Here is a 57,671-nt window from a genome sequence, read left to right as displayed (position 1 = left end):
TGATTTTGTATAAATCTCGAGTGGCACTGACTCGATAGATGATTTTTTTATCACCTTGCTCATCTTCAATCCATATAGGTTTGAGTTTGCGGTAACGCCCAGCCCTTTCCTCGCCTTTAACTGATGTAACAAAAGTTATCACTATTTGCAGGTGCTGCGTCTGAGGGTGAGCAATAGCGTAATCAACATGAAAGTCTTGCATCTCGAATTGATATAATTCTGGTTCGGAAGGAAGAGCGACAGATAACGCATCAAGAAGGGACGATTTACCCCAGGTATTTTCTCCAATAAGTGTGGTTAGTTCGTCGAATGAAAGCGAAAGCCGCCTAATTCCTCTAAATCCAGAGATCTCTATACTTTGTATTTGCATTATCATCTCCCTCTTTATACTAAGCTTACACGACGATACTGATTAGCGCCCGAATATAACCATTGTCTAGTTATAATAGTTTGATAATAAAGAGAATGACCAAATATTTTCGTCGATACTTTGCTTCAAGGTGATGACTTTTTAAGAATTCATTACAATGTCATAGAAGAAGGTTTACCATACAAGGGTATGAAAGGTAGATATAGAAACTATGACGAAAAAAAATAAACCAATTCGATTGATGTTGGCGCATATTAACGATACCCACTCTTATTTCGAGCCGCAGTCACTTCAACTTAACCTTAGGTTAGATAATCAAGTCATTTCGCCTTACGTTAGTAACGGTGGATTTGCACGTATTGCCACGCGTGCTGATGAGTTACGACAGATAGCACTCGAAACCGATAGAGAGTTTATGTTTTTCCATGCCGGAGACTGCTTTCAGGGCACACTCTTTTTTTCTCTATTTAAAGGGAAAGCCAATGCCGATCTATTAAATGCGCTAAATATAGATGCGATGGCGCTTGGTAACCATGAATTGGACATGGGAAATCAGCCCGTTGCTGAGTTTCTAGATAGAATCAACTTTCCAATTCTCGCAGGAAATTGGGATATATCGAAAGAATCAAAGCAAAAAACGCATTCGCTTAACAACAAGCCCAATCTCGTATCGTATAACGAACCATTCAAAACCGCGCATTGGATAACCAAAGAAGTTCAAGGTGAGCTTGTTGCCATTTTTGGCGTATCCATGGATCAGATGGCCGATATCTCAAATCCTGATGCAGACACCCCTTTTTCTGATACATTTGAAACGGTTCAGAACACGGTTTTAGCGATCAGACGGAATGGGATAAATAAGATAATTTTGTTGAGCCACCTTGGTATAGACGTTGATTTGAAGCTCGCTAAGGACGTAGACGGTATAGCACTAATTATAGGGGGGCACTCTCATACACTACAAGGAGACTTCTCTTCCATTGGATTAGAAAACAATGGTGATTACGGTGTGATGGTCAATCAAACGCGAATTGTTCATTCTGGTCTGCATGCTCAGGCGATAGGGCATTGTGAAATTGACTTTGAAGCCGATGGAACAGTAAGTCGTTTTGTTGGTTGTAACGAACTTCTGCTGGGGCGTAGGCTTTGTATCGATGCAAGTTTGTCAGAAGTAAACACCGACTATCTGCATAAAAAGGCTCAAAGTTGTCTTAGGGACAACCCTAATGTGGTGATTTGTAAGAAATCACCATCGGTACAGAGTATTCTTCAAGATAAATACATCCCTCAAGTGAGAGCACTGCAACAAACGATTATCGGGAGAGTAACAACACCGCTTCGACATGTCAGAATTCCGGATGAAATAGGAGGCAGTGACATCGTGCCTTTAGTCGCCGAATCTTTTTATCATGCAATGAGCAACGCTGGTTATTCGGTAGAGTTCGGAATGCATAACGCTGGTGGTGTAAGAACCTCGCTTAGCCCCGGCCCTATTTCTGTAGCAGATATTGCCGGAAAACTATTGCCATTTGCCGTACCAATTGGGGTATACCATTTAAAAGGTAAATACCTCGCACTGGTACTAGAGGGTGCGATAAACAATGCGCTTAGTAATGGTGTTAGTGGTACAGGTACGGGCAGCTATCCCTATTGCTATAATCTTGATTTTATTTATGATTTTACGGCTATAAAAGGATCTAGAGTCACGAACCTTAACATCAAGTCAACCGATGGTGGTTGGAGAGAGGTCGAAGATGAGACCATCTATTGTGGTACCTCTTCTGCCTACACAATGAAAGGGAAAGAGGGCTTTACCGCATTTCTGAATATGGAAGACGCAGGTGAGGTCACACAATTATCAATGGCTGACTGCTTTATTGAACTGCTTAAATCTCAACCAGATAGGCTCGATAACGTTATTAAGCAATTACATAAATTGACTAATTACTAATCTATGGCATTGATTTTGCTTATTAATGGTTAGCTATGATTTCGTAAGTTCATAGCTCAGTTTAATCATTAGCAAGCGGAGAGCTGTGTATGTGGAATACTGACTGGATCGATACTCTAGTTATATTAGGGTGGGTTGGGGCGTGGTCAATACTCGTCTATTATGTCCCTCTTACTGGAATGTAAAAAAAGGAGCTTTAGGCTCCTTTTTTATTGCGCCGAGATTGCGCTTCATTGTTGATGGTTGATCGAATATGTTGAACCGATATACATTGTGAATAACTTGAAATATTTGCATCAAATTAATTAACCCATAGTTGGCAAAGTTGATTGATATTCTGGTTATTTTATGTAATTTTTTTGTTAAAACCAAAGGCGTATATAGAGCCATATTTTCTAAATATGCAGGTATTCTGCGTAATATGCGACCAGTAATCAAAAAAAATGAATTTATTTTCGATGAATTTGTTAAATTGTTGTTTCATTAGAATAACTAATCTGAATGTGTAATTATTGTCATTTATACTATGTCAAAAAACAGCCTAAAATCTCTTACATAGAAACAGCAATCACAATTAATTTAGAGAGGCTATCATGGCTCAAGTAATGCACGCGAATACACTTATTGTTCCAACCTCTACGGACAAAAAAACCTACGCGGTTAATATCAAAGGATTGATTGCTCATATTTTAGATATTCTTTTTGTAAGCAACGAAGTCGAGTCTACGTACTACTCAAGTGACCTCTCTAGCCATATGCAAAAAGATTTGGGTATCATGCGTTAAACGTATGATTAACACGCAGGTATGTATTATCCTGTGACCTAAAGTAAATAGTTATAAGCCCTAAGTACACGACGTACTTGGGGCTTTTTGCTGTTAATCGCCAACGCAACACGCAAACCAAGGTAACTGGTGACACTGAATGAATTGTGCTAAAACATTCGACATGATTTTAACCGGGCGACAGTCAAGTGATCACTAAATTAATTCTTATACGTGGTTTGCCTGGATCAGGTAAAAGTACACTAGCGAAGCGAATCATTGAGCAATACAGTTCTCCTATTCAGCACATAGAGACAGACATGTTTTTTGTTGAGAAGGGGGGATACTATTCCTTTGATGCGAAAAAACTCTCACAGGCACACAACTGGTGTCAAACAGAGGTGCGAGAGGCTTTGCTGAATGGACACTCTGTCGTTGTTTCTAACACCTTCGTACAGCGTTGGGAAATGCAACCTTACCGAGACATGGCAAAGGAGCTCAACATAGTGCTCGAGGTAATGGTTTGTAAAGAAGATTATGGAAGTATCCATCAAGTTCCTAGAATCACAATAAGCAATATGCGGAAAAAATGGGAAGTGTGTTCTTAAGTTTTCTAGGTATAAAAACGGCGCTAAATCAGCGCCTTTTTTATTGCTCAAAATAACATCTTATTTTTTGCGGCAGAACTCGGTAATTACATACATAGATTGACCGTTTGCTTTACCAGAAACCAGCTTGGGATCGTCGCTAAGGCTTATACCACGTATAACGGTACCTTGTTTGATGACTTGGTTAGTCCCCTTAACAGGAAGGTCTTTAGTTACCGTTACGTCGTCACCTTTATTAAGCTCAACACCGTTAATATCACGTGGTTTTTCATCGTCATCATCCATGCCGATCTCAGCCCACTTCGCAACGTCTTCTTCAAGATACATCATATCAAGCAGGTCCATTGCCCATCCTTCGGTAGAAGAAAGGTTTTTAAGTTGACGCCAAGCCATCACTTGAACCGGTGGTACTTGGCTCCACATGCTGTCGTTCAAACAGCGCCAGTGGTTAGCATCAACGGTTGCTGGATCATCAATCTGTCCGGTACATGTGTCACATATCATAATTGCATGATCAACTGTTACGTGCGAGTGAGGAGCAACAACGTATGGAGTGAGTGTGGTTTCTGCAGCGCAAAGCTCACATTTTGATTCGCAGCGTTCAAGCATAGTAGCTTCTGTAGACATAGGGTATTTACCGTGGTTATTAAGTTTTGTCTGTATTATCCACGTAATCGTTTTTTATAAAAGCGATTATTGTGGCTTTATAAAAAATGAATGATGGTTTTTATCTTTTGCAGCTATAACGACATCTTGCATTGAGGCCGTTGAGCTGTCGATTTATTGAGCGTATTAGCTTTCGCATTAAGATCTTCGATTCGAGTACTATGAGACGGGTGAGTGGATAGCAGTTCTGGTGGTTGGTTGCCACCGGAGGCTTTTGCCATATTTCTCCAGAGGTCTATGCTTTGGTAAGGGTCAAATCCGGCGTTTGCCATTAACTCTAGGCCGACTATATCGGCTTCTGACTCTTGAGTTCTGCCATACGGAAGAAGAACACCATATTGAACACCCAAGCCAAGCGCGGCCATTGCGAGTCCTTGATACTCTGAATCATTCAATGTAGCGTTGGTTACCTGAAGCCCAACATTAGCCAGTTGAGCTTGAGACATTCTCTCGTTGCTATGTTCGGCAAGTACATGCGCAATTTCGTGTCCAATTACCGTGGCAAGTTGGTCCTGATTCTCGGCCACTTTTAATAATCCAGTGTACACGCCTATTTTCCCACCAGGTAGTGCGAATGCGTTGACCTGCTCACTATCAAAGACAACTACCTCCCATTCTGAAAAGCCTTCTTGCTTCGCGACATACGGCAAAATAGCGTTGGTTACACACTGCACATAGTCATTGGTTTTTTTGTTTTTACTGATCTTCTGTTCTTTCTTTAATGACTCAAATGATTGAGTACCCATACTATTCATCTGTTGATCTGAAAACATGATTATTTGATGGCGCCCAGTCGGGGAAGAGCTACAAGCAACAAGCGTTAAAGTTATGCTCGAAAGTAATGCTTTTTGTAATCCATTCACGTATAACGTCCTAATACAATGGCTAATCTAATTGAATCATAGCAGCTCTTATCACTGCGGTTCAATTACCAATAAAGGATCTTCAATGTCCATTTGGAAGAAAGCGATCACATTAGATACGCTTAATGCGAGTTCTAAGAACACACTGATTGAACATCTACAAATCGAATACACTGAAATAGGTGAAGATTGTATTTGTGCGTCCATGCCCGTCTGCGATTTTACCCACCAACCTCTGGGTATGTTGCATGGCGGAGCCTCGGTAGTGTTGGCAGAAACGCTGGGGTCAGTCGCCGCAAATTTTAGCGTAAGTGACGAATACTATTGCGTTGGCTTAGATATAAATGCAAACCATATAAGGTCGATGCGCAAAGGTATGGTCATTGGCAAAGCCAAGCCGATTCACATCGGCGCGAGTACTCAAGTATGGCAAATCAATATTGTTGATGAGCGAGATCGTTTGGTCTGCACGAGTAGACTGACGATAGCGGTAATGAAACACAAGAGAGCCCAAAATGTTGATTGAATTCTCTGGCGGAAAAATTATCGCAACTCAACATGAGTTGGTTGTACGTGTAAACGGCGACCAAATGGTCACCATGCAAGCACAAATTGATGCTATCCAGCTTATCGGAAAAGGGGCAAATGTAATACTCGCCAATGCTGGAGAGTGCAAATGGTCTATTAAGTTGGACAATGAGTTACAACTGACAACGGTATCTCAAGCTATTGGTATTACATGGGAATAGTTTACCTATGTTTTTTGGCTGTGATAAAATAGGGAAATTTACCACAGTATTTATTAAGAACAACAATAAGTGAGATTTCCTCTTTATGAGCAGCCCGAGACTAAGAACACAGTTTGAATCCCTATTTGAGTACTTCAAAGGTCAAGATAGTGCCATACAGTTGGATGAAATAGTCTCGATCTTATTCTGTACTCGACGAAACGCACGAATTGTCTTAAATAAAATGGCAGGCGAGGGCTGGATAGAATGGCATCCAGCGGCAGGGCGGGGGAATCTTTCTAGAATAATCTTCAAGCGTAATCAACAAGATGTTAGCGAAAATCTAGCCAAAAAATATTTGGAAGAAGGAAGAATAGAACAAGCCTTCACTGTTCTAAACAAAGATGCTGGCAAGCTTGCAAAAGTAATCGAAGATTATCTAGGTGTAACCCACAATAAAGGGCTGCAGTATGTTCGCTTACCATACTATCGCCAACTGTCCATGCTTAACCCTACCAAGCCTCATCGGCGCTCAGAACAGAATATTATGCGTCAGATTTTTAGTGGTTTAACCAAACTAGACGAGAATGACCAATTACAACCGGACGTTGCCCATACTTGGGAATCAAATGATGGGAAAAACTGGCGTTTTTATCTCCGACCTGGTGTGCGCTTTCATAATGGCGATTTGTTGCAAATCGGTCATGTCGTTGATTCAGTCGCTGCTTTGTCTTGTAATGTGGATCAGAAAGATAAGAAACCTAACCGCGACGTTTTCCCTAACGTGTTGTTTGACCATATTATTGACGTGTTTTCGCCAAAACCATGGGTCATAACTATCCGCTTATCGGCGCCTGACTGGCATTTTCCTTTATTGCTAGCAGAGTCAAACGCAAAGATAATGCCGCCTGCAGAATGGATGTCGGAAGGCTTTGATCTCCTACCGATAGGTACCGGACCTTATAAGGTAAAACTAAATGATGAGAAACGTTTGGTGCTTGAGGCATTTGATAATTATTTTGGTTATAGGCCGTTAGTTGATGTTGTCGAAGTTTGGGTCATAGACCAAGTGTATTCAAGTATGGTCGTTCCGAGTTTAAGTAACCCAATAAAAGCGAAATCATCGAGCGACGATGAAGTGAAGCTGGACCCTGGCTGTACCTACTTATTATTGAACCGTAAACGTGGGTTAGCGAAAGAGGATAACTGGGCCAAATATTTCTGCTCCACGTTAAATGCATTTAATCTCTTCCGCCTATTGCCCGAAGAGACCATTCTAGATCTCGGTTTGCTGCCCGCTTACGGATTAAAGCCTGGTTGGCAACATTCAGCACTCGGTGGCGATAAAGTATTGCCACCCTCTAAACAAAGTGTGACGGTGGCTTATCATTCGCAACATCCTATATTCCCGTCATTAGCAAAGGCTATAGCGAAACTGCTCAGTAAGGATGGAATTACAGTGGTATTTAAAAAGTACCATCACTATCTAGAAGACGTGAGTAACGTAGACCTCTGGTTAAAACCAATGGGGATTGGTACGGATAGAGATGATGCGTTGGCCGGTTGGTTAATGAACTATAGCAATATAAGTGATATGAGTAGTGAAGGGCAGTTTGAGCAATGGTGTTCTCTGGTGGAAGAATGGCGACAAGATAAGAGCGCTCAGTTCCCTGCAAGGAAATTGGGTAAGGAGTTAGTTGAATCAAATCAAATTGTGCCACTATTTCATTGTTGGTTAGGTGTGAATAAAGAACATTGTGGCGCCCTGCAAAATGCGACATGTAATGCACTTGGATGGTTCGACTTTAGTGGGGTTTGGGTAAAACCAGAAAACGCATACTAAAAAGCCAGTACAATGTACTGGCTTTAAAATTCATGTCATTAGTCTTCGTCTTTATTTTCTGTTAAGAACTCTTTGATAAATCGTCTGATTTCTCTTGCGGCGGAGGTATCCATATCCTCACACATTGAGACAAATTTATCTCTCTGCTCACCGTTAATACGTATAATCAATTGGCTATCTTTTTTATTGGACTCTTTTTTGTTTTTTGAAGTCACAATCTTACCTTAAATCCGTATATACAACGCATATGACTTTACTGGCTAATAACGAGTGTAGTCAACGATTTTAGTTAATTTATGTCAATTAAATCGAACGTTTGGTCACATATTAGTCATTTTTTTAATGTAACTCCAACCCTTGGTAATATCACAAAAAAAATAAGCAAAAATTAGCTATCCATATATCTAATTAATAGTGTTCTTTTTATAAGAAACACGACTCATTTATACGGCCTGACTATTTCTTTTCAAAAACTTCGATGAAATCACGTTTCAGTATTGGGTCACGACGCGCTTTCTTTATCTGTTTAACCATATCTTTAACACAATTATAAAGGACTTGGTCAAGTAGCTGAGTACGGTAGTCTTCCTGTTCTTGTTCAGACATATCCTTTGGTAATTCTAAGGTCTTATATTCTTCCATAAAATTTAGACCAGCAAATGCTTGGCTTACTGAGATCAATGCATGAAACTGTTCAAAGTTATCTAAAACATTTTGTGCGCTAGTAGGTAAGCTATCCCAAGATTCCCTTACGGCTTCCTCAGATACCTCATGGATCGACACGACCATGTTCAACATCTCTTCTGGCACTTGATCAAACTCGATGACTTTGCGAAGTTCAGCAGAGACCAATTCGAGATCGATTTTGGCTTGTTCTGAGTTTTGTTCTTCAGTAGAAATAGTAGATTCTGTAGACATAGTAACTTTAGTATTAGGGAATAATATACACATGCTAAAAAGAACCCCATGAAAGTCAATCAATACCGTAGAAATAGGGTAATAAAATGCGGCGTGACGAGCGTTGAGGTGACGCTGTAACAGTAATCGATGGTAAATTAAACAAAAAAGCCACCTAAAGGCGGCTTAACGTTTGTTTATACCATTAGTGGTCTGAATAACGGTTTAGATCTCGCTGACGTCTTCAGCCTGCGGGCCCTTCTGACCGTCAGTGATGACAAACGACACTCGTTGGCCATCTTCAAGGTTTCTGCGACCAGTTCCACTGATAGATGAAAAATGAACGAACACATCTTTACCACCGTTCTCAGGTGTGATGAATCCAAATCCTTTATCTTGGTTGAACCACTTTACCGTGCCATTGACTTTTTCACTCATAATTAAACTCTACGTAAATTTCGGTTTGATGCAAAACAATGAGTTAAATGCAATAAACCAGTTTTAGCATTTAACTATCCGATGTAAAAACACATCAGATAATTAACCGTACATTAACCTTTTTTACTCTTCCAGTTAAAAGGTTGTGAATATTTACAAGTTGTGATCTGTATGCTTTTTAATCGCCTATTGGTGTTTAATTGAACTAATTCAAATCATTATAGAGTTCCGAAAATTGTTCGTATCGTGTTTTATTAAGACCACGGTCGCTATATCCAACCCGTGACTGTGAACGATAATGGATGATCTGGTGTTCTAGGTCGAAGAAAAGTTCTACGTCGTCGTGAAACCTCATCGTTTCAGTCGTAAATATGACGTGCATGTAGTTATCATTTTCTACTTCAACACTGTTATTAGGCAGTTGAGCGAAAACGCGTTTTACATTTTTCTTTGCGTCATCAATACTAGTAAATGAAAGAGGGTTGACTTTCTTTTCTTCTATATCTGTTTGACTTGACACCGCATTTGGAGATGATGGCATTGGAGCTAATTGATTATTCTTTAGTCCCAAGTAGGCCGGCGTTGCGTTGTTCTTGTAGAACATAAATGCGCCTAGACCGATGACTAAAATGAGAACGATTTTATATATCATTACTTTATCCTTCGAATTACGAGTATTTTTAGAATTATTTGAGACTATAAGGAGCATAGTTTTAACAGATGAGTACATTTAAATCGATCATAATTTGTGTAAATTTATGTGCGTGTCTAAGTAGTTATAGTTGGGCAAATGCCCTGCAACGCAACTTGGAGCATACATTCGCAGCATCGGTAGTGCTTACGGACAGCGACGCATTCACTTTTGGAATTAGTGACTTTAACCCCAACAACATACTTAACCTCGACAATGAAGATATTGGCAGTGCGGACTCGATAGATTTGCGACAAAGAATTAGCGTATTGACAGTACCTTTTGGAAAAAGTTGGGAAAGTAGCGAAAATGATTATCACAGTGTCAATTTCAAACTGTCGTTTCTAAAGGTTGAGCAGGAGGTGGATTTTTCGACCATTTTTCCTTCCGCGAAGAGTGATACGTTTAAAGAGAAGGTTTATGGAGGGTATGTTGGATACAACTATCATGATCAGTTGACGGAAAACTGGTTTCTCAGGTACGGGATAGGCGGGCATTTGCTATACTACACCAACTCTTATGATTACAACAATAATATTTCCCGTGCTTATAGTAACAGCTTAGATGGCGTTGCCTATAACACGGACGCGTGGGCATTCTTATTAGAACCGTCTTTTAAAATAGGCTATAGGAAAGAGGTTGATTGGGGTAACTGGCAGTTATCTTCAAGGCTTAATTACGCATCTGGCCGAGGGTGGGGAGAAGCGAATAACGGTGATATTGGTAAACCCGAGAATGCCCGTTGGATAAATCAAGTGGAGATATATCACGATTTTTCCGAATGGAGTGGAATGGTTCAATCTATTTTCGCCAGTTTCAAACGCGTCGATTTGAATGGCGATTCTACGGAACCGTTAGGAACCAGTTATTATTATGAAGTTATGGGAGGGTGGCTTATTACACCCCCCTTTGAGACAACTCTAATCGACAACGTAGGTATCGGCTTGAGTCTAAACTATGGTAGCGCGCTTAAGGGAGGGAGTATCGTGTTGTATTTCAACCAAGATTGAGCCGCTAATTCGATACTCGATTCCGGCCACCTTCTTTTGCTCTGTACAAGGCTTCATCCGCGGCTTTAAGCACAGACTTGGGGTTGCGGGTGTCGAAACTGTCGGCAACACCTATACTAATAGTAACGCTAACCGCCCCTGAACGAGGTGAGTTTGATCTTTTCGTCACGCCGTTTTTGTCATTTTTTGGTCTGTCATCAAGGTTACGTAATATCATCTCGTAATCGGCAATTCTTTCGCGAAGCTCTTCTAAATGATCGATTGTTTCATCCTGGTATTTATTTTTGAACAATACGGTGAATTCTTCGCCACCATAACGATATACCTTCGCTTTACCATTGGTATTAGCCATCAATGATGCGACAAGCTTCAGCACGTCGTCGCCCGTATCGTGGCCGTAGGTATCATTAAATTTTTTGAAGTGGTCTACATCCAACATTGCAATAGTATATTTCTTACCAAGATGTTTAAGCTCTGTGTCTAAGGCTCTTCGGCCGGGAATGTTTGTGAGCTGATCTATGTATGCAAGCTCGTGACTGGTGCTAATAACCCCGAGCGTGAGTAATACTCCCCCTAACGAAAACAGAATGCTGGAGATAAAGGGATATTGGAAAAAGATAAAGGTTAACGTCGAAATACAAAGACTTGAGTATACCGCAACATCAATTGGTCGATTGTATCTCAGTACCATGATGGCAAACAGACCCACCAAAAGAAGGCTATAAAGAATAATGATAAGGGGTAGTAGTGAAATTTCAGGAATAACAAACAGTATGTTCTGCCAAGTTTGATTTAGCCCATTGCTTTCGACAAATTGAACCGTTAACACTGACCAACCAAACAGTATCGCTACTATTGCGATATAGAGTGCGCTGGACAAAGTGAAAAAACGTTTCTCAGGAAAAAGGTAAACGGTGATGCACGCCGTAGGAAAAGTGAACGCCAAAATCAGAAACTCTATTTGGGTCGTTCCTGTAGACAGAGAACTTTGAAGCCTAGTTTGAATAACCCAGTACGCAGCAGCCATTGCTATTGCGACCATACCAATTCTACCTTGATTAAAGCTTTGACAAAGTAGGATACAGATTGCAAATAAAAAGTAAGGCAGTTGACTGGCGAAGGGTATATTTGTTTGCACCAACAAGGTGACATTATTTATTCCAATGAAAATGATGACAGTTAAAATCAGAGGGAATAGGAGTCTAAATAAATTTGAATGTATGAAAGACATGTTCTCTAAGTGGCTAGAATTGCAAAGGAATCGTTACTAAGGATGATAGCATACTGTTTATTCATGAAAATCAAAGTAGTTTATCGAATAAATTCCGGTATTGAGGATTAAGATGAGCAGAGTACATCATTTTTCTAACCGCTGAATGTCTGTACCTTGAGGTTAACTGGCTATAGTGCTAGTTTAAATAAGTATCCTCTTAAATTAGGAACTTGGAGTAAAAATATGCAAATAAGTGTCGATGTGCATAATTACATGGAAACACTAGTGGGAGCGGTACTCGCTAACGACGAATATACGGATAAGTATAATAATGAACAGTTAGCAGATTTAGCGTGTTTAGCTCTGAACCAGTTAAGACCCGTATACATCCGCCATGATATTGATTTCTTATCTCGTTTAGCCGAAACACGTTTACTTGTGTTCAGGCAACAAGCTGAAGTCGCTGTCACTGCAGCAGAGGGTTTGATTAAAGATGATCGTCGCGTAATTCGTGAAGATGAAGATGTATCTGAATACTCAGCTAAAGGTAAAGTAGACAACGACAATCGTGAATTAGAATGGTTTGAAGTACCTATCGTGTCGAAACAATAAAACCTTTTAAGTAACGCAATATATTTAGGAGTAATTGTGGGATTTTTTTCTAAACTGTTTGGTTCGAGCAATAAAGACGCCGAAGCAAAACAAGTTGAACCAGTAGAATATGATGGCTTTCTCATTTACCAAGAAGCAAAGTCCGAATCCGGACAGTACAGAATAGCAGGACGAATTACGAAAGAGATAGATGGAGAACTTAAAGAGCATACCTTCATTCGTTCTGATGTTGTCGGTTCCGAGCAAGATGCGAATAGCCTTATGTTAAGCAAAGCCAAAATGTTTATCGACCAGATGAGAGGCGATATCTTCTAATTAAGCGCCTGAGATGTGAGCCATGCTACGCAGTTGAATTAGTTAAAGTAAACAACTTGATTTCCATCATTTTTGAAAGGGGCATTAGCGTATATGCTAATGGCTCTTTTAGTTTTTGATTCGATTTTGCTTACATAAAAGGCCCTCGATATCATTTAGATATTCAATACGGCCAGTTCTGCATGATTTTCCTACAAATGAGGTCGGATTAGTCATATAGACATGTATTTCTGGCAAAAAATACTTTAGATTTCAAACATCGTTCATAAAAACACTTTATTAATTGTGCCAATAGTAGGGAATAACTATGCAAATTGGTGTACCTAGAGAAATACTTGCAGGTGAAACACGCGTCGCTGCAACGCCAAAGACAGTTGAACAGCTAATCAAGCTGGGATTCGATGTCTCGGTAGAATCTGACGCTGGAGCTTTAGCTAGCTTCGATAACATGTCCTTTCAAAATGCGGGAGCAACAGTGACGACTAAAGAAGAGATTTGGAATTTAGATCTCATCTTGAAAGTCAATGCGCCGTCGGACAATGAAATAGAATTGCTTAAAGAAGGTGCAAGCCTAATTAGCTTTATTTGGCCAGCGCAAAACGCTGAGTTAATGGAGAAGCTATCAAGCAAAAACATCAACGTTATGGCGATGGATGCGGTGCCTCGTATTTCACGTGCTCAAGCGTTAGATGCACTCAGCTCTATGGCTAACATCGCGGGATACAGAGCGGTTGTTGAAGCGGCTCATGAATTTGGCCGCTTCTTTACAGGTCAAATAACCGCAGCGGGTAAAGTTCCGCCGGCTAAAGTTCTTGTTGCTGGTGCTGGTGTGGCCGGACTTGCGGCTATCGGTGCAGCAGGTAGCTTAGGCGCGATTGTAAGAGCATTTGATGTTCGCCCTGAGGTAAAAGAGCAAGTACAGTCGATGGGCGCTGAATTCCTTGAAGTTGATTTCGAGGAAGATTCCGGTGCTGGTGACGGCTATGCGAAAGAGATGTCTGAAGCGTTTAACAAAAAAGCGGAAGAGCTTTATGCAGCGCAAGCGAAAGATGTCGACATTATAATTACGACGGCACTTATACCAGGACGTCCAGCTCCGAAGTTAATTACCAAAGAGATGGTCGATAGTATGCAAGCGGGCAGCGTTATCGTTGACCTTGCGGCGGCTAACGGCGGTAACTGTGAATACACGGTTGCAGATAAAGTCATTACGACAGCCAATGGCGTGAAGATTGTCGGTTATACCGATATGGTTGGTCGTTTACCGACTCAATCATCACAGCTTTACGGTACAAACTTAGTCAACTTAATCAAACTTTTATGTAAAGAGAAAGACGGAAATATTGATATAGACTTTGAAGATGTCGTTCTTCGAGGTGTTACTGTGGTTAAAGCCGGTGAAGTAACGTGGCCAGCACCACCTATTCAAGTTTCTGCGCAACCACAGGTTAAAGTTGAGCAGCCAGTCAAACCCACAGCTAAGGTTGAAGAACCTGCTTCTCCAGTGAAGAAAATTGCTGGTCTAGCCGTTGCTGTTGGTGCTTTTGCATGGGTAGCTAGTGTTGCTCCTGCTGCATTTCTCGCTCATTTTACGGTATTTGTACTGGCCTGCGTGGTGGGTTACTACGTCGTCTGGAACGTGTCACATGCATTACACACTCCATTGATGTCGGTAACAAATGCTATCTCAGGGATTATCGTGGTGGGTGCGTTACTCCAAATTGGTCAAGGAAACACGGCAGTGTCAGTGCTTTCTTTTATCGCAGTATTAATTGCAAGCATAAACATTTTTGGTGGCTTTACTGTTACCAGACGTATGCTTGAAATGTTCCGTAAAGACTAAGGAGTAGTAAATGTCTGCAGGATTAGTACAGGCCGCCTACATTGTTGCTGCGGTTCTTTTTATAATGAGTTTAGCGGGTCTTTCTAAGCAGGAAACCGCACGCGCTGGTAACTATTACGGCATTACAGGTATGACGATCGCTCTGATCGCGACTATTTTTTCACCAGATTCAGCGGGTTTAGCGTGGGTCATCGTCGCCATGGTTATCGGTGGTGGTATCGGTATCCATTACGCTAAAAAAGTCGAAATGACAGAGATGCCAGAGCTTGTCGCAATATTGCACAGCTTTGTTGGTTTGGCCGCTGTTTTAGTCGGTTATAACAGCTACTTGGATCACGGGATTATCCTAGACCAAGCGATGCTAAATATTCATCTAATAGAGGTATTCTTAGGTGTGTTCATTGGTGCCGTTACGTTTACTGGTTCCATTGTCGCATTTTGTAAGCTTCGTGGTGTTATTTCATCTTCAGCGTTAAGCATTCCTCATAAACATAAGTGGAACTTAGCAGCGGTCATCGGGTCTCTCTTCTTGATGATGATCTTTGTGAACGCGGAAGGCAGTATGTTCGCGTTGATGCTGATGACGTTAATTGCGTTTGTATTCGGCTATCATTTAGTCGCTTCAATCGGTGGCGCTGACATGCCAGTGGTTGTATCGATGCTTAACTCATATTCAGGTTGGGCTGCCGCTGCGGCGGGCTTCATGTTGGCGAATGATCTGTTAATCGTAACCGGTGCATTGGTTGGTTCTTCGGGCGCCATTCTTTCTTACATTATGTGTAAGGCGATGAATCGTTCGTTCTTATCAGTGATTGCGGGTGGCTTTGGTCAAGACGTTGTCGTTGATAGCGATACAGATTACGGTGAACACAGAGAAACAAACGCAGAAGACGTTGCAGATATGCTTAAAAACTCGACGTCCGTTATCATTACCCCCGGCTATGGCATGGCAGTTGCGCAGGCGCAATATCCTGTTCACGAGATCACTGAGAAGTTACGTAGTCTAGGTGTTAAAGTACGATTTGGTATTCATCCGGTAGCTGGAAGGTTACCCGGTCACATGAATGTGCTATTGGCTGAAGCTAAGGTGCCATACGATATCGTGCTAGAGATGGACGAATTGAATGACGACTTCGCAGAAACGGATACGGTGCTAGTTATTGGCGCTAATGACACGGTTAACCCCGCGGCATTAGAAGATCCAAACAGTCCTATCGCTGGAATGCCAGTATTAGAAGTGTGGCATGCTCGTAACGTTATCGTCTTTAAGCGTTCGATGAATCCAGGTTATGCTGGTGTGCAAAACCCACTATTCTTTAAAGAGAATACACAAATGCTATTTGGTGATGCAAAGCAAAGTGTTGATGCCATTTCTAAAGCACTGTAATAAATACGCGTTTATCATTAACTTTTAGAGTTAATTTGAATTAAAAGCCAACCATGACAGGTTGGCTTTTACATTTCTCTAACTTGAAAGGTAGTAATGAGTGCTATCTTCTTGAGAAGAATGTGCTTTTCACCAATAATGTTATATTATTTATTATTCACTCTTAAGATGGTCATCAATTTGTACTTTCGCAATTTCTCCTATTTTATCTTGATAGCACTGATGCCATTTAAGGTAGTAGCGACGACGTTGCCAGAAAGGATCTCGAATTTCACGGAACGGTTCGATTATTCGCAAGCGACAGTGAACTACGATGTTAGGGTGCTTCAAACCGATTTCCCTACTAAGTTGATGTCTCCCGAGTTCATGTTGCCTCAAACCGCCAAATATCCATTAAAAGATATCCAACAAGTTTATAAATTGTCCCAAAGCTGTACAGGTAAATTGCCTCTAAGCCCACTGGTTACTGTGCCGCTAGTGTTTGTTCGAGCCATTTGTCGTGGCACACCTTTAAACACCAAGTGGTTTGCTCGATCTGGGTTAATACATCCCGGAGGCGGCACATATGCGCTACGATACGCGACAAAATTTCCAGACCAATTTGATCAGTTACAGTCCTATATGCACATAAAAGAAAGACCATTAGCTCAGGAAACCGAGCTGCTGGGTCGCTTACAAAGAATGCAAACTGATGCGATATCAGCATTGATAGCTGGCGAACGTATGTTCGTTGAAAACGAAGAAATGTGGCTAAAAAAAGGCAACGAATACTATGTGTTTCCTAACGAAGTTTGGCAACATAATGCCACTGAAGCGGAACTCAAATATACATACGTGGAAAAAGATGTTTATTGCTTCGTAAAACGTGGCAACCTCTGCTGGGAACTGGAAGACCATTCTGACTTACTGCTCAAGAGTATGATTGCTCTGGTCATCATAAATATTACCTTGGTCGCAGGGTGGGCGATTTATCGCTGGAACGTAAAACGCGAAGAGATGAAGAGCCGCATGTTAGTGTTGCAAATTTTAACGCACGAACTCAGAACGCCGATCGCGAGCTTATCGCTTACAGTGGAAGGTTTTAGACGAGAATTCGAACGCCTTCCTGAAAGTGTATATGACGAATTTAGGCGACTTTGTGAAGACACGATGCGATTAAGGCAACTCGCTGAAGCAAGCAAAGACTACCTTCAATCTGAACATCAAAACTTAGCGTCTGAATGGATTCCATCTGTAGAAGAATGGCTACACTATAGATATGAAGAGAGTGCAAAAACCATAGACATTGAGCTGAGTAAAGACGCTGCTGTAAAAGTTAATGTGTATTGGTTAGGCACCTGCCTCGATAATTTGGTTAACAATGCGATAAAATACGGTGTAGAACCAATACAACTAAAAGTAAAAGTAAGTACGAGTTCAATTGCATTTTTAATAATAGATCAGGGCAATTTGACTAAGAAAAATTGGAAAACAGTTAAGAAACCGTTTGTCAGTAAGGCTGGATTAGGTCTTGGTTTAACGATTGTTGAATCGATGGTGGATAGAATGGGGGGCACTATGACTCTCATTGGCCCACCTACCACATTTAAATTGGAGATACCCTGTGAAACAGACACTACTACTCGTTGAAGATGATAAAAATTTGGCGGATGGATTATTAGTAAGTTTAGAGCAAGCAGGTTACGAGTGTTTACATGCTGAAACTATTGTGGAAGTAGCGCCACTTTGGGAAAAAGCTGACCTAGTGATATTAGATCGTCAACTGCCCGATGGTGATACGGTTGATCATCTTCCGGCATGGAAAGAGATTAAGAAAGTGCCTGTTATCTTGCTTACCGCGTTGGTAACAATCAAAGATAAAGTTTCAGGCCTAGATGCAGGTGCAAATGACTATTTAACCAAACCCTTCGCAGAAGCTGAACTGTTTGCACGCATCAGAGCACAACTACGTTCACCTGGAAGTGATAACGATGACGATGACTTAAGCAAAGTCATCACCAGCAACCTAGTTATTGATAAAGCCACACGGGAAGTGTTTTGCCAAGACCAAACAATCACGTTAACAAGAACAGAGTTTGATCTGCTGCTTTTTTTAGCCAGCAATCTAGGCCGAGTCTTCACGAGAGATGAATTGCTCGACCATGTATGGGGTTATAATCATTTTCCGACCACACGTACCGTCGATACCCATGTGCTTCAACTTCGCCAAAAAATTCCAGGGCTTGAAATTGAAACGCTCCGTGGTGTTGGTTATAAGATGAAAGCATAAAACGAATGCGAAATTTGTTTGTTCTAATTCTACTATTACCAAGTTTTTGTGGTGTTGCAAAAACTTGGTTTGAGACAAGTTCGCCTTTAAATCAAGCCCATGAGAAGCTACTTGATAACGACCTAAAGGGCAGTTTTGATGCGATGATTCAGGTTTGGCAATCCGACCCTACCGAGTACGTAGAGAATCATCTAAATGAATTATTGCAAAAAACCTTAGAAAACGACTGTGGTAAAAGTATTGCAACCGAACCTGTAGCGCCTTGGATTCGCAGCATAATAGTGAAAAGGCAATCTATTCAAAGCCCAGGTAGAACGGTTTCTAGAGTCATCGTTGAAATCACTTCAGAAACCGACATTACAGGTATTCGTCTGCTTCGATGGCCTGATACCGTCGTATCCAAAGAGGCGAACTTTGAAGTTATCAAAGGTGAAGCAAAAAATATTTTTAGAATCAGCTACGAACTTAACCAACGGTTGCCGAGTGGGTTGTACCGTTTAGAAGTGAATAGTGACAACAACCCACCATGGCACCAATGGATAGTCATGGGTGAGTCTGTCAATAAAGAAGTAGTCAGATGGGAGTCAAAAGATAGCTGGGCTGTGGATAGACTAGCCCAACTCAATCCATACTGTACTTTGCCCGTATTAACTGTGTCACTTTATGATTACATCAAAGACGAGTATGTCCGTGTTTGGAATCAAGAGTACGAAGGTAAGTACCCAACGCAATTACCAATTAGTGAGCTAAAGCCAGATAGGTATGTACTTGCTGTTGGAATTACACACCATCGCTGGCAAGGGCCTGTAATTATTGAAGATCAACAGGTTATAAGTAAAACATACGATATTTCCTCTGAATAAACCTAAAGTCTTTTTCTTTTTAGCCGATACGAAATTAATGGATTAATTCTAGGCGATAAACATGAATAAATTACGCTTATCAGCGGCAATAGTTGTTACTCTTTCATCCTCTTATTCGATGGGCGCGAGTTATTCTATCGATGCCCGTGGTGACGCCATGGGTGGAGTTGGTGTGGTATCCGCAAGCTACTTAACAGCTCCGTTTTATAACCCGGCTATGGGGGCAATCTATCGCCGAAACGATGATGCGGGTATGCTTTTACCCGGTGTCGGGATTTCATATAACGATGAGAATCAGTTGATAGATAATATTGATACGATGGCTGATTTGATTAGTGGCGTTGATCTAAATGACTCATCTACATTTACTCAAGAAAAAATTGATGAACTCGATGCGGTTATGAATGACATGGAAGGCGATAACGCTAGAGTAGAGTTTGGTGTTGTTGCCGCATTTGGTATCCCTAACCCTTACATTTCGACCACCATTTTTGGTAAAGCCTATGCCGAGTCTTTCATTGCGCCGGATATTGCCACTTCCAACGACTCGCTCCCAGAACAAGCGGCTATTGCAGATAGAGCAAGCCGAAGTACAGTCAATGCTGTTTCTATTGGTATATTGGAAGCGGGGGCGTCTTTAGCCAAGTACCAGACCGTCTTTGGTCAGCACATGTCTTTTGGTGTCACACCCAAGTTTCAGAGAATCAATACCTATATCTATTCAGCTTCTGTTGAGAGTTACGATCTGAAAGACGTATTTGAAAACAGCACATCGGAAAGTACGTTTAATCTAGACGTTGGTGCCCTTTGGTTCTATGGGCCTTTCCGAGTGGGTTTCGCAGGAACGAACTTGGTATCACGAGATATTGAAACGCAAGTATCAACCACGTCTTCTGGTTCAACTCAATCCTATACCTACCAATTGCGCCCTCAATATACAATTGGCGCGGGTTTCGTTGCTGACTATTTTTCACTAAGTGCAGATTATGATGTAAACGAAGACAAAAGATTCGATCAGTTCGAAGACAATACACAATGGGTTCGCGTAGGTATGGAAATTGATATTATGAGACAACTCCAACTACGAGCCGGTTATAAGATCAACCTAGCGTATGAAGATAGCGATGGGACAGTAACTGGCGGTTTAGGTATTTCACCTCTAGGATTATTCGAATTGGACCTAGCGGTAAGTTATACCAACGAAGATTCTATGGGTGCATACGCGAACTTTCTTGCGACTTATTAAAAAAGTCATTATAGTCACGCCCCTTACCATTAAGGGGCGGTTTTATGTTTGACGATCTACCAACGTTAACGCATCAAGAGCAACAAGAAGCGGTTGAGCAAATCCAAGAGTTGATGAAGCAAGGTATAAGTACGGCTGAAGCCATCAAACGCGTAGCAAAACAAATAAGAAAAGCCAAAGCAGAGTAGGAGAGTGGCTAATAACGTATTACTTCTATTCTTTTTTCGCAAAGCTTACTGCACTATAACTAAATAACTTATACCTAAAACCTAACACAATGCACGCTGGGATATCAGCACACACCTCTAAAAATCCATAAGCTATGAGCTTTATAGTAAATCTTTGCCCGGACTTCCGAAAGTAGCTCGTAATTTCAATGACTTATCTGTGCATATCTATTCAAGATTCTTCATTTAAACCATAACCCACAAACCCAACACTCCTTAATGTAACGTCGTTACTTTGGGTTGTATTTTATTGGTTTAATGTATTGCTGCCTTATTGGTGGTCGTTTGTTGGTAAGTACTTGCTATTCGTTATGGGAATAACAGGCCGCTATTTTGTTCGTTCTTACAACAAGATCTATGGATAACTGCCCACTAAAACCGGTAGATTTCACGTAGGACACGCCTGTGATTTTTTAATTTTTGGGGATAGATGGAAATGGTCATATATAACAGGATCGCTTCAGAGCGCATTATCAAATGCGAAGCAATTGAACAAACTGGGGAGATTGAAAAGTTTTAGAGCGTCACAATGGCAATATCTTGGTCATTTATTGTTTGTAGTCCATTTCGATACAATTGATTGTTACTCTATTACGGCCTTTTGATTTCGATTCGTACAGTGCCTTATCTGCTCGATGAAACACGTCGTTTTGTCCTACATCACCGTGACTCACCTTACTTACTCCAATGCTGACTGTCACGCGAGTTTGATCTGAATTAAATGCAAAATGATGTTCTTCAATTTTTTTGCCTATCTGGCTTGCGAATAGATGAGCATCATTAATGCCTGTATTTTTCAATAGGATTGCAAACTCTTCGCCACCGATACGACCAACATTACCGATATCACGCACTTCATCTTTTAATATATTGGCGACACTTCGAATCACTTCATCACCAAAAAGGTGCCCATAAGTATCATTAACCAATTTGAAATGGTCGATGTCGATTATTAACAAGGTTGTTTCTATATTGTTCCTTTTTACACAGCCAAAACACTGATTTACTTTCATACTAAAAGCACGACGATTGAGTAGTTGTGTAAGGTCATCATGTTCGGACAGTTCAATTAATCGATCTTGATGTTCTTGATTGGTGGTGATATTTCGAGTAATCCAAACCACAGCAGTTTGCCCATGGATAGGACTTGTTAGAGGCTGAATACGACTTTCATACCACTGGGTTGTTTCTGGAATCGTTATATCCGGTATTGTAGGAAAATTATCAGGAGTGAAGCTATATAGGTAATGTTGAGTCTTCTGTGTTTCTAATGCTTCCGTCACTTTAGCAAGAAACTCACTCGCTTTGCTCTTATTCAAAATATCTTCTAGATTTAAGCCAACGATGGAATCTGTCGTGTAAGTGACCTCCGTATCAACGCCACCAAAAGCGTCTAGAAACTTGCCTGATTCTGACAAAATAAACACCCTATCCGGAAGGGCTTTTAAGATAGACAGCAACTCTGAATAACTATAATTTTTACCATTCATACAGTAATTACCTGATAGATTTATCAGTTTAAGGAAACGACCCATAAGTTTAACGAATGATAGACTAGCATAACTTGACTCGAATCAATCAAATCGTCTGAACAGCGAGCGGTTCTGATGAGTTACCTAGCGCTTCAGTAAATAGTACGACAAAAGACCGAACGATTAGCAGACCTCGCTAGGAGAAAGATATATTTGTAACTGACAGATATAACAGCAGTAAATCGATTCAAATATCATGTCTATTGATAAGTGTGATTAAACCACCGGATATAATTGGTTTTCGGTATTAATATATGCAGTCAATAATTAGGTCATCCCCACAAAATGAAAGAACCGCGATGTTGATCAAATTGATGTTCACTAGATCCTTATCCCAAGATATAGAGTAAAAAACCAACCACTGACAAGTTCTACGGTTTTATCACACCAAATTAGGAACACATAATGACACTTAACAAAACATTTTTAGCGTTATCTATCGCTGCATCAAGTCTATTTTCAATGTCCACCTTTGCGATAGAAAAGGTCGACATTTTAATTACAGATGCAACAGTGCTAACGATGAATGCAGAAAAACAAGTATTCAATCAAGGAACGGTTGCCATTAAAGGCAACAAAATTGTTGCTGTTGGTGATAACACTATAGCCAGTCAATATGAAGCGGACATTACGTATGATGTAGACGGCGACATCGTCATGCCAGGCCTTATTAATACCCACACCCATGTATCAATGACTGTATTTCGTTCTCTAGCAGATGACGTTCCCGACCGATTACACCGCTATATTTTTCCACTCGAGGCGAAGCTCGTTTCTCGTGACATGGTCCGCATTGGTGCCAACCTAGGTAATGTGGAAATGGTTAAGGGTGGTGTCACTACTTATGCTGATATGTACTATTTTGAAGACGAAGTAGCAAAGACTGTCGATAAAATTGGTATGCGTGCCGTACTTGGTGAGACCGTCATTAAATTCCCAGTAGCTGATGCCAAAAATGCTGAAGAGGGCATTCAATACGCACTCAACTTTATTGACGAATATAAAGACCATCCGCGCATCACACCCGCATTTGCACCACACGCGCCTTACACCAATACCACCGAGATTCTACAAAAAATCGCCCAATTATCTAACGAAAAAGACGTCCCTGTATTGATTCACCTTGCAGAGTCAACACGTGAGCAAGAAAAAATAGCCAAGATCAGTGACGGGAAAAGCCCAGTTCAGTACATGCATGACATTGGTGCTCTGAATGACAAACTGGTCGGTGCCCACATGATTTTGGTCGACGACAAAGATATTGAACTCGTAAAAGAGAGCGATATGGGCGTTGCACATAATATGAGTGCGAATATTAAATCTGCAAAAGGTGTATCACCAGCACTTAAAATGTATGACGAAGGCGTCCGTATCGGGCTTGGAACTGACGGGCCGATGTCAGGTAATACATTAAGCACTATCGACGAGTTTAGCCAGGTGGCCAAAGTACACAAATTAGTTAACCATGATCGTGCAGCAATGCCGCCAATCAAGGTTATCGATATGGCCACAATGGGTGCAGCTAGAGCACTGCATATGGAAGATAAAATCGGTTCGTTAGAACTAGGCAAACTAGCCGATATTATTGTGATAGATACCAAGGCACCTAATATGGTTCCCGTCTACAACCCGTACTCGGCTTTGGTTTATTCTGCTTATGCGACAAACGTTCGACATACTATTGTTGACGGTAAAGTGCTGATGCAAGATAAAAAAATGCTGACGGTTGACGAAGACAAAATCCGAGAAGAAGCACTGGCGTTTTCAGACATAGTTCGCAAAACCGTTATAGATAGCGGTGAAGTCGTTCAGTAATTAGTTACCGTTGAAGGCCTGTTAACGCAGGCCTTGTTAATAGTCTTGTATAAGCTATCTAACGACAATCTGATTCCTTCCTTTATGCTTAGCTGAATATAAGCATTGGTCAGCAAGAACAAACAGATCGTTCGTTGAAGACTCCTTGCTAGGAAAAACACTTGCTGCCCCTATACTCATAGTAATGTACGGAGAAATAGACGATGTGCTGTGAGGTATCTTTTTTTCTTGTAATATCACCAGAAAATTCTGAAGACTAGACAATATCTGATCCGATGATGAGTTTGGTACTACGACCGCAAATTCCTCACCTCCGATCCGTGCAGGAAGATCAGATGATCTTTCGAACATGTTACCCCAGAGTGTTGCAACCTTTTTAAGGCATTCATCCCCTTGATGATGTCCATACGTATCATTATATTGTTTGAAAAAATCAATATCCCCAATCACCAATGTCAAAGGCTGTCCTCCCTGCTGACATCGATACCATTCTTTTTCAAACGTAACGTCAAATTTATGTCTATTTGGGAGTGACGTTAGCCGATCTCGCTCCGCAATTTCTGTGAGCTCCTTTTTGTCACGTTGTAACTGTTGATCTCGAATTTCGTAACGTTGCAAAGAGTCTAATAGCTGGTCTCTAGGGGCTCCGAACAGTTCATTTATATTCAACGGCGTCGCAATAAATCGTGAGAGTTTTTGTCGAAAAATCAAATAAAAAACTAACAAAGGAAAGCTATAACATATAGCTATTAACAACTTACCTAATATATTACCAAAAATGATATTAACGGATAAAGGACTCAGTCCCAATGCAAAAGCGGCAAGCGGGAAAAATATTCCATCAGCGCAGAGAATCAGGATAAACGTCAATGTAAAGATAGAAGTAACTGAGAACAGACTAGAAAAATGCTTACGAACTTGCTGAAATACAAATAAGAGCAGTAGAATCTCACCCAATATTAAAACCCCACCAATAATAAGCACCCAAAAAGAAACGTAAAAAATTGAAGGGGGCAGGTTGAATGGGTCTATAACCAACCCAGAACCGAGTAACCATGCCATGAAGCTAAATCCAAAAAAGACGAATGTGTCAATCATCAACACCAAGCGAATCATGTTCCTAAATGTACAGGTATCATTTTCTATAATGATTAACATGACTGTACACATCATGAAAGCACCGTAAGCAATATTTCCGCCAGATATATTCACAGATTCAGAGAAAGGAAAAGAATATATAGCGCCGGCTAATCCACCGACAAATAGGGTAATCGCAATATACCCATAGAGTGACGCAATGCGCGCACGAGAGTTCAACGACAAAAAGTATAGTGGTGGTACTGAGTACACTATAACATTCAGAACCAAAGCTTCTAACATGACTGTTATTTGTCCAATTAATTTATATTTTTCAATGTTAAAGCTTTTCATTCAGAAATTAAACCATTGCTTCTACGAATATTGGTATAACTAATACATCCTTCCAACGCGGTTCGTTTCTTTTTCAACTTCAAATATTTTGGACACTTTTCGTCGAGTCTATATCGACGATCAACAAATGTGTCCGCGACCAACTCAAGACAAAGTAATATGGAAAAGATACGAGAACGTTGAGGTCCAAAAAAGTAGCCACGAATAGCCACAACAATGATTTTAGCGAACGATAATCACGGCTTACCCATTAGTGCGTATTACGTATATTATGTTAAATCATCCTCGGGATACTATAACTTCATATAACTCGTTACTCTAACTATAGATCAATTACTTACCGATAATAATAAATCTTGCATGTTCGTGGATTGTGCGTCTACTATACAAATATTAGTACCTATAAATTATAAAAAAGCCTGCTCTCGTAAACGAGAACAGGCTTTCAACGTAAACATCATGTTAGATACGCGCTAATATCTACGTCATCAATTTGCTCTGGCTGTAAGTACTCATCAGCAAAACGTTTATAAACCCCTGAACTGACAAACAATGCGAACAGATCAGAATCAATATGTTCATCTTTCGCCATAAAACTCATTATTTTTATCGACTCAGACAGTGTTTTTGCTTTTTTGTATGGGCGGTCTGAACTGGTGAGTGCTTCAAAAATATCGGCAATAGCCATCACTTTTGCCGTCATCAGCATCTCAGAGCCCATCAGCCCCATAGGATAGCCTTCACCATTCATCTTCTCATGGTGGCCTCCTGCAATTTTTGCCACATTTCGCATATGTTGTGGAAAAGGTAATGATTCCAAAATATGGATGGTTTGAACAATGTGATCGTTGATGATAAACCGTTCTTCTTCCGTTAATGTGCCGCGTTGGATGCCTAAGTTATATATTTCTCCCCTATTCGCTTGATACTGAGTCGGCTTCATTGTGAACCTATCATCAAGTATATGCTCTCCATCCCAATCAATAAGATGCTCGGATCGATCACTCAGTAATTTCTCTTCAGTTGGATATTCATCACTTACAGTGTGCTGTTTCATTTCTGCTGATGAGATACCAAGTTGTTTACTCAAGGTTCTAGTCCAGGTTCGAGATGCAATTTCATTTAACCTATCCAGATCTGATTGTGTGACAAACTCTGCACCAATATTAAGTCGAGCCACAAATTCAAAATCTTGATTTAACTGGTCACATTTTTCTATTAGTTGCTCTCGCCATCCGGCTGGGTACGATTGCACCAAAGACGTCAACATCGTGATTTCTTCATCGCGTTTGATAACCTCGAAGCGCATTCTTACTTCGTGGATTCGGTTATAGATCGCTTCCAGTTTGGTAGCTTTGTCGACCACGTGTTCAGGAGTCGTGATTTTTCCGCAATCATGTAACCAACTCGCCATTTTCAATTCTTGCCACTCTTTCAAATTGAGCGAAAAGTGGTCAAATGGCGGTAATGTAGACTCCTGAGCCGCGCGAGTTAACAACTCTGTTAGTATTGGAACCCGTTGACAATGATTACCTGTATAAGGGGACTTTTTATCTAATGACCCAGCAATCACTTTAATAAATGAATCCAAAAGCGCTTGCTGGGCAGCCATCATAGAGTGCGTTTCAATTGCAACCGATGAAAAACCGAGTAACGAGTCTAAATAGTCAGCAAATCGTTCGTACTGAGCCTGCGCTTTGCCATCGTCATACAACACACCAAATGATCCAATCACAACTCCTTCACGGTCTTTTAACGGTATAGCGACAACCTGACTGGTTTGATTATCCTTCCAATCAATATCCAAATTTGGAAGTTCGTTAGCTTGAAATATATGGTGTTTCTTTTCAATGAATATCTGACGAATAAATTGGCCTGACTCAGCAACAGGCACCTTCGCGTCTAATGTTCGACTTATATCGCCTTCTGTTGCCCCTTCCCACCAAACGTATTTAGGTACTAAGCATTTGTTCTCTGTGTCCAATAAATAAAGAAAAACCCCATTGGCTTCTGCTGCGTTAATCGTATCGCGACAAACTAGCTCTAGCAGCGCCTCTAAGTTTTCTTCGTGTGCGATGTTATGTGTTAAAGAAATAAATCGGCTAATGGTGTTTTGAGTGGCGGCTTGAGCGTTATTGAGATCTTGAATCTCTTTTATGTAGCTTTGTGAGTCAATCGGAGTTGAAAAATTAAAACTCTCAATCTCTTTCGCTTTTTTCGTCGCCATTTTAATTGGTTTAGAAATAGAGCGAGAAGCTAAGTAAATAACAGGTAACATCAGAGCAAAAACCAATAGTGAGCCAAATAGTGTCTGCCGTTTAATTAATCCTCCTTGATCAAACAACTCTGAGGCTTTTGCCGCCATTAGCAAATGAACATGATCACTGTTAAGCGGTTTTAGCGTAATAATTTCACCGAACCAGCGCTCATTATCAAACTCGAATAGCCCTAACTTTCCATCGCGGCGATATTGATCAATAGCGAATGGAACTAAAGGGTTCTCAAATTTTTCTAAGTTCGATAACGACGCATGAGACGAAAGTTCAGAGCGAGAAGCATCGCTATAAGCAAAAACCGTCTTGGAATCGTCGTAAAGCACTCGTATCGACGATTTGTTGGTTAGCGTATCGGTTAACGAATCGCGTAAACCTGCAAGCAACACTTCCGCAGCAACAACCGCTCCGTTATTACTCGCTCGATAAATAGCGATACCCGCTTCATTGACGCCTCTAAGCAATTTTGGTTCTGAAATTAGGTTTTTATCTTGCACCGCATTTTGAAATGGGTGTTGTTTGTTAAATAACTCAGTTTTTGAAGCGCCAACGTGTTCGGTGAAAACTAACGACGAATTGAAGCCTTTAATACGAACAAAATTAGATCTTCGATGAGTGACGACAAAAATGGTCTCTTCTCGCAACCCCATACGTTTTCTCATCTCACTACCTTTCACCCGCATCACGAAAAAAACATCACCATCTGGATAATAAATAGAATACGAGGTGATATGCGTATATTCAGTAAGCAAATGAGCAATTTCTGGTAGCGAGTTTTCGCGGCTTTCGGCTGTTTGAGCTTCAACGATACTACCCTTTGAAAACGTTCCAACTGCGGTAAAAGCCGCACCATAATGCGCGCTCATTTGACTTCGTGTTTGAGCCGCGATCCTATGAAATACATTTCCATTGGCTTCAAAGATGACGTCCGTTAATCCTTTATTGGTTAACCAAATTTGAACGCCGGAGACCATAACAACGATCATAATAATCACAGTGGTAATATGAACATGAATAGGGAATGTCCTACGTGTATTCTTCATCTAATATCAAGGCCTATTTATTCTTAGAGATAAATTTAGAATAGTTGCAATTGATTGAGTCGGCAGCATTTCATCTTACTTTCGCCGTTTTTCCTTAAAAGTTATTCAATTAGCTAGCGGAACCCCTAGTGTTGTACTTAAATTAAACCCATGCTGTTACATTATTTATGGGTTAAATGAATATGAAGAATAAAGGTAAAAATACAATTGATTCAGGTGTGCGTACCAAGAAACAACTTAACGTATCAACAGTGCAGCGACGAGGAAAAAACAAGAAAAAAAAAGTAAGATTATTCTCCACGCTCAATGTTAATGTGCCGATCCTACAACAATTGATATTAATTTTGCCATCACTCGCGAGAGCTTCTGAAAATGAAGTGCTCACTAGCACTAGTGAGCATTCAGTCGTTCCATCAATATCTGACGATACTGATGTCACAACACCCGCTAACACGTTAGATAATACAGCCAATGATACCGCTTCAGCTAAGCACGAGACTTCTCATTACGTCACCGAGCAAGTTAAGAGTGAAGCAACAGCGAAACCAGCCTCATCCACGGCTCACTCTTCGCATCACTTGGCAGAGCATTCTCACCCTCAAGTACACCATATTCCTGCAACGACTATTGCTTCACTAAACTCGGTCTCGGCACATCACGACACGCAGTCACCACTAACTAATGCACCTCAGCCGCCAATTCACGCAGTAGACCCAATTGTATTCAAAACAGAAACGATACAAGGTATTTATGGCAGCCTCAAAGTGGATGCGAATGGCGGGTATACATTTACCCTTGCCCCAAATTCGCCGGAATACATTCTGCTGCAAAACCATCAAACAGGAACCGATAGCTTTACGCTTCACCTTTCAAATGGTGCTAAGGTAATTGTTCAAGTACCCGTTGCAGGTAAGGAAGATACGCCGGCGATTTTTGGTGATTTGTCAGGCGCGGTCACCGAAGACAAACAGGTTAACTCTCAAGGCTTCCTGACCACCAACGGAAAAATAGATGTTCTCGATCCTGACCAAAATGAAAGTGGGCTTCAAGCTGAAACCCTTGTTGGAAAATTCGGTGTTTTTACCATTGATAAACAAGGTCACTGGCAGTACAACGTTAATAACTCACAATCTACAATTCAAGCACTTACTAACCCAGATCACGCGATAGAAAGCTTTACCGTCCATACCATCGATGGCACTCCACAAACACTGCAGATGGTAATAGGTGGAACCGATGACAATGCAGTGATCACAGGGAAGGATTCTGGGTTAATCATTGAAGATGGTCACATTCAGGCAATGGGACAACTTAATGTAACCGATGCTGATTCAGGACAAAGCCATTTTCAAGCGGGTGATTTGGTTGGCTTGTTTGGCAATCTCCACCTTACCGAAGGAGGCTCTTGGAGCTACGATTTAGACAATAACAACCCGCAAGTGCAAGCCTTATCTAAAGGGAAAACCGCTACTGATACCATTACTGTGCATTCTGTAGATGGCACTCCTCATCAAATTGTCATTAACATCAATGGAGCAAATGACAAAGCAATGATCGGAGGTTCGTCATCTGGCATTGTTAAAGAAACCCTCCAGCAAAGCACCAGCGGCACACTGACTATTTCTGATATCGACACTAACGAAGCGCACTTCTCTAACACCGATATTCCTGGCGCGCTAGGAACTCTGCACCTAAACGACAATGGCACATGGACTTATTATTTAGATAACACTAACCCAACCGTTCAGGCGTTAGGCAACGGCTCAACAACAACCGATACAATAACGATTCACTCTGCTGATGGTACACCGCATCAAATATCCATTACGATCAATGGAACAAACAATACTGCAACTATCACGGATACAGAAACTAGTAGTGTTGTAAGAGGTGTCACCGAAGACCGAGGCTACATAGACCCCCATTATCAACTGCATTATGACGGTCAGCTAAATATTCAAGACCCCGATGTGGGTGAAGCACAATTTGACTCAAATATTGGTCCACAAACCATTCAAGGTATCGGCTATGACACCAAATTAGGTGGGCACATATTGCTTATGCGAGATGGCCATTACACCTACACACTAGACAATCGTAATATCCAAAACCTTGCCGAGGGTGAGGTAAAACAAGACTCAGTTGTCATTCGATCTGTTGATGGAACAACACACACTATAGAACTATCAGTCCATGGCACAAACGATAAACCAACTATTGCTGCGCAATCGCACTCGGTTACCGAAGATGGGCAATTACTCCAAGATCAAATGGTCGGCACAGATATCGATCATGGTGCCCAGTTAACTTATTCAGTAGCAAATTCTGTAGATGGATTGACCTTAAATAAAGACGGTAGCTACAGCTTTGATCCTTCGAATAGTACCTACCAACATCTGGCAGATAAACAAACTCAAACCCTTACGATTCCAGTCACAGTCACTGATGAGCACAACAGCAGCTCAACAGAAAACCTGACGATTACTATTACTGGTACTAGTGATGCCGCCATTATTGGTGGTGTGGATACGGGTTCTGTCATTGAAAAAACAGCGGGTGATAATATGTCACCCGATTTTGCTCACCCGGGGATAGCAACACTGGGAAATAGTGTTTTATATGCCGATGGTCAATTAACAGTGATTGACCCTGACACGGGGGAGCAAGGTTTTGCTGCTCATACTAATGCTTATAACTATCACGGTACTTACGGTGATTTAATTCTAAACACGGATGGCAGTTGGCATTACGTTGCTGACGCAGGCAGTGTCAGTCATATTGGTGGAAGACCAACAACCAGAGGGACGGCTATCGACCAACTTGGTGAAGGTGAAATATTAACTGACGCCATCACTGTCCACTCTATAGATGGCACTACGCACGATATTGTAATTACCATAAACGGTAGCAATGACCGTCCCTATTGCTCTTCAGAAGTACAACTAAATTCAGGGAAAGAAGACTTAACTCAGACCATCACAACCAGTGAACTGCTTTCGAATAGCGTAGATGTTGATGCAAACGATGCCGGTAAACTTTCTGTCGCTAACCTTCATGCCGATCATGGTTCAATACGGGATAATCACGACGGTACTTTCACTTTTACTCCCCACCATAATTACAACGGTAACATCCATTTTACCTATGATGTCGTCGATGCACATAGTGGCACCACTCATACTGGTGCAAATACAACGATTACTGGTACTCCAGATCAAGCAATTATTACTAAGGTGACAACAGGAAGCGTGACTGAAGATGGCACGCATGCCACTCACAACAACGGCATCACTACAGAGCTGGCAAATGGACAACTTCAAGTCATTGACCCCGACAGCGGTGAAAATAAATTCCAATACAGTCAGTTTGGTGAAACCTCTATTCACGATCCATTTGGTGGCATGTTGCGAATCGACAGCGCCGGAAATTGGGGTTATAGCGTTGACAACGCGGCTCTACAACACCTTGATCAAGGACAGACTGAAACGGTGGTGTATCGTGTTCATAGTTATGATGGGACTGCTTACGATCTGCATATTGATGTCATCGGAACCAACGACGTTCCAACGGTGAATAAAGTCGTTCTCAGCAACGGAACAGAAGATACACATTATCAAATGCAGGCAAGTCAATTTGGGTTCACCGATGTCGACACCGGAGACACGTTGCACTCGATTTCAATTACAGAGCTACCACCAGCGGCACAAGGTAAGTTTGTTCTTGACGGGCATGACATCTCATCAGGTCAGAGCATTGCCACCGCAGACATCAGTAAACTTCAATTCGTCCCCGCGCAAGATTTCAATGGTGATGTTCAGTTTAAGTACACCGTCAATGATGGTCATGTAGACTCACAGAAAGCGACGAATACTCTTCACATAGATGCCGTTAGCGACGCCGCAAAAATTACAGGGACAGATACTGGTGATGTGCATGAAGGACACACTTTTACGGCGCCAGACGGCAGTATGTCTGGTTCGAGGGTGAACGATCGATCGCCCGATCATCAGCATCACAATACTGGCAAATTATGGAATGATCAGATCCATACCAAGGGCCACCTTAATATCCACGATGCCGATAGTGGTGAAGCCCACGCCCAAAATGGTATTTACCACGGAAATTATGGTCAGGTGATATTGCAAGAAAACGGTGATTGGAGCTATTACGCTTCAATAGGCCAAGATTCAACGGGTAGAGCAATTGATAAACTCGGTCAGGGGCAAAACCTAACCGATACAGTCACAATCAAGTCAGCGGACGGTACAACTCATAACATTGTTATCACAATTCATGGCAGTAATGACCGCCCGTATTGTTCATCAGAAGTACAACTTAACACCGGCACAGAAGATACCCGCCAAACCATCACTATCGCACAATTGCTGCAAAATACTGTCGATGTCGATAACAACGATGCTGGGCTACTTACTATAGAAAATTTGCATGCTGATCATGGTTCAATTGCAATTAATTCAGATGGTAGCTTTTCATTTACACCGGAGAAAAATTACAACGGTAATGTCCACTTTTCATATGATATTAGGGATGCACATGGTGGAGTGACCCATACAGGAGCAATCACCTCACTAGGCGCGATCAACGATAACCCTGATAATGTTCCTATTGTTGATTCTGTAACAGAAGACACAGATACGCACCATACTATAAATTTACTTGCAGGTGCCACTGATGTTGATGGTGATGTCTTATCTATTAGTCAGATACAGGCTTCATTTGAAGGCAGTACTGGCAAGTTACCTCAAGGTGTCATAATAGCGAGCGATGGTCATTCGTTGATCATTGATAGCCATGCTCAAGTATTTCAGCACCTAGGAGATGGTGAGAAATCCGATGTCGTTGTCCATTACATGATTGATGATAATCATGGTGGGCAAACCCCTGCCATTGCCACCATAACCATGGTCGGCACAGACGATAAAGCCACGCTTGCTTCCAACGTTATTCAGATGACAGAAACACAAGCACTTAATAGCGCACAACACGGCTATGGTGGCAGATTACAATTAGTCGATCCAGATACTGGTGATAATACCCAGTTTGTATTTAGTGGACAATACATAGGGCAAGGGTATGCCCCTGGTGATCTAACTGTTTGGCCTGATGGTTCATACCAATTTAGATTACAAAGCGCATTAAACCGCCACGCTGATGACCTTGTTGCAAGTTTACATGCTGGCGAATCGAAAGAATTCCCTTATGAGATAAAAACGTCAGATGGGCAAACTCTGACGGTGATGGTTAAAGTAACTGGTGAAGATAGCAACGCGAGTATTCATGTATCGATGCCAAATTTATTGCCTGCTAATCAATCTGTTATTGAAGAACACTTTGTTCCAGCGAGCACCACGAACCTCTATGCTGGCGGGCGTTTACAAGTGATGGACCCTGACCATGATCAATCTTATCTACAAGCGGAAACCGTCAATACTGCACACCATGGACAGTTCAAAATCAGCGCTAATGGCAGATGGAACTACACCATTGATAACTCCATAGATGAGGTACAAAAACTCGGTGCTGGTGAATCATTTACCGAAACTCACACTGTTCATTCCTTAGATGGTACTGCCAGCCAACTGCTCACCATAACCGTTCAGGGAACCAACGATGCACCAGTAGTTTCAGCGCAAGTTAAATTAGCACCAGGAATAGAAGATACCGATATTCAGCTAAACAAGTCCGATCTTCTTTCAAATGCTACAGACATCGATCACAACGACATAGGGCACTTAAACATAACCAACTTAGTCGCTGATCACGGCGTCATTGTTGATAACAAAGATGGGACATTTAACTTCCACCCCGATACTAACTATAACGGGCAGGTGCATTTTTCTTATGACGTCATCGATGGACATAGCGGTGTAGCACACACAGGCGCAAGTACCACATTAACAGCAGTCAATGATACTGCTGTATTTTCAGTAAACGATACCGGATCGGTAAAAGAGGATGTCCACGTTCAAGGTGACTCTCAACATACTGTGGCAGTATCGGGAGTACTAATTGTTTCCGACCCTGACTCAGGGGAAAGTGAATTCGTCGCCAACCGAAATGTACATGCGGTGAGTGACCAATTTGGCGGTGATTTAAGTATTGGCCGAGCCGGCGACTGGACTTACTCGGTTCCGAACAACAATTTAAATAGACTTGCTGAAGGCGAAAAACATCAAGTTACATATGAAGTGGTTTCTCGCGGAGGAGATAAACACCAAATAGTCATAACCGTCGTTGGTACTAATGATGACCCTATACTATCTGTTACCCAAACCACCCCGACAACGGGAACCCTCACTGAAACCGATGTTGACGTTAAAGATACACATACTTTCTCTGTCGTCAGTTCAACAGGGCAATTTGGTTCGCTCTCTGTCGATCCGGATTCCGGTACCTATGTGTACACGGCAAACTCTTCGGTTGCAGGGATGACTTATAACTCAGCTACACACACGTATCACGGAACCGATGTATTTGAAGTAAAAGTGGCTGACAATCATGGTGGCGAATCATCGAAGTTCATTACTTTTGATACCAATGGTCATATTTCAGTTGTACCTGGTCAGCAACCAACGATTTCAACAACTGTGCCTGTCAATCCATTGGTCACAACAACTCAACCAAGCTTACCTACTGGAACAAACACGCCACCAAACAATGGAGTTACAATAGATTTAGCAACATCGAATGATACAGGTAAATCAGATACGGATAACGTCACCAAAGAGACAACGCCAACAATAACGGGACACACTGACATTCCCTATTCACTGGTCACTATTTACGATGGTTCCACGCCAGTTGGACACGCAGTATCTGACACATCGGGTCAATACAGTGCAGTGGTCAGCAACTTAACGGATGGCGCTCATAATCTATCTGCCAAAGCATTGGCTCCTTCATCAGTGCAACCTGCAACATCGTCACTACTTTCTGTACATGTTGATACTGTGGTTGCGCCGCTTACCATTGGATTAACCCATGATACGGGAAGTGATAACTCCGATTTAATCACCAGTGATGGTGCACTAACTATTGGCGGACAAGAAGCAGGCGCAACGGTTGAGTATTCCACTGACAACGGGCATACATGGACATCGAGCTTTACGCCACAACAAGGTTCAAATACCGTTAGTATGAGACAAACTGACACAGCAGGAAATGTGTCGACCAATACTTCACTGACTTTCACCCTCGACAATACAATTACCGCGCCGACTGTCTCATTGCGCAACGACACTGGGCCACACTCCGTCAACACCCCAGACTTAATCACTAAAGACTCTCGGCTTTCAATTCAAACGGAAGCGGGCGCAAAAGTAGAGTATTCAAATGATGGCGGACACACTTGGACTGCCGTATTTAACCCAGTAGAAGGTGTAAACAACCTGCAAGTAAGACAAACGGATATCGCAGGCAATTTATCTCCAGCGACTTACTTTAGTTTTACCTTAGATACGAGCCCTGGCACGGTGACTGTGAATCCGATATCGCATGATAATGCGCTAAATGCTGCTGAGAATAATCAACCGCTAGTGATAACAGGAACAACCTCCAACATCGCCCCTGGTGATGTCGTGTATGTTGTCGTTGGTAATAATCATTTTTATGACGCGACCGTAAAATCGGATGGTTCATGGTCACTGACCCTTAGTGCATCTATTCACCAAAACATCATGGCGTCCGATCTCGACTACCCAATACAAGTAGGAACCGTAGATACTGCTGGCAATTCAACGCCTCGTATTTCAACTCATTTATTGGTCGATACACAGAACCCTATTCCACATATAACCGTCGATTCAGTTACACAAGATAACGTGCTTAATGCCCTTGAATCGGGTCAAAGCATTCCGATAACAGGGACGGTGACTGGCGATTATCACGCAGGTGACACAGTAAGCTTAAAAATAAACGGGGCGCATATTCTGTCTCTCACGGGCACTATTGACGTTAGCGGACACTTCTCAATTCCAGTTGATGGCAGAGTGTTGGAGCATGCTAATATTCATACTAGTTATGCAAGTGGTCAGGCTGCACCAATACACTCTATTGAAGCAACAATACAAACTACCGATGCGGTCGGAAATGTGGGGAGTGCAACCACAGGTTCACAAGTTTTCACCGTTGATACGCAAATACATGTCGCTATTCAGACCGATCCAATTACCGCTGATAATGTAATTAACGCTCAAGAATCCAATTCATCTGTTGATATCACAGGGGTTGTTTCTGGTGATTTTAATGTCGGTGACATTGTTACTTTGAACGTCAATGGGGCACAACATACTGGCACTGTAGACTCACAAGGACACTATTCCATTGCCGTTCCTGGTAGCGAGTTAACTGCAGATGCTGACCAAAAAATTGAAGCGTCAATCGCGGTAACAGATAGCGCTGGTAACAGCGCTCACGCCACCACAGATGTTGCTTATCAAGTCGACACTCAGGTTAAACTCCCTACTATTACTTTTGAAAACGCAGGAGTTGACAACTTATACAGCAAAACAGAAATTGCTCACGGACACCCAAATACTATCACAGCAACAATTACGCCTCCTGGTGACGCAAAAATTGGCGAGCACCTTGTCGTTAATGGACAAGACCATGTATTAGATGCTCACAGCCTACAGCATGGGTTACAAATTGAAGTTCGTCCGGGTTCTCAAGTACAGGCGACCATGACTGACGAACACGGAAATACCGCAGGTAACCAAGGTTTTGCTGCAAGTGCCATACCTGAGCCAATCGTGGTCAAGCCGCCATCAGGAAGTCATCAAGTGTTTGCCACGCTTGGCATACCACCACAATTGCCGTCTTTAACACCAGTACCCACCACACAACACGGTTGGAGAATCCATCTACCGAATGGACAGTATGTGACCAGTCATCATGGGCAATATGGAACACTAACCATTGACCCTCAAACCGGTGATTTACATTATCAAGAACAAGCAAATGTTCACACAGGGCCACATGGCAGTGCTTCTGGCATTGGTCAACATGAAGACAAGTTCGAAGTTGCCTTACAAGGTTCGAATCAAGATGAAGTTGTCGCGCATGTCAACATTCAGATACTGAGTCACGGCCCGGGGAATAGCGGCAAACTAAATATTGGTACCGAGGTGGTTGATATGACAATCACTCCTATCGCACATGCTTCACACCCAGCTCCACCGCCACCACCTCCGGTACTACATGACGAGCCAGACATGGCTTCCCAAGCGGACTTGACTACCACCCAAAGTGATGACAGTTATCTGGATTTAACCCAGCATGCTCACCAAGAACCCGATCAAAAAACCAGCCACCATGGCGCTGCAGCTTATCTGGATGCTCTAGGTATTAAGCCCGATCCGACATCGACAACTGTTCACGATCAACCTGCGGACATGGACATCGTACTTGCACAAGTCGACCAACAAGATGCAACGACACATGACCAAGCGCACTTGGATATGTCAGATGCGCTTGAACACCATGATGCGAACGTCAACCATAACCAAGATGATGAGCATCACCACCACGATATCGATGGGTTACCGGAGATAGATCCTAACTCATAACTAAAAATATCAAGTACTTATTACCTAACGCTTAGTGCTTGCAACTTACCGCTTAAACTCTAAGCAAACACAATAGGGAGCATTACTTGCTCCCTATTGTTTCTCTCTAAACAACATACAAAACAGAGAATATAAAAACCAAAAAGGGAACACATGATGTGCTCCCTTTTATACTTTTCTACTTTCTTATTCGTTGACTATCCAGCTACTCTTTATAGGGATTACCTCTCACCAAACGCGACACTCACGTTCGTGTAAATCGGTTTCCATAGATACTGGAATACAGATTTCTCACCAGTGGTGATATCTACCTCGCCCGTCATACCTGGCAAGATAGAAAAGCTCTCCGGATTATCACGGAAATATGGGACATCCACCGAGACGACTACTTCATAATAGATTTCACCGCGTTCACTTTGACTTGTGGTTGGCGAAATACTCTCTACCGCTCCTTTTAATGCCCCAAAGCGGCTGTAATCAAACGCATCAATCTTGATTCGAGTCGGCTGCCCTACACTCACAAAACCAATATCTCTTGGCGACAAACGGGCTTTAAAGTCAGCTTTACCACCAACAGGGACGATCTCTACCACGGTCCCACCCGGCTGAATAACACCACCGTTTCGTGTGCTTGGCAGGCTTTGCACCAAACCTTGTAGCGGCGACACCAACATGGTGTTGGTCAATTTTGCTTGGCTTGAGCGTACTCTCGCGTTCAGGGCTGATAAGTCAGATACGGCTTTAGAACGATCATCGCTCACTTTAGCTTTCGCCTCCGCAAGAAGCTGTATGATTTTTTGATCATTACTGTCAGCTTGTCTAATCAATACCGACTTCTTACCACGAGCTTCTTCAATTTTTTGCTCGATACTTGCCAACTTCTGGCGCATTTCAAGCACCCGTAACCGTGAAATATTACCCGTTTTGTAGCCCTTTTCTAATATATTCAACTCTTGCTTAGTCGCATTCAACTCTTTCTCATAACTCGGCAAGGTCTTTTCTACGCTACGAAGCTGCTCTGCAATTTCCTCGCTCTCTTTCTCAAGCACCACTCGCTTTTGGAAATAGAGTGCTTTTTGCGCATTCAACTGCGCCTTTTGTTGGCTAACAATCTCTGGGTAATCTACTTCAAACTCCGCAAGGTTGGGCTCTCGTTGCTCAAGCAAAGCATTCATGCGTTCAACACTGGCTAGAAGCGTCACTTGTTGAGATTTGAGTTCTTCAAGAGCGGTACGTTGAAAGGTCGCATCAAACTCAACAAGAGGCTGACCTTTCTCAACCAATTGACCTTCTTTCACTAAGATTTGTTTTAACTTGCCACCGATTGCACTTTGTAATACTTGCTTCTCGCCTTCAGGAATCACAGCTCCTTTGGCTTTGGCAATTTCATCAACTTGAGTGACCATAGACCAAGTAGCAAAAGCAATAACACATAAGGCAACCGACCACGTCGCCAAAGTCAAAGTACGAGCCGTATTTTGCGATTCAACAAGTTCACCGTAGCGCTTGCCCTGTTCAATAGGTTGTTTAGCCATTAGCGACTCCTTGCTTAGACTGTGATTGTTCCTGAGAAGCAGCATGCTGTTGAGCTAACGGGTCTTGAATAGATGACTGCTGAACTTGAGTTTTTTCTTGAGGCTCCTGTGATTCTTGAGGCTTTTGTGGTTCTTGCGGCGGCTCTGGTTCTAAAGGCCCAGCATAAACGACTGCACCTTCATTTAGAACCACCACTTTATCGGCAAGTTTGATTAAATCCGGATCGTGTGAGGTGTAGACCACCGTTGCCTTTCCTTTTTTCGATAGCACAAACTCACCAAAGATACGCTTGGCGTTTGGATGTGAGTCTGGCACTGGATTATCCATTAAGAACATTGGGTAATCATAAACCAGAGCTTTTGCATCAATGAGGATCTGCGCAACGCTACCTGACAACATATCAAAAATGCTATCCGGTTGGATGCTACTAATGGAAGTATCTAACCCATTTGGTAGTGTGTTGAACCAGCGTTTCCCTCCAACCATATCAATTGCAGAAATCATTCTCTGTTCTTCGACTTTATGCCCGTCGTTTAGCCACTCTCGTATACTCAACGTCAATAAATCCGGATAAGCAGCTCGAATCAAACACCAGTGGCGGTAAAGTTGCGGGTCGTATTGAACAAGGTTAACGCCATCAAGCTCAACCATACCATTTTGAATAGGCTGTAAGCCTGACAACACTTCAATCAACGTAGACTTACCACTACCAGAAGGCCCGGTAATAGCAACAACCTCTCCCGCTTCGATCTCAAAGCTCACTCCGTTCAATGCCGGGCGACTCTGCTTGGGATAACGCAAAGTTACTTGCTCTAACTTCAAACTAGGCGCTACCGATGACAACGGGTGATGCTGATAGCTAAATTCTCGCTCAGAAGGTTGAGAAAGGATACGGTTCACCTGTAGTTTGGATTGATTAAAGCTATTAAAGCGCATCGCACTGTTCGCCAACATTTGAGCCGGACCTGTCACTTTGGATATCAACATCATGGACGCGATAAGACCACCGGGAGTCATAACTTGTTCGAAAATCAGCCCTATCCCTAATCCCATCACCGCTAAGGTTGAACCCACACCAATAAAATAATAAATGGAGGTATATCGGCTCTGTAAAACCGACTGGTTAAACGTCACCGTTGACGCGAGGAGGTTAGCTTTTTTGAAACGTTGAATCCAATGTTGAGAAAAACCGGCACTGCGGATAAAGGCGAGTTTGGATGACAGCTCATTAGTCATGTTTTGACGATTAGTACCCGCGACTGTCGATTGCATTGAACGCTTGCTGCTTGAACGTATCGACCGTTTTGCCAATAAGTAATAAAGAATCAAAGATATGATGGGTACTAAAACTAACCAACCTCCTAAAATGCCAATCGCTAACACAAAAATAAGAATGAATGGCAGGTCAAAAAGAGCATTGCCTAGTGGACCAGATAACACACCCGAAATACGCTCTGACAACATCACCTGATTCTGTTGACTAGAAGATGCCGTTTGCTGATTTTGAGCGTAGCTATTTCGAAGCAAACGTTGCACTAAGGATTGGGATATCTCACGACTCACTCGGTTCGAAACTGAAGCAAACACTCGGCTGCGCAATGTTCTTAGCCAACCCATCATCACAAACAACAAAGACGCGCCAATGGCGATACCTTGCAACTCGTGCGCCGCGTCACCGCCAATCACGTGGTCATAAATCGACATAGTGATAAATGGAACAGTTAATGCAAACAAGTTGGTGACAAAACTGACCAGCAGTAACTTAGGAATGATTGGGCGAAACGCATGTAACCTTTCGCCAACCCAATCAGGAGACCCCTTTTCTAATGGCGGACCTTCTACAACGATACAAAACTGGGGGGAATTCGTAATATCGTCAGTGGAGTCCGAAGCAATAAACTGTTTTGATTCAAAATGACCTAAGACTAACTCATTCTCACTCAGTACCAATAACAATAATTTGTGGTCACCGACTTCGTCTAAGTCGGCAACTAGGCGGTATGGCAGTGCTAACCTATCGAACAAGGCAAACATATCGTCAATCGATTCTATGCCATTTTCATCGACCCATTGATGTGCAAACAATTGGATATTTGCGTTCACTTCCAATTGCTTAAGAACAGAAAGGCTCTCGGTTTCTAAATGGTTCATCATCTCTTGTCGCCCGCTCGTATCTGGGCGGTTGCTCGTATTTGAACGGTTGTTAGCATCTAAACTATTCATACTACGGCCTCCTGATTACTTTCACTTTTGACCGTAATGGCTCGACTTTCCACTGTAATGATTCGGTTAGCTAACTCGCGAAGTTTCGAATAGTAACTGACCATCAGTATGGTTCGTCCTGCCGAGACTTCTTGCTCCAACACCTTAACTAGGTTCCCAAGGGCATCTAAATCTAACGAAGAGTCAGGCCTTTCTAGCATAATGACGGGCTTGTCACTTGCTAGCTGAGTCGCGATATTGAGCATTTTCACATTCCCCATACTCAATAAAGAAGCACTCGTATGGCCAATTTGAGTTTCTAACCCATCCGGTAAACGGGTAATTTCTTTGGTTAAACCAAGACGCTTTGCATAGTCATTGGCGCTTTGTGTCCTCTCGGGATCAAAGCCACACAAGTTGTCGAGTATAGTGCCCGACACCAATTGTCCTTTAACGCCACAATAGGCTGCAATGTTGGTTACGGATGCAATTGAAACGGATTCCCCGTTAATGAAGCACTCACCCGCTGTCAGATCATCAATACCTGCAATCGATGATAGTAGATGGCTGTTAATATGACGGTCTTCACTTTCCAGAAGAACCAGCTCGCCTTTATTCAACATCAAGTCCACTTGTCCTAGTGCACTGTACCTTTCAACCGTTGCTTGTTTAATCTCCAAAGTTTCAAAATCGGTAAGCGTTGCTTGAAGTTGATCAGGAGTGGTATGGGTAAAAGTCGATGGCTTGGAGACAGGATGTACAGTAACCGACTTGTCACTCAACTTTTCTATTGCTTGATTAGCACTGTGTATTGAATTGAGCTTAATTCGGACGCCAACCAGAGCACTTAACGGTGCAACGGCCCTACCCGATAAAATGGAACATGCCGCCAGTCCACCTGTGGTCAACTGGCCATCCAACACCCATAAACTACCGGTAATCACGAGCAACACTGAAGTCGCTAAGGCAGCAAGCTGAATACATTCTTGTGCGAACGCATTCTGTTCTTCTTCTCTTGCTTTGGATTGAGAACGAACATTGTTGAGGAACTTAAACTGATTAAAGATTCGAGACTCGACGGCCTGTCGCTTGATTCCTTGAACTGTTTGGCTCAGCAAAATCAAAAACGCTTTTCGCTCCTGCTCATCTTGAGACGCTTCTTCACTTAGGCTTTTAACGCGAATAGAAGATAGCCAAACAATACCGAGTGTAATTAGCCAAACTACCAAAGGTATCGCTACCAGCTCACCGCCGATGTAAGCCACCAAACCTAAAAAGATCAATGCAAAAGGTAGATCAATAAAACCAGCGATAATCCCACCTGAATACCAATCTTTGACTTTTGATACGGAGCCGAGCCCCTCTTCTACACCACCAATACCCAGATGGCGAATATGGTTTGATGAAGCGGTGGTTACCCTTTCAACCAAGGTTTGATACGTCGCTTTTTCTGTATTACTGGCAGCAGCAGAAAGAAGCCAAGTTCGTACAAACCTAATGAGTGCTTCCATTGCAACAGCCAAAGTCGCACCCGCTAAAAGTAGAGTCGCGGTTCCATAACTTTGGTTAGGTAAAATACGGTCATAGATTTGAAGTACCGTTAGAGGAACGGCGAGAGAGAGTAAATTGATGAGCAAAGAAGGCAGTAGAACTTTTCCTACTACCCCTTTGTTTTTTACTGAACTGACGGGCATACACAATCCTTATCCATACTTATAAAATAAGATTGGTACATAAACCTAAGTATTGCAAGGTAACGAACTGATTTTACGTATTTTTTAATCCTCCAGTAAATCAATATTCGGATTGTTGTCTGGATTTAATATTTAGCTAGAAAAAGGTACTGTCAACTTACTAAATTGAGTCGTAGTATCCCAGTATATGACCCCTTAACTACCTGTAGTATCACTCCATGTAGCAAAGGCAACAATACTGCTATTTTGTAGAACTCGACACTACACAAGTGCTTTTGTAAATTGAAGATGTTATACATTAAAGAGAGAATACTGAGGAAGCGCTGTGCGTGTGACCTACTTTTAAATCTTCGCATTTGCTGTTCTCTCAATCTTGTTGGTTGATGGGGACTTTCACACCGACTGTTGTGATACTTCTCTTAATCATGAATTGAGTCGGGAATTTTTTATTTTCTGTCGCCGTTCTTGTTACTTTTAATAAACTGAATTAGTGGCGTTAGCATTGCACCCTCACCTGTTTGGATTTCAATATCAGTTCCTTTGGCTCTCATTTTCTGAACAGATGGTAACAACAGGCGTATTTCTTTATTATCACTATTTGTTAGCACGACTATATTTTCAGATTCTATTGCTCTAATCGTCAGTACGCCATATTTTATTGATTGAATTTTTTCACCTATTATTATAGATTTTGGTGGCACTAAACGGTCAACAAATTGACCAGACCTCAGTTTTGTTGAACTAATTGAGCGGATATTACTCGTATTTTCAAAACCCACTATAACGGTATAACAATTGTAATAATATAAAACCGTCGCATAACCATGTCGATTTGTTTTAAATTTCGTGCCAATAGCCATATCTAGTGGTGCTTCCATTCGTTTCACTGAGAACTCCCAACATTAGCATTTGTTCATTAATATAAATTCATGAATGTTAATTTCTTTATTCCTACCCAGAGAAAAATAAGATACCTCAGAAATTTACATTCAACATAATCCAAACATAAAAAATGTCATACAAATAATATAATCTCCCTCAATTTATTTCATTGAATCTTGATAAACATAGAGAATAAAATAGAATCACTAATTAGGATGAATAGTAAAAATAAATATCGAATATAAACCATAGAATATATTTAACATTCGTCATGCTAATTCAAAATATATTATTATTTTTAATACGTATACTTCTGTTATGGGCCAACATTTCTAATGTTTCTGAAACGTCCCTGACCGAAATAGTATTCATGCATTTTGGAAAGGGATAAATGCAGTTATTTTCGGAAAAAAGATGTTCATGCTCTCTCTTGCAACCACTAAAATACCCGTGCATTCCACAAGGCTGGAGGGGACACCCTGACTCCTTGTAGTGAATATACTGACCTGGGTAAGTTACGCATTCAGGTCTAGAGCTTCCTAGTATAACTAAAACATTCTTCGCATTAACCGCCGCAGAACCATGTACCATAAAACTATCAAGACAGATACCTGCAAAGCTATGTTTAACAATGGCGAGAGATTGCCTAAGAGAATAACCCTCAGTTGATAAATCGACAAAAGAATATATGCCAGAAAAATTTTCCTTTAATATTTCCCAGTTACTACTTTTCCATATTCTATTAGACTATGTCGATACAGATTGATACCAGACAAGTTCATGAGGGTATCTCATAACCTCTTTCATTGCCCATATATTTTCATTTTTATCAATAAACACCTTAGAGTAATGTACGAGTAGTCTATCTCTTATTTACTCTTCTGCCATTTCAATCATATGAATATAACTGGGACGATATGGAAATGATTTATGTGGAACTCTAATGCTTATCGCCATATAACTAACACTCCAACTATATTTTATATAGCCTTATATCAAACATATATAAAGTGTCATTTTATTTTTTTCAAAAGAGTGGTTCTGGTTCAAAAACTAATTAGTTACGCTATTACTGAATTAATTAGAATCAGACTCTTGAATTATTCAACATGTTGGACGGTTATTATTCTTTTATTGTCAGTGAATATGTTCGGTTAGATGGCTCTGAGGGGCTGGCTATGCCATTCTTACCGACATGGGGTGATTTTCATTCAGTTCGAGTAAGTCCCAAAGGTTTCCATAAAGATCTTCGAACACGGCAACCACACCGTAATCTTGTTCTTGGGGAGGCCTAACAAATTTAATACCTTCTTCTACCATTCTATTATAATCACGCCAAAAATCATCCGTGTTTAAGAACAGAAATACACGACCTCCAGACTGGTTTCCAATAAAGTTATGTTGTTCTGCCTTTGACGCTCGTGCAAGCAGCAGAGTGACACCATTAGAACCAGGTGGAGACACGACAACCCAACGCTTATCTTGCTCTGGCTGGTAGGTGTCTTCGACTAGTTCGAATTTCAATTTGTTAACGTAAAAATCGATAGCTTCATCATAGTCTCTAACGACTAATGCTATATGGACAATTGACTGTTTCATAAAAGATTTTCCTCCATAATCGTTGGTTTAGCTTTACTGCACCTTATACTAGGTTAAAAAAGCTTTTGATCAACATCATACCCATAAAAAAGCCAACTCGACGTTGGCTATGATTGTTAGCGTTGCTTGAGTTAACAATTTATCAACCACCCGCCAACTTAACGGTGTAACCTTTTTTCTCTAGGTGAGCCTTAATTTTGTCACGATTGTCACCTTGTATCTCAATGGTCCCATCTTTTACAGAACCACCGCAGCCACAAACCTTTTTAAGTTCTGCTGCGACTAATTTAAGTCCTGCATCATCTAAATCCAGCCCAGTGACAATACAAACACCCTTGCCTTTTCGTCCTTTGGTCTGTTTCTGTATCCTTACGATACCATCACCCGTTGGGCGGTTTACTTTTTGTTCTTCTGGTTTAATTCGGCCGATTTCTGTTGAATATACAAGAGACATATTATTTCTTTCTTATTGCCGCTACCGCGACGTGTTTGTCAATATGCTTTTTGATAGCATCTTTAGAGCCCTTAATAAGCTTGCCATTAAAAAAGCAGTACCAGGAGTTTTTAGCTCCACTGTCACTCTTTAATAGCTGGCCATTATACTCTTCATGTTGCTCAGTTACTTCTTCTTCTTTTTTAGGCGCGAGAGACGCAAATTCGATAGGATCTATAATGGTCGCGGTATCGCACCACCAATCTACCGATTTCTTAACCGCTGGCAAATTACCAGACAAAATCTGCTTTTTAATCCTGACATGCCAAACATCTTTATCAGCACCGGATTGAATGCTGTAGCCTCTATGAAACGTCGTAGCCATAATGAATATTCTTTTTGTTTTTCGTCACTATATAATAATTGTAATTGTCACATATTCAAGTATATTCTTTCATTCAACTCATCAAGTTATAGTGCACTATGATCAAGAAAAACATCCCCCCAATAACGGATATCATAGTGCGTGATATAAGTAGAAAAAAATATAATAATCATATAGTTAACGATGACATCAATCAGTTAACAGACACGCAATATTCGCATAGTTCTGTGCTTGCTATGACAACCGACTGGAATAGATTTGTCTCGTTTTGTGAAGCAAAACATGTTAACGCCCTGCCAGCATCTATCACAGCAATACGTATGTTTCTCGAGTATGAGTCTAGAGAGCGTAAGTTCGCCTCCATAAGACGTTACAGCATCACTATTGGCACCATACATAAACTACATAGCTATCCAGCCCCAACCGCACATCGCCAAATACAATTTACTCTGTCGCAGTTAAGGCTTCAAAAACAAGGTGATGCGAGACAAGCAAACGCCCTGACAACAAAACACCTTGATTCATTAGATGAGTTATTGAACCGGGAAGATACGTTACGGGGTCACCGTGATCTTGCTCTTTATTACATCATGTTTGAGTGTGCTCTGAAAAGAACCAACCTAAAGAACCTGCAACTGAGTGATGTAGATCAGATCGACAATCAGTGGTGTGTGAACTTGAATAACATGACATACAAATTGAGTGACAAAGCAGGCTCTGCCCTATCTAATTGGACTCAATTTCTTACGGGTTCGCAAGGGTATCTTTTCCGTCGTATAGACAAACACAGCAACATTGGAATGCATCAACTCGATGACTCGTCAATCTATCGGATCCTTCGAAGAGCCAGTGATCGATTAGGTTTGTCCAATCACTACAGATTCACAGGACAGTCAGCCCGAGTGGGTGCAACTCAAGAGCTTGAAAGGCAAGGCTACAATATAAGGGATATCCAAGATTTCGGTCGCTGGCTTAGCCCCGCTATGCCAGCGCAATATTTACAGATGAAGCGTGTCGCGGAAAACGAAATGACCAAATATAAAGTGATTAAACCTTGGGATTAAGCGCGCTCTTTATTGCGCTAGCTAAAAATTCACTGAACTGATGTCCGTTATGTTCAACCATTTTAGGAAACATAGAGATCGGTGTCATTCCAGGAAAAGTATTAACCTCATTCAGCAAGAGTTCATTTTCTTCGGTTAAGAAGAAATCGATGCGAGATAAGTCCTTCAATTTCATTTGATTAAATACGGTTTTACTAAACGTTTCAATATCCGATAACTGTTGTGCAGTAAGGTTGCTCGCTTCAACTTCAGTATGAGAATGGCTATCTGCACTGTACTTCTCTTCATAAGTGTAAAAGGCATTGTCTGGTGCAATCACCTCGCCAGGTTTACTTACAAATAGCGTTCCTTGATATTCGTACGCTGCAACTTCCAATTCTCGCGGTTTGACCGATTTTTCGATGAGAACTTGATCGGAATAGTGAAAAGCAGACTGAATAGCTTTTACCAACTCGCTCTTTTCAGTGACACTGTAACAGCCAACAGATGATCCCTGACATGCAGCTTTAACAAAAACTTTTTCCCATTTATCAAAAGCTTGGGATGCCTTGTCTAATGATTTCTGGTCAGCATCAACCAAAAATAGATAAGGCGTATTCGGGATCCCAATCGCGTCGTACCATAGTTTAGAGGTGATTTTATTGAAGCTATTTGTGCTCGCTTCAGCCCCACAACCAAAATACGGAATACCAGCAAGTTCGAACATTGACTGAAGATCCCCCGTTTCGCCTGGGTATCCATGTACACACGGCACAATATAGTCAATTTTGATTTCACCAGTATCAGATATTAGCGCCTTTTTATTGATATCCAAATTGACATGTGCACCATCAAGCAGCCACGCATCTTTGGTGATTTCCACAAAGTGGACTTCGAACTCTGGTTGTTTCTGGAGTTGATCCAATAAATAAGCCGCAGATACCAAAGAGACTTCATGCTCTGAAGAACCGCCACCACATAAGAGAAGAATAGATGTTTTATTCATTTTTAAGATCATTCCGCGAAACAACAACATTATTATCGAATTCTAATCATAACCAATTGATACCGTAGGTACAGTAAAAAATAGAGCCCAATACAATCTAGCCATTTGTTCGTTCAGAATTCAATCAAAAAAAGGAACCCAAGGGTTCCTTTTAATAATTTGAGCAAAATAAATCGCGACTATACGCCAGTTGCAATATTACTTAATCTTAACCAACTTCGGATAAGATGAGTTTTTAATCTCGTCTAGGCTTCTAACAAACGGTTTTAGATCTCTAAAGTACTTAGGTAATGTTTGAATTGCGGCTTTCGCTTCAGACTTGGTCGCATAATCACCATATAAAACCGCATACCAATCTGTTCCTTTCACCTGTTTGTGATGCTCCCAAACCGGATGAGCCTCTGGTAACTGGTTTGCATAACTCAACGCTTTCTGAGAACTGCCTACGGCCATAACCTGTATGGTGTAACCAAAACGCATCATATTTGCTTCTTGCTTTTGAGTAGGCGGCAAGATTTTGATCATCTTGTTGCTAGAACGCGTGGCAGTAGACGGTTTGGGCTGAGATACTTGGGCTTTAACCACTTGTTGTTGTGCTACCGCGGTAACCCCAACATCGGATTCCATTACAGTCGACTCTTTCATCGGTTCGACCATTGGTTTAGTTTTATACTCTTCTTGATGACTCTCACTTGTCACATTGGTGATCAATTCACCAGATGAACAAGCGGTAAGCAAAATAGACAAAGCAATAATAGAAATATTTCTCATAAACAATTCATAAGTTCCTTAATAAGCTACGCAAATCATGCCTATTGAACGCAATATAATCAAGTAGATAATACTAATAGATACTATTAGGATGTGAGCTAAGACACAGTCTCGCTGAACAATTCGGTATGCTCTGTCACATAGATAAAGTATAGACAATTCATTCAACGAGAAATCTATTATTATTGATGAACCGGTATATACCCGAGGTTTCTATGAATAATATTTCTAAACTGCTTAAGCCGACTTCTATCGCGGTTATTGGAGCATCAAACCGACCTTTTAGGGCTGGTGAAGTAGTCATGAATAATCTGTTGAAAGGCGGGTTTCAGGGCGCCATTATGCCGGTTACACCCAAATATAAGGCAGTATGTGGTGTACTTGCTTACCCCTCAATTGATAAATTACCTATTACGCCTGATATCGCCGTTCTCTGCACCAATGCGTCACGCAACGTAGAAATATTTAAGCTGTTAGCCGAAAAAAAGGTGTCGGCAGCGATTGTACTGTCATCCGATATGCATATTACAAATGGCGACGGGGAAACCATAGAACAACAGTGCCTCGCTATCGCGAAAGCGAATGGCATTCGAGTGTTAGGTGCAAACAGTTTGGGTCTTATCCTTCCTTGGTTAAACCTTAATGCCTCTTTTTCGCCTGTCAGTGCTGCGAAAGGCAACATCGCTTTTGTTTCTCAATCGGCGGCGGTTTGCACGACCATCTTAGATTGGGCAAACGACAAAGACATCGGTTTCTCTGCTTTTGTATCCATTGGCAATGGAAGTGATATCGACGTGGCTGAATTGCTTGATCACCTCTGTACCGACAGCAAAACATCGGCGATCCTTCTCTATATAGACTCCATTAAAGATGCACGTCAATTCATGTCAGCTGCGCGAGCGGCTTCTCGAAATCGGCGCATATTGGTCCTTAAAGGTGGCCGAACACACGCTGGAAGAAGAGCTGCGCAGCGTCACACCGGCGGCAATGATACGTTAGATATCATTTATGATTCAGCGATCAGTCGAACGGGTATGTTAAGAGTTAAAAATACCCATGAGTTGTTTGCAGCCGTGGAGACACTTACTCACGCGGTGCCATTAAGAGGCGAAAGACTCGGTATCATTACCAACGGTGGTGGCCCATCAATAATGGCCGTGGATACTTTGCTAGAGCGAGGTGGCAAATTAGCCGAACTCAGTGACGATACTATTAAAAAGTTGGATCAAGCGCTTCCATCAGCATGGTCGAAAAGTAATCCCATCGATATGATCGGTGACGCCGATAAAAATCGTTATGTAGACTCGGTAAATGCACTACTCGACAGCGATGATATAGACGCCCTTCTGATCATGCATAGCCCGTCCGCAATCGCACATTCTATTGAGACGGCTCAAGCGATAATCGATTGTGTAAAGGCGCATCCACGACACAAACGCTTCAACATATTGACCAACTGGAGTGGCGAGAAAACCGCAAGAGAAGCACGGCTTTTATTTACTCAAGCTGGCATTCCAACCTACAGAACCCCCGAAAGTGCCGTTGTCGCTTACATGCACTTAGTGGAATATAGAAGAAATCAGAAACAACTCATTGAAACCCCCACCAGTTCGGAGCAGATCGATGTCAAAAACAAGCAACAAGCACGCAGTTGGATAGAATCCAAGCTTGCCAATCAGATTGAGTCCCAACTTACAAAGCAGAACCCAAGCGAAATCAGCCCAGAAAATGAAACCAATACATTGGTACTGGATACACACGAGATAACGCCATTACTGTCGAATTATAAATTTACCGTATTAGAAACATGGATAGCGCAAGAGCCGTCTGAAGCCGTTCAAATTGCAGACACCATCGGTTATCCCGTGGCGGTAAAACTTCGGTCACCAGACATCGCCCATAAATCAGATGTACACGGTGTGGTTCTGAATTTACGCAACCCTATAGAGGTTCAAACCGCTGCGCAATCTATCCTTGATGGTGTGCAACTGAACTACCCTTCTGCAAATATTCACGGTTTGTTAGTCCAAGCGATGGCGAGCCGAATTGGTGCCTATGAATTAAGAGTTAAGGTCAAAACAGACGCCACCTTTGGCCCTGTAATCATGCTGGGCGAAGGGGGATCGGAGTGGGATGAAAGCATTGATGCTGCTGTTGGTATCCTACCTTTAAACATGGCATTGGCAAGATACCTTATTATCCGCGCCATTAAGGGGCACACGATAAGGCCCCAGAAAACCAGCAATCTTGACATCGATCTACTGTGTGACTTTTTAGTCCGACTTTCGCAAATGATCATCGACAACCCACAGATCCATGAACTGGATATCCATCCTCTTCTTGTTGGGCACAAGTCACTAACCATATTAGATGCCGACCTGACTCTAAAACCGTTTACCGGCGACCCACACCAGCGATTAGCTATCCGTCCTTACCCGGTAGAATTGGAAGAGTTTGTGACCCTAAAAAGTGGTGAAGAAGTCAAGCTTCGCCCTATCCTGCCTGAAGACGAACCTGCTCACGCCTCCTTTATTCATAATGTGTCCAAGGAAGACCTCTACAAACGCTTCTTTACTGAAGTGGGTGAGTTGAATCATGAAGCGTTATCCAACCTAACCCAAATAGATTTCAACCGAGAGATCGCTTTTGTTGCCGTCACTCAAAAAGGTGAGATATTGGGTGTATCTAGAGCCTTAATCAACCCGGATAATACCGATGCAGAATTTGCTATCCTGATCCGTTCTGATCTTAAAGGTTGTGGTTTAGGCCGAATATTAATGACAAGAATCATCGACTTTTGCAAAAACAAAGGCACAAAGCAGATGTCAGGCATGACAATGCCGACCAATAGAGGGATGTTAACTCTGGCACAAAAACTTGGTTTTGAACTCGACGTTCAATTTGAGGATGGAACTGCTGATATGTTATTGATTCTTAATTGAACTTTTTACTTACCAACAAAAAAGACCGCATTGCGGTCTTTTTTTAATTCAAATAGGGAAAACACTATTTAGACTTCATCTCTTTTCGCACCATAAGTGCCGCTGCAATTATAAAAACAATAATTAAACCCAGCTCCATATTTCCCCCTCAAAATGTGTAAAAACAAAAGTTATAAAAATGTAGGTAAGAACTAGTCACATACTAGCAGCAGAGTCGGTCAATTAACACGCAGATAACCATTTTATTTTTGAATAGCGATACTGATCAATAACCGCCGTCGTATTATTTCTAACATTAGAAAGTAAACATTACTATTTTGTTGGCTTTACCCCATTAATTATTTATCAAATAAATAAAATGGACTCTTATATCGGTAAAATCGTTGCAAGCCCTTTAGCGCTATTTCAAGGAAGACAAAAGAGGTTCAGATGAGTATTGAACAGTTATCTATTAACTGTGACATGGGTGAAAGCTTTGGCCTTTGGAAAATGGGCGAAGATGAAGAAGTTATGCCGTGGATAGACATGGCGAATATCGCCTGTGGCTTTCATGCCTCCGACCCAAATATAATGTCACAAACCATTCAGTTGGCCCTGAAGCATTCGGTAAAGATAGGGGCTCATCCCAGTTATAACGACATTCAAGGTTTCGGACGACGTTCGATCGCCCATACAGAGGCTGAAATCACCCACTTGGTACTCTATCAACTTGGTGCAATAAAGGCACTTACAGAACTGCATCAAGCAAAGGTTGAGTACGTAAAGCCTCATGGTGCGCTTTATAACGACATGATGCGCTCGCCGGCCATATTTAGAGCCATCGCCAAAGCCGCGCAAGTTTATTCACTGCCGCTTATGATTTTGTCGACCTCAGAAAATCAACAATACTTAGAAATGGCCGATGATTTTAATGTGCCGTTACTATTCGAAGCCTTTGCTGATAGAACCTATTCTGATAATGGACAGCTTTCCCCAAGAGATCACCCCAAAGCCGTAATACACAATAGCGACGATATCTATTATCAAGTCATGCAGATAGCAAAGTATGGAAGCGTTACGACCGTTACTGGACAACCGTTAGCAGTACAAGCGGATACCGTTTGCATTCATAGTGATAATCCCCACTCTATTGCTTGTATTCGTAAAATTAGAGAATCCATTGCCAATTTATGAGACCGACATGCTAAGTAAAAATTTTTCTATCGAAGCCGTTTGCGAATCATCCATATTGATTCAGTTTGCCGATGAGATAAGTGTGGTGTTGCCCCCCTTTATCAATCGAGTAGCCGAACTTATTTATGCGCATCATACTGACAGCATAATGAACTTAACGCCTTCTTACACCACGCTTTTAGTCGACTATCTACCCTATCGAATTCCTGAACACGCTATGCTAGAAAGCCTTGCACAAATTGTCCATCAGGTTGATTCCTTTCAAGCCTTACCTAGCGACAACACAGTGACATTACCCGTCTATTATGGCTCTGACGTTGCGCCGGATCTGAGCTCGATACTTCGCAAAAAATCATTGGATCTCCACACGCTTATCGCTAAGCATACGACGCCAGACTACACTATATGCGCAATTGGTTTTGCGCCTGGATTTGCGTTTCTTTCCGGTTTAGATCGTGACCTCATCACACCACGACTGGCAACACCTAGGCTGAAAGTGAATGCGGGTAGTGTCGGTATTGCAGATAATCAGACTGCTGTCTATCCCTCCATGACGCCGGGAGGCTGGAATATAATTGGTAACTGTCCCAGTAAACTTTTTGACCCCGAAAGCGAGCAGCTTTCCCCCTTTCGAATTGGGGATAAAGTGAGATTTGAGTCAATTACCAAACAACGATATCTAGAATTAGGGGGTGAGTTATGGGCTATTTAGAGGTCATCAAACCCGGTCAATTGAGCCTAATTCAAGACTTTGGCCGCTACGGCCTTGCACCACTCGGTGTAACGCAAGGCGGACCATTAGATGAATACGCTTACTGTTGGTCAAATCACCTGCTAGGCAACCATCCAAACAGCGCCACTATAGAGATCACTTTGGGCCAAGCTGAATTTCGATTTACCCAAAGTTGCATGCTCGCAATATGTGGTGGTGATTTACAAGCAAGATTAGATGATAAACCGATCAGAAACTGGACCTCTTTCTATGCTCGTAGAGGACAGGTTTTAAAGTTTGGCTTGCCAACAAACGGATTAAGAGCCTATTTGGCCGTAGAGGGTGGATTCGACATCGCTCCACATTTAGGTAGCACCAGCACAGTGTTAAGAGAACAGCTCGGTGGCCTGCATCAAGATGGTACGCCATTGGTCAAAAACGATAGACTAAAATACAACAAATCGAGCGCAATAAAGCCCTCTAAACAACTGACCTTTCGCTTCACTCCCGATTACAACCTGCCTTTACGTTTACGACTGATTGAGTCATATCAAGCACATCAATTTAGCAAAGAATCTAAGCGCTCTTTTTACAACCAAACCTATAAAGTTGGCCAACACAGCGACCGTATGGGATATCGCTTAGAAGGGTCGCCGATAACACCACCCGTAGAAGGTATTATCTCCGAAGGCATAGCCTTGGGGTCCGTACAGATACCACCTGACGGTAAACCAATCATATTGCTAAACGATAGGCAGACCTTAGGTGGCTACCCTAAGTTAGGGGTACTGGCGAGGATTGATCATGCACGAATTGCACAGGCTAGGCCTGGACAAGAAATCAAATTTATCCGAGGTAACCGCCGTCATCTACAAGATATATGGTGTGCCTGGGCACTCAGGTTCGGATATTAATAGAGCGGAGCTAATCCGCTCACCTTTGCTAATCCATCGGGATAACCACGTTCAGTGGCCAATTGAATAGCAAACTGCTCTACCTCTCCTGCATCGAGTGACACCGTCTCTTTTTGACTGGGCGAACGCTCAACGAGTATTTTGTCGAGAGTATTATTGTTGCTAAATATGCCCTCGACTATCTTCAATGCAGCCTCTATAGCAGAAGACCCTTTTACAATCTCTATTCGCGCATAATTAGAACCATGAAAAGAGACATCAGCCGCACGGAGCGAGGCATCGATGCCGGGAATTTGCTGTGCACCATATAACGGCTTCCCAGCAAACGTGGCCTCAGCAAAACTAGGGATGAATCGGCTCATATGTTTGATAGCAAGTTCGGTTCTTTCTCGCTTCTGCACCTCATTCCACCCTTTCTTGATTTTATAAACCAAGTATTCCGGTAACTGAGGTTGAGCACAATCTTCACTGCTATACACTAATCCATCTTTAAACAAGGTAATCTCATCTGTCATACCATGTAATTGGAATATTCCATCGGCATAAGGCGTAAGCTGAGCCATTCCATCGACCGTTCCTCTCTCACCGTGAAAGACCACTTCAGGCCATGTATCCGATATTCCAGTCCACTTGGTAACATACGCCGCTTTAAATTCGACTAATCGACGTCGAGGTGCCTTGATAAAATTGTCGACGGTTCCCGTTTCATAGCCACAAGCATTAATAAGGTAATCAACCTCAAGCTCACGATTCTGCTCACCTTGTTGATAACTTATCATCCATTTTGACTGGTTCGCTGTTATATCCGTGACTTCACTGGAAAGATAGACATGCGCACTCTTGTATTTGTCTAATAACATCGTAGCTGAAGAGGCCAACCTAAATAGACTCCAACCATATTCTTGAACCAACACTACTGGGTATTTCAATGTATCGAGATCGACGTGATTAACAAACGGCAACATCCAATCATCAAGCGTGCTGGGTTGACCGTCTTGTACTTGGCCTTTCAGCTTCTCTAACACCTCTCGTGTATAGGTTTTGTAGTAGTCTTTCACCTCCCCTAATACCTTATTAGCGCCATCAGTCATCACCATTTGGTGGTAATGCTTTTGGATAGAGACAAGACGTGGCAATAACGCCTCTGGCGACCCTTTATCGGTCTTAGGGATGGCAATAATGGTTGGACGGACGTTAATCGTGTGCGGGAATAACTTTACCGATTGAATGGATTGCTTTAACAAGTCGATGCATTGCCGTTCGTCTATTTCTCGGTATAGATTTCCTCCTGCATGGAGATGACATATCGGTGGACCATAAACTAAGCTCGGCTTGCGTTCAAACAGGTAGGTTTCGATTCCAAGCTCAGCCAGTTTTATCGCGACAGTTGCGCCTCCAATCCCTCCCCCAATCACACCAATTTTTTTCATTTTTACATCTATCGTTAACTTACTCATTTACACGCTTTGACTCGTTAAACCTTGTTAGATTATACCTATAATTCATGTGAAAAAAATCCCACATTTCATACTGTTATTTCACATCAGAAAAACAGATTATTTTGCAAAAAAAAACTTGACTCAATTTTGACACAATCGATTTCTCATGCTCTTGTGAATAACATCCTTCGCGAAAAGGCGTGTGTTGGGCGATCCAGAAACATTAGGTTAGATTTCACTAAAGTTATCCAAAACTTTATCCACCGAATCTGTGGATAACTGGATCTACCTCAAACTCAAAATAACTCTTCATCGCTATTTTGGTAATGAAGACCCACGTTTACGCACTCCAAACCATCTTGAACGATCAACCAACTATCATAGAATTTTCAATCGCTTTACATAAAACAAAACTATGGTTAGAACCACACCCTCATCTACGTAGTGTTCAACTG

At 41.9% G+C, this 57,671-nt stretch carries 44 protein-coding genes (1 of these 44 only partly in view); 23 read left to right on the top strand and 21 right to left on the bottom strand.

Translation table 11 applies throughout. From position 1 onward, the window contains the following. Positions 1–370, bottom strand: the beginning of a protein-coding gene (locus IUZ65_RS23320; RefSeq protein WP_195706385.1) for a DUF2813 domain-containing protein. 1,271 nt of this gene lie to the left of the window's left edge; the window shows 370 of its 1,641 coding nt (coding positions 1–370); the start codon lies at positions 368–370; its stop codon lies beyond the left edge, outside the window. 211 nt (positions 371–581) lie between these two features. Here IUZ65_RS23320 and IUZ65_RS23315 point away from each other — a divergent pair, with 211 nt between their 5' ends. The 3 genes from IUZ65_RS23315 to IUZ65_RS23305 all read left to right on the top strand — a co-directional run bounded on the left by IUZ65_RS23315 (position 582) and on the right by IUZ65_RS23305 (position 3,693). Next, positions 582–2,321, top strand: a complete 1,740-nt coding sequence (locus IUZ65_RS23315) for a bifunctional metallophosphatase/5'-nucleotidase (protein ID WP_195706384.1) — start codon at positions 582–584, stop codon at positions 2,319–2,321. A 593-nt stretch (positions 2,322–2,914) separates the two neighbouring features. Then, on the top strand, positions 2,915–3,106 hold the full coding sequence (locus IUZ65_RS23310; protein WP_195706383.1) for a hypothetical protein: 192 nt from the start codon (positions 2,915–2,917) through the stop codon (positions 3,104–3,106). A gap of 188 nt (positions 3,107–3,294) precedes the next feature. Further along, positions 3,295–3,693 carry an ATP-binding protein gene (locus tag IUZ65_RS23305; protein ID WP_195706382.1) on the top strand — a complete coding sequence of 133 codons (399 nt, stop codon included), beginning with the start codon at positions 3,295–3,297 and terminating at the stop codon, positions 3,691–3,693. Positions 3,694–3,753: 60 nt separating this feature from the next. On the opposite strand, the gene IUZ65_RS23300 is transcribed toward IUZ65_RS23305, so the two are convergent. Next, positions 3,754–4,320: a PhnA domain-containing protein gene (locus tag IUZ65_RS23300; protein ID WP_195706381.1), complete on the bottom strand. Its 567-nt coding sequence runs from the start codon at positions 4,318–4,320 to the stop codon at positions 3,754–3,756. A gap of 113 nt (positions 4,321–4,433) precedes the next feature. Beyond that, positions 4,434–5,222, bottom strand: a complete 789-nt coding sequence (locus tag IUZ65_RS23295) for a M48 family metallopeptidase (protein ID WP_231363621.1) — start codon at positions 5,220–5,222, stop codon at positions 4,434–4,436. An 85-nt stretch (positions 5,223–5,307) separates the two neighbouring features. Between IUZ65_RS23295 and IUZ65_RS23290 the strand changes: the two genes are divergently transcribed. From IUZ65_RS23290 to IUZ65_RS23280, 3 genes are all read left to right on the top strand, one after another. After that, positions 5,308–5,748, top strand: a complete 441-nt coding sequence (locus IUZ65_RS23290; protein ID WP_195706380.1) for a hotdog fold thioesterase — start codon at positions 5,308–5,310, stop codon at positions 5,746–5,748. After that, positions 5,738–5,971 carry a DUF3389 domain-containing protein gene (locus tag IUZ65_RS23285; protein ID WP_195706379.1) on the top strand — a complete coding sequence of 78 codons (234 nt, stop codon included), beginning with the start codon at positions 5,738–5,740 and terminating at the stop codon, positions 5,969–5,971. The genes IUZ65_RS23290 and IUZ65_RS23285 overlap by 11 nt, the downstream gene beginning before the upstream one ends. Positions 5,972–6,056: 85 nt before the next feature. Continuing rightward, the gene (locus tag IUZ65_RS23280) at positions 6,057–7,793 is read left to right on the top strand and encodes an SgrR family transcriptional regulator (RefSeq protein WP_195706378.1); all 1,737 of its coding nucleotides are present in this window, start codon (positions 6,057–6,059) and stop codon (positions 7,791–7,793) included. A gap of 38 nt (positions 7,794–7,831) precedes the next feature. Here the strand turns inward: IUZ65_RS23280 and IUZ65_RS23275 are convergent, their stop codons facing one another. From IUZ65_RS23275 to IUZ65_RS23260, 4 genes are all read right to left on the bottom strand, one after another. Then, the gene (locus IUZ65_RS23275; protein ID WP_195706377.1) at positions 7,832–8,008 is read right to left on the bottom strand and encodes a hypothetical protein; all 177 of its coding nucleotides are present in this window, start codon (positions 8,006–8,008) and stop codon (positions 7,832–7,834) included. 241 nt (positions 8,009–8,249) lie between these two features. Beyond that, positions 8,250–8,711, bottom strand: a complete 462-nt coding sequence (locus IUZ65_RS23270; RefSeq protein ID WP_195706376.1) for a DUF3069 domain-containing protein — start codon at positions 8,709–8,711, stop codon at positions 8,250–8,252. Positions 8,712–8,915: 204 nt separating this feature from the next. Beyond that, entirely contained in the window at positions 8,916–9,128 is a 213-nt protein-coding gene (locus IUZ65_RS23265) for a cold-shock protein (RefSeq protein WP_195706375.1), read from the bottom strand. 205 nt (positions 9,129–9,333) lie between these two features. Next, complete coding sequence (locus IUZ65_RS23260; protein ID WP_195706374.1) at positions 9,334–9,780, bottom strand: DUF1499 domain-containing protein; 447 nt, start codon at positions 9,778–9,780, stop codon at positions 9,334–9,336. Positions 9,781–9,848: 68 nt separating this feature from the next. On the opposite strand from IUZ65_RS23260, the gene IUZ65_RS23255 reads away from it, so the two are divergent. Beyond that, entirely contained in the window at positions 9,849–10,829 is a 981-nt protein-coding gene (locus IUZ65_RS23255) for a Solitary outer membrane autotransporter beta-barrel domain (protein ID WP_195706373.1), read from the top strand. A 4-nt stretch (positions 10,830–10,833) separates the two neighbouring features. Here IUZ65_RS23255 and IUZ65_RS23250 read toward each other — a convergent pair whose 3' ends face one another. Continuing rightward, positions 10,834–12,060: a GGDEF domain-containing protein gene (locus IUZ65_RS23250; RefSeq protein ID WP_195706372.1), complete on the bottom strand. Its 1,227-nt coding sequence runs from the start codon at positions 12,058–12,060 to the stop codon at positions 10,834–10,836. A gap of 225 nt (positions 12,061–12,285) precedes the next feature. Here IUZ65_RS23250 and IUZ65_RS23245 point away from each other — a divergent pair, with 225 nt between their 5' ends. The 9 genes from IUZ65_RS23245 to IUZ65_RS23205 all read left to right on the top strand — a co-directional run bounded on the left by IUZ65_RS23245 (position 12,286) and on the right by IUZ65_RS23205 (position 20,765). After that, positions 12,286–12,654, top strand: coding sequence for a late competence development ComFB family protein (locus tag IUZ65_RS23245; protein WP_195706371.1), 369 nt, complete (start codon positions 12,286–12,288; stop codon positions 12,652–12,654). A gap of 36 nt (positions 12,655–12,690) precedes the next feature. Beyond that, positions 12,691–12,969, top strand: coding sequence for an HlyU family transcriptional regulator (locus IUZ65_RS23240; protein ID WP_195706370.1), 279 nt, complete (start codon positions 12,691–12,693; stop codon positions 12,967–12,969). A 307-nt stretch (positions 12,970–13,276) separates the two neighbouring features. Next, positions 13,277–14,812, top strand: coding sequence for a Re/Si-specific NAD(P)(+) transhydrogenase subunit alpha (gene pntA, locus IUZ65_RS23235; RefSeq protein ID WP_195706369.1), 1,536 nt, complete (start codon positions 13,277–13,279; stop codon positions 14,810–14,812). 10 nt (positions 14,813–14,822) lie between these two features. Beyond that, positions 14,823–16,199 carry a Re/Si-specific NAD(P)(+) transhydrogenase subunit beta gene (pntB, locus tag IUZ65_RS23230; RefSeq protein ID WP_195706368.1) on the top strand — a complete coding sequence of 459 codons (1,377 nt, stop codon included), beginning with the start codon at positions 14,823–14,825 and terminating at the stop codon, positions 16,197–16,199. A 168-nt stretch (positions 16,200–16,367) separates the two neighbouring features. After that, the gene (gene vxrA, locus IUZ65_RS23225; RefSeq protein WP_195706502.1) at positions 16,368–17,828 is read left to right on the top strand and encodes a sensor histidine kinase VxrA; all 1,461 of its coding nucleotides are present in this window, start codon (positions 16,368–16,370) and stop codon (positions 17,826–17,828) included. Continuing rightward, complete coding sequence (gene vxrB / locus IUZ65_RS23220; RefSeq protein ID WP_195706367.1) at positions 17,803–18,468, top strand: response regulator transcription factor VxrB; 666 nt, start codon at positions 17,803–17,805, stop codon at positions 18,466–18,468. Before vxrA ends, vxrB begins: the two co-directional genes overlap by 26 nt. Before the next feature lie 5 nt (positions 18,469–18,473). Further along, positions 18,474–19,331 (top strand): DUF2861 family protein, encoded by an 858-nt coding sequence (locus tag IUZ65_RS23215; RefSeq protein WP_195706366.1) that lies wholly within the window; start codon positions 18,474–18,476, stop codon positions 19,329–19,331. 61 nt (positions 19,332–19,392) lie between these two features. Further along, complete coding sequence (locus tag IUZ65_RS23210) at positions 19,393–20,577, top strand: conjugal transfer protein TraF (RefSeq protein WP_195706365.1); 1,185 nt, start codon at positions 19,393–19,395, stop codon at positions 20,575–20,577. 44 nt (positions 20,578–20,621) lie between these two features. After that, positions 20,622–20,765 (top strand): YoaH family protein, encoded by a 144-nt coding sequence (locus tag IUZ65_RS23205; protein WP_195706364.1) that lies wholly within the window; start codon positions 20,622–20,624, stop codon positions 20,763–20,765. A 587-nt stretch (positions 20,766–21,352) separates the two neighbouring features. Here the strand turns inward: IUZ65_RS23205 and IUZ65_RS23200 are convergent. Continuing rightward, positions 21,353–22,294, bottom strand: coding sequence for a sensor domain-containing diguanylate cyclase (locus IUZ65_RS23200; protein ID WP_195706363.1), 942 nt, complete (start codon positions 22,292–22,294; stop codon positions 21,353–21,355). A 447-nt stretch (positions 22,295–22,741) separates the two neighbouring features. Between IUZ65_RS23200 and IUZ65_RS23195 the strand changes: the two genes are divergently transcribed. Further along, positions 22,742–24,151, top strand: a complete 1,410-nt coding sequence (locus IUZ65_RS23195) for an amidohydrolase (protein ID WP_195706362.1) — start codon at positions 22,742–22,744, stop codon at positions 24,149–24,151. Positions 24,152–24,205: 54 nt separating this feature from the next. Here IUZ65_RS23195 and IUZ65_RS23190 read toward each other — a convergent pair whose 3' ends face one another. Both IUZ65_RS23190 and IUZ65_RS23185 read right to left on the bottom strand, forming a co-directional pair. Next, a complete protein-coding gene (locus IUZ65_RS23190; protein WP_195706361.1) occupies positions 24,206–25,582 on the bottom strand; it encodes a GGDEF domain-containing protein in 1,377 nt (458 codons plus the stop codon). Positions 25,583–26,039: 457 nt separating this feature from the next. Then, positions 26,040–28,898, bottom strand: a complete 2,859-nt coding sequence (locus IUZ65_RS23185; protein WP_195706360.1) for an HD-GYP domain-containing protein — start codon at positions 28,896–28,898, stop codon at positions 26,040–26,042. Positions 28,899–29,080: 182 nt separating this feature from the next. On the opposite strand from IUZ65_RS23185, the gene IUZ65_RS23180 reads away from it, so the two are divergent. After that, entirely contained in the window at positions 29,081–38,485 is a 9,405-nt protein-coding gene (locus IUZ65_RS23180) for a VCBS domain-containing protein (protein ID WP_229638297.1), read from the top strand. Positions 38,486–38,706: 221 nt separating this feature from the next. Here the strand turns inward: IUZ65_RS23180 and IUZ65_RS23175 are convergent, their stop codons facing one another. The 7 genes from IUZ65_RS23175 to IUZ65_RS23140 form a co-directional block, all read right to left on the bottom strand. After that, on the bottom strand, positions 38,707–40,020 hold the full coding sequence (locus tag IUZ65_RS23175) for an HlyD family type I secretion periplasmic adaptor subunit (RefSeq protein ID WP_195706358.1): 1,314 nt from the start codon (positions 40,018–40,020) through the stop codon (positions 38,707–38,709). Next, complete coding sequence (locus IUZ65_RS23170; protein WP_195706357.1) at positions 40,013–42,244, bottom strand: peptidase domain-containing ABC transporter; 2,232 nt, start codon at positions 42,242–42,244, stop codon at positions 40,013–40,015. The genes IUZ65_RS23175 and IUZ65_RS23170 overlap by 8 nt, the downstream gene beginning before the upstream one ends. Next, positions 42,241–43,917: an ABC transporter transmembrane domain-containing protein gene (locus IUZ65_RS23165; RefSeq protein ID WP_195706356.1), complete on the bottom strand. Its 1,677-nt coding sequence runs from the start codon at positions 43,915–43,917 to the stop codon at positions 42,241–42,243. Before IUZ65_RS23165 ends, IUZ65_RS23170 begins: the two co-directional genes overlap by 4 nt. A 446-nt stretch (positions 43,918–44,363) precedes the next feature. Then, entirely contained in the window at positions 44,364–44,804 is a 441-nt protein-coding gene (locus tag IUZ65_RS23155; protein WP_195706355.1) for a hypothetical protein, read from the bottom strand. 1,171 nt (positions 44,805–45,975) lie between these two features. Then, positions 45,976–46,398 carry a VOC family protein gene (locus tag IUZ65_RS23150; protein WP_195706354.1) on the bottom strand — a complete coding sequence of 141 codons (423 nt, stop codon included), beginning with the start codon at positions 46,396–46,398 and terminating at the stop codon, positions 45,976–45,978. Positions 46,399–46,540: 142 nt separating this feature from the next. After that, the gene (gene yciH, locus IUZ65_RS23145) at positions 46,541–46,852 is read right to left on the bottom strand and encodes a stress response translation initiation inhibitor YciH (protein WP_195706353.1); all 312 of its coding nucleotides are present in this window, start codon (positions 46,850–46,852) and stop codon (positions 46,541–46,543) included. A gap of 1 nt (position 46,853) precedes the next feature. Then, positions 46,854–47,216 (bottom strand): DUF3319 domain-containing protein, encoded by a 363-nt coding sequence (locus IUZ65_RS23140; protein ID WP_195706352.1) that lies wholly within the window; start codon positions 47,214–47,216, stop codon positions 46,854–46,856. A gap of 137 nt (positions 47,217–47,353) precedes the next feature. Here IUZ65_RS23140 and IUZ65_RS23135 point away from each other — a divergent pair, with 137 nt between their 5' ends. After that, on the top strand, positions 47,354–48,280 hold the full coding sequence (locus tag IUZ65_RS23135; protein WP_231363620.1) for a tyrosine-type recombinase/integrase: 927 nt from the start codon (positions 47,354–47,356) through the stop codon (positions 48,278–48,280). On the opposite strand, the gene IUZ65_RS23130 is transcribed toward IUZ65_RS23135, so the two are convergent. Then, entirely contained in the window at positions 48,264–49,265 is a 1,002-nt protein-coding gene (locus IUZ65_RS23130; RefSeq protein ID WP_195706351.1) for a D-alanine--D-alanine ligase, read from the bottom strand. The two genes, IUZ65_RS23135 and IUZ65_RS23130, sit on opposite strands and share 17 nt — an antisense overlap. A gap of 198 nt (positions 49,266–49,463) precedes the next feature. Continuing rightward, positions 49,464–50,036 carry an SPOR domain-containing protein gene (locus IUZ65_RS23125; RefSeq protein ID WP_195706350.1) on the bottom strand — a complete coding sequence of 191 codons (573 nt, stop codon included), beginning with the start codon at positions 50,034–50,036 and terminating at the stop codon, positions 49,464–49,466. Positions 50,037–50,251: 215 nt separating this feature from the next. On the opposite strand from IUZ65_RS23125, the gene IUZ65_RS23120 reads away from it, so the two are divergent. The 4 genes from IUZ65_RS23120 to IUZ65_RS23105 all read left to right on the top strand — a co-directional run bounded on the left by IUZ65_RS23120 (position 50,252) and on the right by IUZ65_RS23105 (position 55,777). Next, positions 50,252–52,978 (top strand): bifunctional acetate--CoA ligase family protein/GNAT family N-acetyltransferase, encoded by a 2,727-nt coding sequence (locus tag IUZ65_RS23120; RefSeq protein WP_195706349.1) that lies wholly within the window; start codon positions 50,252–50,254, stop codon positions 52,976–52,978. A gap of 429 nt (positions 52,979–53,407) precedes the next feature. Next, the gene (locus IUZ65_RS23115; RefSeq protein WP_195706348.1) at positions 53,408–54,151 is read left to right on the top strand and encodes a 5-oxoprolinase subunit PxpA; all 744 of its coding nucleotides are present in this window, start codon (positions 53,408–53,410) and stop codon (positions 54,149–54,151) included. Positions 54,152–54,158: 7 nt separating this feature from the next. Beyond that, on the top strand, positions 54,159–54,863 hold the full coding sequence (locus IUZ65_RS23110) for a 5-oxoprolinase subunit B family protein (RefSeq protein WP_195706347.1): 705 nt from the start codon (positions 54,159–54,161) through the stop codon (positions 54,861–54,863). Continuing rightward, entirely contained in the window at positions 54,851–55,777 is a 927-nt protein-coding gene (locus IUZ65_RS23105) for a biotin-dependent carboxyltransferase family protein (protein ID WP_195706346.1), read from the top strand. The genes IUZ65_RS23110 and IUZ65_RS23105 overlap by 13 nt, the downstream gene beginning before the upstream one ends. Here IUZ65_RS23105 and IUZ65_RS23100 read toward each other — a convergent pair. Further along, positions 55,774–57,234 (bottom strand): FAD-dependent oxidoreductase, encoded by a 1,461-nt coding sequence (locus IUZ65_RS23100; protein WP_195706345.1) that lies wholly within the window; start codon positions 57,232–57,234, stop codon positions 55,774–55,776. The two genes, IUZ65_RS23105 and IUZ65_RS23100, sit on opposite strands and share 4 nt — an antisense overlap. Positions 57,235–57,671: the final 437 nt, after the last annotated feature.

This window comes from Vibrio sp. VB16, assembly GCF_015594925.2.
Lineage (GTDB): Bacteria > Pseudomonadota > Gammaproteobacteria > Enterobacterales > Vibrionaceae > Vibrio.
This window is presented reverse-complemented; position numbering and strand designations above follow the sequence as displayed.

Coding starts and splice junctions, on each gene's coding strand:
- IUZ65_RS23255 (WP_195706373.1), top strand. CDS start 9,849: ATGAGTACATTTAAATCGATCATAATTTGTGTAAATTTATGTGCGTGT.
- IUZ65_RS23110 (WP_195706347.1), top strand. CDS start 54,159: ATGCTAAGTAAAAATTTTTCTATCGAAGCCGTTTGCGAATCATCCATA.
- IUZ65_RS23120 (WP_195706349.1), top strand. CDS start 50,252: ATGAATAATATTTCTAAACTGCTTAAGCCGACTTCTATCGCGGTTATT.
- IUZ65_RS23260 (WP_195706374.1), bottom strand. CDS start 9,780: ATGATATATAAAATCGTTCTCATTTTAGTCATCGGTCTAGGCGCATTT.
- IUZ65_RS23180 (WP_229638297.1), top strand. CDS start 29,081: ATGAAGAATAAAGGTAAAAATACAATTGATTCAGGTGTGCGTACCAAG.
- IUZ65_RS23210 (WP_195706365.1), top strand. CDS start 19,393: ATGAATAAATTACGCTTATCAGCGGCAATAGTTGTTACTCTTTCATCC.
- IUZ65_RS23175 (WP_195706358.1), bottom strand. CDS start 40,020: ATGGCTAAACAACCTATTGAACAGGGCAAGCGCTACGGTGAACTTGTT.
- IUZ65_RS23300 (WP_195706381.1), bottom strand. CDS start 4,320: ATGTCTACAGAAGCTACTATGCTTGAACGCTGCGAATCAAAATGTGAG.
- IUZ65_RS23280 (WP_195706378.1), top strand. CDS start 6,057: ATGAGCAGCCCGAGACTAAGAACACAGTTTGAATCCCTATTTGAGTAC.
- IUZ65_RS23165 (WP_195706356.1), bottom strand. CDS start 43,917: ATGCCCGTCAGTTCAGTAAAAAACAAAGGGGTAGTAGGAAAAGTTCTA.
- IUZ65_RS23140 (WP_195706352.1), bottom strand. CDS start 47,216: ATGGCTACGACGTTTCATAGAGGCTACAGCATTCAATCCGGTGCTGAT.
- yciH (WP_195706353.1), bottom strand. CDS start 46,852: ATGTCTCTTGTATATTCAACAGAAATCGGCCGAATTAAACCAGAAGAA.
- IUZ65_RS23200 (WP_195706363.1), bottom strand. CDS start 22,294: ATGAATGGTAAAAATTATAGTTATTCAGAGTTGCTGTCTATCTTAAAA.
- IUZ65_RS23105 (WP_195706346.1), top strand. CDS start 54,851: ATGGGCTATTTAGAGGTCATCAAACCCGGTCAATTGAGCCTAATTCAA.
- IUZ65_RS23215 (WP_195706366.1), top strand. CDS start 18,474: ATGCGAAATTTGTTTGTTCTAATTCTACTATTACCAAGTTTTTGTGGT.
- IUZ65_RS23290 (WP_195706380.1), top strand. CDS start 5,308: ATGTCCATTTGGAAGAAAGCGATCACATTAGATACGCTTAATGCGAGT.
- pntA (WP_195706369.1), top strand. CDS start 13,277: ATGCAAATTGGTGTACCTAGAGAAATACTTGCAGGTGAAACACGCGTC.
- IUZ65_RS23315 (WP_195706384.1), top strand. CDS start 582: ATGACGAAAAAAAATAAACCAATTCGATTGATGTTGGCGCATATTAAC.
- IUZ65_RS23190 (WP_195706361.1), bottom strand. CDS start 25,582: ATGAAAAGCTTTAACATTGAAAAATATAAATTAATTGGACAAATAACA.
- vxrA (WP_195706502.1), top strand. CDS start 16,368: ATGGTCATCAATTTGTACTTTCGCAATTTCTCCTATTTTATCTTGATA.
- IUZ65_RS23270 (WP_195706376.1), bottom strand. CDS start 8,711: ATGTCTACAGAATCTACTATTTCTACTGAAGAACAAAACTCAGAACAA.
- IUZ65_RS23100 (WP_195706345.1), bottom strand. CDS start 57,234: ATGAGTAAGTTAACGATAGATGTAAAAATGAAAAAAATTGGTGTGATT.
- IUZ65_RS23285 (WP_195706379.1), top strand. CDS start 5,738: ATGTTGATTGAATTCTCTGGCGGAAAAATTATCGCAACTCAACATGAG.
- IUZ65_RS23250 (WP_195706372.1), bottom strand. CDS start 12,060: ATGTCTTTCATACATTCAAATTTATTTAGACTCCTATTCCCTCTGATT.
- IUZ65_RS23115 (WP_195706348.1), top strand. CDS start 53,408: ATGAGTATTGAACAGTTATCTATTAACTGTGACATGGGTGAAAGCTTT.
- IUZ65_RS23205 (WP_195706364.1), top strand. CDS start 20,622: ATGTTTGACGATCTACCAACGTTAACGCATCAAGAGCAACAAGAAGCG.
- IUZ65_RS23195 (WP_195706362.1), top strand. CDS start 22,742: ATGACACTTAACAAAACATTTTTAGCGTTATCTATCGCTGCATCAAGT.
- IUZ65_RS23185 (WP_195706360.1), bottom strand. CDS start 28,898: ATGAAGAATACACGTAGGACATTCCCTATTCATGTTCATATTACCACT.
- IUZ65_RS23170 (WP_195706357.1), bottom strand. CDS start 42,244: ATGAATAGTTTAGATGCTAACAACCGTTCAAATACGAGCAACCGCCCA.
- IUZ65_RS23130 (WP_195706351.1), bottom strand. CDS start 49,265: ATGAATAAAACATCTATTCTTCTCTTATGTGGTGGCGGTTCTTCAGAG.
- IUZ65_RS23125 (WP_195706350.1), bottom strand. CDS start 50,036: ATGAGAAATATTTCTATTATTGCTTTGTCTATTTTGCTTACCGCTTGT.
- IUZ65_RS23245 (WP_195706371.1), top strand. CDS start 12,286: ATGCAAATAAGTGTCGATGTGCATAATTACATGGAAACACTAGTGGGA.
- IUZ65_RS23265 (WP_195706375.1), bottom strand. CDS start 9,128: ATGAGTGAAAAAGTCAATGGCACGGTAAAGTGGTTCAACCAAGATAAA.
- pntB (WP_195706368.1), top strand. CDS start 14,823: ATGTCTGCAGGATTAGTACAGGCCGCCTACATTGTTGCTGCGGTTCTT.
- IUZ65_RS23310 (WP_195706383.1), top strand. CDS start 2,915: ATGGCTCAAGTAATGCACGCGAATACACTTATTGTTCCAACCTCTACG.
- IUZ65_RS23150 (WP_195706354.1), bottom strand. CDS start 46,398: ATGAAACAGTCAATTGTCCATATAGCATTAGTCGTTAGAGACTATGAT.